This window comes from Actinacidiphila yanglinensis (genome assembly GCF_900107965.1).
Lineage (GTDB): Bacteria > Actinomycetota > Actinomycetes > Streptomycetales > Streptomycetaceae > Actinacidiphila > Actinacidiphila yanglinensis.
In genome coordinates, this window is sequence record NZ_FNVU01000003.1 from 1 (window position 1) to 57671 (window position 57671).

A 57671-nucleotide genomic window follows, 5' to 3' on the forward strand; every position below is an offset into this window, starting at 1 on the left:
GTTGGCTACGTTCGGGAGGGATAACCGCTGAAAGCATCTAAGCGGGAAGCCTGCTTCGAGATGAGGGCTCCCACCCACTTGATGGGGTAAGGCTCCCAGTAGACGACTGGGTTGATAGGCCGGATGTGGAAGCCTCGTGAGGGGTGGAGCTGACCGGTACTAATAGGCCGAGGGCTTGTCCATATTTGTTCGCGTCCACTGTGTAGTTCTGAAGCAACCAGCGTGTTGTTTCGTAGTGTTTCGGTGGTCATAGCGTTAGGGAAACGCCCGGTTACATTCCGAACCCGGAAGCTAAGCCTTTCAGCGCCGATGGTACTGCAGGGGGGACCCTGTGGGAGAGTAGGACACCGCCGAACAATTATTTGATTAAGGCCCCAACCCCCGAGGCTTGTCCCGGGGGTTGGGGCTTTTTTGCTGCTCGTTACCCTCATGTTCACATCGCACCGGGAACCTGGGCACCTCGACAGGCGGAGGTGTGGAGACGTGCAGCAGATGACGACTGCCGGACGGCGGCCCAGGATCGCTTCGGAGATGACGGCGACCGCGGTCCGCGACACCCTGAAATCCCTCGGCATAGGCCGCGGCGACGAGGTCATCGTGCCCTCGTTCGGCCCCGGCGCACCCGCGGACGGCGCGCGACTGGCCGGCGCCACGCCGGTGTTCGCCGACATCGACCCCCGGACGTTCTGTCTGGACCCGGCCGCGGTGGCCGCGTGCGTGACCTCCCGTACCGCCGCCCTGGTGCCGGTGAACGTGTTCGGGCACCCCGCCGCCATGGACCGGCTGGACGAGGTCGCCGTCCGGCACGGGCTGGCGGTCGTGGAAGAGGACCCGAGCAATGAGGACGTGGGCGCCGTGGCCCGCCGCCGGGCGCACGCGCGGTTCCTCGACTCGGCGCTGACCGGCGTCGTGGTGCCGTACACCGAGCCGGGCGCCCACCACCTCTACCACCAGTACAGCGTGCGGGTGCCGGGCAACGGCCGGCCGGACCGGGACGCGTACGTCCTCGCGCTGGCCGCGCGCGGGGTGCGGGCGACCGTGAGCGTGCCGGTGCCCGTGCACCGGATGCCGGCCCACCGGGCGGCGCCCGCGATCGAGCTGCCGCAGACCGAGCTGGTGGTCGCCGACAGCCTGTCGCTGCCGGTCCACTCGGGCCTGACTCAGCGGGAATTGACGCATATCGCCACGGTTTGCAACCGGCTCGGCGGCCTCGTCTGATCGTCGTTTCGCACACCGGCGTCAATGGGCTACGATCTTCCCGTCGACGCGCCCCAATAGCTCAGTCGGTAGAGCGTCTCCATGGTAAGGAGAAGGTCTACGGTTCGATTCCGTATTGGGGCTCAGCGAAAAGAAGGCCCCCGCCTCACCGGCGGGGGCCTTTTGCATGTCCGTGCAAGTCCGCGAACGTCGCGCATGTCCGCGCCGGCGGCTAGGGCTGGAGCAGCTCGGGGACGCGCATTGCCAGGATGGCCATGTCGTCGGAGGGCGCGTCCGCGGCGAAGCGCTCCACCGCGCGCTGGATGCGCGCCGCGACCGCGCCGGCGGTCAGGCCCGTACACGTGGCGAGCACGTCCGCGAGGCCGTCGTCGCCGAGCATGCGGCTGCCCTCGCGGCGCTCGGTGACGCCGTCCGTGACGCACAGCAGGACGTCGCCCGGGTCGAGCACGACGGACTGCTCGTAGAGGTCGAGGTCGTCCATCACGCCGAGCAGCGGCTGCGGTTCGGCGGCGGGTTCGACGCTGCCGTCGGGGCGCAGGCGCAGCGGCAGCGGGTGTCCGGCGCAGACCATGCGGAGTTCGGCGCTGCCGTCCTCCTGCGGCCACAGCTCGCCGTACAGGAGGGTCAGGAAGCGGCTGCGGGCGCCTTCGTCGAGGATGGCGGCGTTGAGGAGTTCGAGGACGGCCGGGCCGCCGAAGCCCTCACGGGCGAGCAGCCGCAGCGCGTGGCGGGCCAGTCCGGTGACCGCGGCGGCCTCGGGGCCGGTTCCGCAGACGTCGCCGATGGCGAAGCCCCAGCAGCCCTCGCGGATCGGGAAGAGGTCGTAGAAGTCGCCGCCGACCTCGTTGCCCTCGCCGGCGGCGCGGTAGACGACCTCGACCTCGACGTTGGGGATGTTGGGCAGCTCGGGTGGCAGGAGGCTGCGCTGGAGGGCCTGGCTGATGGCGGTGCGCTCGCTGTAGAGGCGGGCGTTGTCCAGGGCGAGGGCGGCGCGGCGGGAGAGGTCCTCGGCGAGTTCGAGGATCTCCTGGCGGAAGCGTTCGTCGCTGGGCTTTCCGAGGGTGAGCAGTCCGATGACCCGGTTGCGGGCGACCAGGGGCAGCACGACCGTTTCGCCACCGACGGCCGCGGCGGTGGCCAGGGCGATTCCCGGGGCGCTGGCCGGGCGGGCGCCGGCTGCGGCGCCGACGCCGAGGCTGCGCAGGGACGCGCGCAGGGCGCTGGAGTGGGCGGCGTCGGAGGGTGCGGTCCAGATCCGGGCGCCGGGGGTGGGGTCCGGCTCGGGTGGCCTGACCTGCTGGAGGAGGGCCTTGATGCCGTCGATGCGGTCCTCGTCCTCGTGGAGGACGAAGGCGAGTTCGGGCTCGGACTGCTCGGCGATGGTGTAGACGGCACACCAGCTCGCGAGGGTCGGGACGGTCATCTGGGCCATGAGGGCCAGGGTCTGGTCGCGTTCCAGGGTGCCGGCGAGCAGGTCGGAGGCCTCGACGAGGAAGGAGAGCGAGCCGCGGCGGAGCCGTTCGAGCTCGGTGAGGCGGGCGCTCTCCACGGCGAGGGCGATCCGGTCGGCGGCGAACTGGAGGCGCAGCGCCTCCTGGTTGCTGTAGCGGCCGGGTGCTTCCGCGGCGACGCCGAGGGAGCCGGTGAGGCGGCCTTCGACCTTGAGCGGGACGGTGACGACCGAGCGCATGCCGGTGCCTGACAGCAGGGGCACGGCGCCTGGTACGGCGGTCAGGTCCTCGTGGACGGCGGGCATGCGGGCGCTGCCGTAGCGGCCGGTGCCGGCTTCGACGGGGACGCGGGCGAAGCGCTGTCGGGCGGAGGGCAGGCCGGTGGAGGCGCGTACTTCGAGTTCGGTCTCGTCGTCGGTGGCGAGCAGTAGGTAGGCGGCGTCGCCGTCGAGCATGTCGCGGGCGCGTTCCACGGTGCGCTGCAGGAGCCCGTCGAGGTCGTCGGGGGCGGGGGAGCCGATGAAGACCTCGAAGGCGTCGGTGGCCTTGCCGCGCTGGGAGGCGTGGGCGTCGGTGCCGTTGGAGCCGCGGCTGGGCGACTGGAGGACGGCTCGCTCGTCGGCGCGCACCAGCAGGCACACGGTGGACGGCTCGCCGGCGGAGTCACGGACACGGAGGTGGGAGCCGTAGACGGGCAGGACGCGCCCTCCCCCGTCGCGCAGGCCGTAGGTGCCCTCCCAGCGGGAGAGCTGGAGGGCGTCCACGAGGCCGATGCCGGTACCGGGTGTCTGCGGCCAGGCGGCGAGGTCGGCCAGGGACTTGCCGACTATGTCCGCGGCGGCGTGGCCGAACAGCTCGGCGGCGTCGTCGTTCCACCGCGTGATGGCGCCGAGGCGGTCGACCTGGACGACGGCGACCCGGACCCGCTCGTCGGCGACGGGGAGGTCGGCGGCGGGCAGTACGGGTCCGGCGGAGTGGGTTCCGGCGGGGCGCTCGGGCAGGTCCAGCTGGAACCAGACGTGCTTTCCGGACCCGGAGTACTCGACGCCCCAGCGGCTGGCCAGGGCGGCGCACAGCAGCAGTCCGCGGCCGCCTTCGTTGTCGGTCTCGCGGAACTGCCGGCCGCGGGTCTGCATCGGGACTTCGCGTTCGGGATAGTGGTCGGCGACCTCGACGCGTACCGCGGTGTCGTACCGCAGGCACTGGACGTCGGCCGCGGTGCCCGCGTGGACCACCGCGTTGGTGACCAGCTCGCTGGTGAGGACGACGGCGTCGTCCACGACGTCGGCGAAGCCCCAGCCGTGCAGGGTGTCGCGGACGAAGGCGCGGGCGACCGCGACCGACCGTCCCACCGGTTCGAAGGTGGCCGCTGCACGCGCCGTGATCACCGAACTCCTCATTGCTCGTGTCCTCGCGGACGCGCTGCCCGCGGCTGCCGGCGCGTCGCCGTGCTGCTGGAACGTCACCGACGGCTCCCCTGACGTGTGCGCCTGGCCGGAGGCGGAACCCTCCGGTTATGGCAGCACCGTTCACGTTACCCATCCACAGCGACCGCATGTGCGCCGGTTACCCGTGTTTCCACCCCGATCGTGGCTGCAGTTCCACCGATGCTGCCGAACTGTTATGGGAGGGGTGGGCCGTAGTGAAACACTGGGCATGTTCTGAAGGTTGCAAGCTTGCACATCTGCGGGTCGGTCGACCCTCCGGGAGGAACACGGTGGAGTCTGGCGCATCGGCGCGGGGCACGGTCACGCGTACGAAGAACGGGCGATCCCGTGGCAGTGGGACCGTCGAGGTCGACACGGCCGCGCTCAGCAAGCTGCTCGGGGCGTTGTCCGCGATGCGGGACGGGAACTTCCGCAAGCGGTTGCCGGTGTCCGGGGACGGGCTGCTGGCGGAGATCGCGGTCGTCTTCAACGAGGTCGCGGACCGTAACCAGCACCTCACCGGTGAGCTGGCCCGGGTGCGGCGCGTGGTGGGCCGGGACGGGAAGCTGACCGAGCGGTTGGAGACCGGCCCGTCGGAGGGGTCGTGGGCGGCGGCCATCGAGGCGTCGAACGCGCTGGTGGACGACCTGGTGCGGCCGGTCTCCGAAGTCGGGCGGGTGCTGTCCGCGGTCGCCGAGGGCGATCTCGAGCAGCGGATGGACTTGCGGGCGCAGAACGTGGACGGGTCGGCGCATCCGCTGCGCGGCGAGTTCCTGAAGGTCGGCCGCACCGTGAACGGTCTGGTGGACCAGCTGTCGGCGTTCACCGACGAGGTGACGCGGGTGGCGAGCGAGGTCGGCACCGAGGGCAAGCTCGGCGGCCAGGCGAAGGTGCGGGGCGTCTCCGGGTCCTGGAAGGATCTGACGGATTCGGTCAACACCATGGCGTACCGGCTGACGGCCCAGGTGCGGGACATCGCACTGGTGACGACGGCGGTGGCGAAGGGTGACCTGTCCCGCAAGGTCACGGTGCACGTCGCCGGGGAGATGCTGGAGCTGAAGAACACCGTCAACACGATGGTGGACCAGCTCTCGTCGTTCTCCTCCGAGGTGACGCGGGTGGCCCGGGAGGTCGGTACCGAGGGGGAGCTCGGCGGCCAGGCGCAGGTGCCGGGCGTGGCCGGGGTGTGGAAGGACCTGACGGACTCCGTCAACCTCATGGCGGGGAACCTGACGGCCCAGGTGCGGGACATCGCGCAGGTGACGACGGCGGTCGCGAACGGCGACCTGACGCAGAAGATCACGATCGGGGCGCGGGGCGAGGTCGCGCAGCTCGCCGAGACGATCAACGCGATGACCGAGACGCTGCGTACGTTCGCCGACGAGGTGACGCGGGTCGCCGGGGAGATCGGCGCGGAGGGCCAGCTGGGCGGTCAGGCGCAGGTGCCGGGCGTCGCGGGCACCTGGAAGGACTTGACAGATTCTGTCAACACGGCGTTCCGGAACCTGACGGCCCAGGTGCGGGACATCGCGCAGGTGACGACCGCGGTGGCCGGTGGTGACCTGTCGCAGAAGGTGACCGTGGATGTCTCCGGCGAGATGCTGGAGCTGAAGAACACCGTGAACACCATGGTGGACCAGCTGTCCGCGTTCGGTGACGAGGTGACCCGGGTCGCGCGCGAGGTCGGTGTCGAGGGGCAACTCGGCGGCCAGGCGCAGGTATCGGGTGCGGCGGGCACCTGGAAGGACTTGACAGATTCCGTCAACACCGCCTTCCGGAACCTGACCGCCCAGGTGCGCAACATCGCGCAGGTGACCACGGCGGTCGCCAACGGCGACCTGTCGCAGAAGGTCACGGTGGATGTCTCCGGCGAGATGCTGGAGCTGAAGAACACCGTGAACCGGATGGTCGACCAGCTCAGTTCGTTCTCGCAGCAGGTCACGCGGATGGCCCGGGACGTGGGCACGGAGGGCAGGCTGGGCGGTCAGGCCCGGGTGGACGGGGTGTCGGGCACCTGGAAGGACCTGACGGACTCCGTCAACTTCATGGCCGGCAACCTCACCTCGCAGGTGCGGCAGATCGCGCAGGTGACCACGGCGGTCGCCCGGGGCGACCTGTCGCAGAAGATCGACGTGGACGCCCGGGGCGAGATCCTGGAGCTGAAGAACACCATCAACACGATGGTCGACCAGCTGTCGTCGTTCGCCGAGCAGGTGACCCGGGTCGCGCGCGAGGTGGGTACGGACGGGCGGCTGGGCGGTCAGGCGCAGGTGCCCGGTGTGGCGGGCGTGTGGCGTGACCTGACCGACTCGGTGAACTTCATGGCGGGCAACCTGACGGGCCAGGTCCGCAATATCGCCCAGGTGGCGACGGCGGTGGCGCGCGGTGACCTGTCGCAGAAGATCGACGTGGACGCCAAGGGCGAGATCCTGGAGCTCAAGAGCACGCTGAACACGATGGTCGACCAGCTGTCGTCGTTCGCCGAGCAGGTGACCCGGGTGGCCCGCGAGGTGGGCACGGAGGGCATCCTGGGCGGCCAGGCGGAGGTCAAGGGCGTCAGTGGCACGTGGAAGGACCTGACCCAGTCCGTCAACTTCATGGCGAACAACCTGACGTCCCAGGTGCGCAACATCGCTGACGTGACGTCGGCGGTGGCGGCCGGCGACCTGTCGCGGAAGATCACCGTCGACGCGAAGGGCGAGATCCTCGCGCTGGTGACGACCGTGAACACCATGGTGGACACCCTCTCGGCGTTCGGTGACGAGGTCACGCGTGTGGCGCGCGAGGTGGGCACCGAGGGGCAGTTGGGCGGCCAGGCGCGGGTGCGTGACGCGTCGGGCATCTGGAAGGACCTCACCGATTCGGTGAACGGCATGGCGTCGAACCTGACGTCCCAGGTGCGGTCGATCTCCTCGGTGGCCACCGCCGTCGCCAACGGCGACCTGACCAAGAAGATCGACGTGGACGCCCGGGGCGAGATCCTGGAGCTGAAGAACACCATCAACACGATGGTGGACACCCTCTCGGCGTTCGGCGACGAGGTCACCCGCGTGGCCCGTGAGGTCGGTACGGAGGGCATCCTGGGCGGCCAGGCCCGCGTGCCGGGCGTGGCCGGGACCTGGAAGGACCTGACGGAGTCCGTCAACGGTATGGCGTCCAACCTGACCGGCCAGGTGCGGCAGATCGCGCAGGTGACGACGGCGGTCGCGCGCGGCGACCTGTCCAAGAAGATCGACGTGGACGCGCGTGGCGAGATCCTGGAGCTGAAGACCACGATCAACACCATGGTCGGGCAGCTGTCCGCGTTCGGTGACGAGGTGACCCGCGTCGCGCGCGAGGTGGGCACCGAGGGGCGGCTGGGCGGCCAGGCGCGGGTGCCGGGGGTCTCGGGCATCTGGAAGGACCTCACCGAGTCCGTGAACCTGATGGCCAACAACCTGACCAGCCAGGTGCGCAACATCGCCCAGGTCGCCACCGCGGTGACCCGGGGCGACCTGAACCTGCGGATCGACGTGGACGCGGCCGGGGAGATCCTGGAACTCCAGGACTACATCAACACGATGATCGTGCGGCTGCGCGAGACCACGCTCGCCAACAAGGAGCAGGACTGGCTCAAGGGCAACCTGGCCAGGATCTCCGGTCTGATGCAGGGCCGGCGCGACCTGCGGGACGTGGCCGCGCTGATCATGAGCGAGCTGACCCCGGTGGTGTCCGCGCAGCACGGCGCGTTCTTCCTCGCCGAGGACACCCGGGAGCCCGACGCGGAGTACGAGCTCAAGCTGATCGGCAGCTACGGCTTCTCGCGGCGCACGATGTCCTCGGTGTTCCTGCCGGGCGAGGGCCTGATCGGGCAGTCCGCGGTGGAGAAGCGCTCCATCCTCATCGAGCAGGCGCCGCCCGGGTACCTGAAGATCGTCTCGGGTCTGGGCGAGGCGCCGCCCGCGCACGTGATCGTGCTGCCGGTGCTCTTCGAGGGGCGGGTGCTGGGCGTGATCGAGCTGGCCGCGTTCCAGCCCTTCACACAGATCCAGAAGGACTTCCTCGACCAGATCACCGACATCATCGCGATCAGCGTCAACACCATCTCGGTGAACACCAAGACCGAGGGCCTGCTCAAGCAGTCCCAGGAGCTGACCGAGCAACTCCAGGACCGCTCGGACGAGTTGGAGAGCCGGCAGCGCGCTCTGCAGATGTCCAACGCCGAACTGGAGGACAAGGCCGAGCTGCTGGCCCGGCAGAACCGCGACATCGAGGTGAAGAACACCGAGATCGAGGAGGCCCGGCAGGTGCTGGAGGAGCGCGCCGAGCAGCTCGCGGTCTCCATGCGCTACAAGTCGGAGTTCCTGGCGAACATGTCGCACGAGCTGCGTACGCCGCTGAACTCGTTGCTGATCCTCGCCAAGCTGCTCGCCGACAACGCCGACGCCAACCTGTCGCCCAAGCAGGTCGAGTTCGCCGAGACCATCCACGGCGCAGGCTCCGACCTGCTCCAGCTCATCAACGACATCCTGGACCTGTCGAAGGTCGAGGCCGGCAAGATGGACGTCTCGCCGACCCGTATCGCCCTGGTGCAGCTCGTGGACTACGTGGAGGCGACGTTCCGGCCGCTGACGGCGGAGAAGGGCCTGGACTTCTCGGTGCGGGTCTCCCCGGAGCTGCCGGTGACCCTGCACACCGACGAGCAGCGGCTGCTCCAGGTGCTGCGCAACCTGCTGTCGAACGCGGTGAAGTTCACCGATTCCGGGTCGGTGGAGCTGGTGATCCGCCCGGCCGGTCCTGACGTCCCGCAGTCGATCCGGGAGCAGTTGCTGGAGGCGGGAACGATGCGCGATCCCGACCAGCCGCTGATCGCGTTCTCCGTGACCGACACGGGTATCGGCATCGCGGCCAGCAAGATGCGGGTGATCTTCGAGGCGTTCAAGCAGGCCGACGGCACGACCAGCCGCAAGTACGGCGGTACCGGGCTGGGCCTGTCGATCAGCCGCGAGATCGCCCGGCTGCTCGGCGGCGAGATCCACGCCGACAGCCAGCCCGGCCGCGGGTCCACGTTCACCCTCTACCTGCCGCTCAGCCTCGGTGACACGACGCCCGCGCTGCCCCAGTCGCCTGCCGGGGCCTCGGGCGGCGCGGACACCGACCAGCAGGCGCAGAGCCGTCAGCGAGGCCCGGGCAGCAGCCTGGCCCGGCTGCGCCGGCGTTCCGCCCAGCAGACTCCGGGCCGCACCCAGCAGCCGGGCGCCCGGGCGGCCGGCGCGAGCAACCACACCGCACCGCGGGGCGACAGCTCGGCCAACGGGCATGCCGCGGCGAACGGTCACGCCCCCGCCAACGGACACGTTTCGGCCAACGGCCGCGGCGGCTCGGTGCAAGGTGCCGAGGTCGCCCCCGAGGTGGCGGCGCAGGAGGCGGCGGGCGCGAACGCGTTCCCGGCCTTCACCGGCGGATTCAGCGGCGAGAAGGTGCTCATCGTCGACGACGACATCCGCAATGTCTTCGCCCTCACCAGCGTCCTGGAGCAGTACGGCCTGACGGTGCTCTACGCGGAGAACGGGCGGGAGGGCATCGAGGTCCTGGAGCAGTACGACGACATCGCCGTGGTGCTGATGGACATCATGATGCCGGAGATGGACGGCTACGCGACGACCACGGCGATCCGCAAGATGCCGCAGTTCGCCGGGCTGCCGATCATCGCGCTCACCGCGAAGGCGATGAAGGGCGACCGGGAGAAAGCCATCGACTCCGGGGCGTCGGACTACGTCACCAAGCCGGTGGACACCGACCACCTGCTGACGCTCATGGAGGACTGGATGCACGCCCGATGACGGATCGCCGCATCTTTTGTCGACTTGGGCGTCCTGCCGTGTGTGAGGTTGCCCGAATCTGGGAACCTTAGGGTCTCCGCTTGCGTTTTCGGTACGTGGTGAGTGACGTGGCGGTGACAGGGTGTGGCGGACGGCAGGGTGCGGCTACGATGACCGGCACAAGGACGGGCGGCGGGACAGAGCTGCCCCCGGAGTCAGCGTCCGGCGGTACCGTCGGCACTGCGAGTCGGGGAGGCCCCAAGCCGGGGCGAGGAGGGCGTGGCGTGGTGCAGAAGGCCAAGATCCTCCTGGTCGATGACCGGCCGGAGAATCTGCTGGCGCTGGAGGCGATCCTCTCGGCGCTGGACCAGACCCTGGTGCGGGCATCGTCAGGGGAGGAAGCGCTGAAGGCGCTGCTGACCGACGACTTCGCGGTGATCCTGCTCGATGTCCAGATGCCGGGCATGGACGGGTTCGAGACCGCGGCACACATCAAACGGCGGGAGCGGACCCGGGACATCCCGATCATCTTCCTCACCGCCATCAACCACGGCCCGCACCACACCTTCCGGGGTTACGCGGCGGGCGCGGTCGACTACATCTCCAAGCCGTTCGACCCCTGGGTGCTGCGCGCCAAGGTGTCGGTGTTCGTCGACCTGTACATGAAGAACTGTCAGCTGCGCGAGCAGGCGGCCCTGCTGCGGCTCCAGTTGGAGCAGGGCGCGCCCTCCGGGGTGTCGCCCAACGGCACCGGCGGGGCCGGGGGCACCCACCCCGGAAAGGAGCCGGCCGGCCTGCTCGCCGAACTGTCCGCGCGCCTGGCCGCGGTCGAGGAGCAGGCCGAGGCGCTGACCAAGCAGTTGGACGGCGGCGGTGACGCCGCTGCCGTCGCGACCGCCGCGCACCTGGAGCGCAAACTGACCGGGCTGCGGCGGGCGTTGGACGCGCTGGAGCCCGGAGACTCCGGCGGCGGCCCCGGGTTCGGGAACCAGCAGCGCTCGGACTGAGCGGTCGCGGCGCCGCCGAAGCCCCTGGCGCGCCGCCCGCGGACCGAGCCGCGCGCGCGTCCGCGGACCGAGTCACGTGCCCGTACGCGGGCGCTGCGCCGCGCGTGACGCGGCGTCAACCCGGCGCCAGGCGCCGTCCGACACGAACGGGCGTATCCCCGCGCACGTGTGTCCCCCGATCACAAGGGCGGTAACCTCGTCGCCATGGCCCCCCGTACGTCCGGCACCGCCAAGAAAGCCCCGGCGCGGCCTCCGGCCAAGAAGACCGCGGCGAAGAAGACCGCGGCCAAGAGCGCTGCCGCGAAACCGCCTGCCAAGAAGGCGGCGGCCAAACCCGCGCCCATGGCCGCGCCGTCCCCGACCGGCGGGCTCTACCGGCTGGTGCGCGCGCTGTGGCTCGGTCTTGCGCACAGCGTCGGCGCGATCTTCCGCGGTATAGGGCGTGGAGCGCGCGGTCTGGACCCGGCCCACCGCAAGGACGGCCTCGCGCTGCTGCTGCTCGGGGTGACCCTCGTGGTCGCCGCGGGTACCTGGTCCAACCTGGACGGCCCGGTCGGCGATCTGGTCGCGCTCCTGATCACCGGCTCCTTCGGCCGGCTGGACCTGCTGGTGCCGTTCCTGCTCGGCGCGGTCGCCGTCCGGTTGATGCGCCACCCCGAGCAGCCCGAGGCCAACGGGCGGATCGTGATCGGCCTGTCCGCGCTCGTCCTGGGTGTGCTCGGCCTGATCGACATCGGCTGCGGTGCGCCGACCCGCGCCGACGGGGCGCAGGCGCTGCGCGACGCCGGTGGCCTGATCGGCTGGGCCGCCGCCGAGCCCCTGCACGAGACCGTCGGCTCCGCGCTCGCCGCGGCCCTGCTGCTGCTGATCACCGTCTTCGGGCTGCTCGTCGTCACCGCCACCCCCGTCAACGCCATCCCGCAGCGGCTGCGCGCGGCCGGCGTCCGGGTGGGCCTGTACGCGCCCGAGCCCGACCCCGAGGCCGTGCACCTGGAGGAGTTCTTCGACGAGGAGGACACCGCGGCCGGGTCGCGGTCCGGCGCGCCCGAGGACGAGTCGCCGGTCCGCCGGGTGCCCGAGCGGTTCACCAAGTCCCGCGGCGGCAAGGGCGCGGACGCCGACCCGTACGACTTCGAACGGGATGGCGAGCGCGCGGACGGGCTCGGCGCGGAGGCCGAACCCAAGCCGCGCCGCAAGTCCCGCCGCCGGGCCGAGCCGGTTCCCGGTTCCGCGGCGGCCGAGGACCTCGACCTCGACCCGGTCGACGTGGCGGCCGAGGCGGCGGCCGCCCTCGACGGCGCGGTGCTGCACGGAGTGCAGCCTTCCCCGCTGGTCGCCGACCTCACCAGCCGGCTGAGGAAGCCGGTGCCCGCGGCGCGCGCCGACGACACCGGCACCGGGAACGGCACCGGCTCCGTACCCGACCTGACCAAGTCCACCTCCACCGAGACCGGGCCGCCGCTGCCGCCGCGGGCCGAGCAGCTCCAGCTCTCCGGTGACATCACCTACGCCCTGCCGCCGCTCGACCTGCTGGAGCGCGGCGGCCCGGGCCGGACCCGGAGCGCCGCCAACGACGTGGTCGTGGCGTCCTTGAGCCAGGTGTTCAAGGAGTTCAAGGTGGACGCCGTCGTCACCGGCTTCACCCGCGGTCCGACGGTCACCCGCTACGAGGTGGAGCTGGGCGCCGCGGTGAAGGTCGAGCGGATCACCGCGCTCGCCAAGAACATCGCGTACTCCGTGGCCAGCCCCGACGTGCGGATCATCAGCCCGATCCCCGGCAAGTCCGCGGTCGGCATCGAGATCCCCAACAGCGACCGCGAGATGGTCAACGTGGGGGACCTGCTGCGCTCGGCCGACGCCGCGGGCGAGGACCACCCGATGACCGTCGCGCTCGGCAAGGACGTCGAGGGCGGCTACGTGGTGGCCAACCTGACCAAGATGCCGCACGTCCTGGTCGCCGGTGCCACCGGTTCCGGCAAGTCCTCCTGCATCAACTGCCTGATCACCTCGGTGATGTGCCGCGCCACCCCGGACGAGGTCCGGATGGTGCTGGTCGACCCCAAGCGCGTCGAGCTGACCGCCTACGAGGGCATCCCGCACCTGATCACGCCGATCATCACCAACCCCAAGCGGGCCGCCGAGGCCCTGCAGTGGGTCGTGCGCGAGATGGACCTGCGCTACGACGACCTCGCCGCGTACGGCTTCCGGCACATCGACGACTTCAACGCGGCGGTGCGCTCGGGCAAGGCCAAGACCCCCGAGGGCAGCGAGCGCGAGCTGACGCCGTATCCGTACCTGCTGGTCATCGTGGACGAGCTGGCCGACCTGATGATGGTCGCGCCGCGCGACGTGGAGGACTCCATCGTCCGCATCACGCAGCTGGCCCGCGCCGCCGGCATCCACCTGGTGCTGGCCACCCAGCGTCCGAGCGTCGACGTCGTCACCGGCCTGATCAAGGCCAACGTGCCGTCCCGGCTCGCCTTCGCGACCTCGTCCCTCGCCGACAGCCGCGTCATCCTCGACCAGGCCGGCGCGGAGAAACTGATCGGAAAGGGTGACGGGCTGTTCCTGCCGATGGGCGCGAACAAGCCGATCCGGATGCAGGGCGCCTTCGTCACCGAGGACGAGATCGCCAAGATCGTCGAGCACTGCAAGGCCCAGCTCACGCCGAGCTACCGGGCCGACGTCACCGTCGGCAGCGGCCCGAAGAAGGAGATCGACGAGGAGATCGGCGACGACCTGGACCTGCTGTGCCAGGCGGCCGAACTGGTGGTCTCCACCCAGTTCGGGTCCACCTCGATGCTCCAGCGCAAACTGCGGGTCGGCTTCGCGAAGGCCGGGCGGCTGATGGACCTGATGGAGTCGCGCGGGATCGTCGGCCCGAGCGAGGGCTCCAAGGCGCGCGACGTGCTGGTCAAGGGGGACGAGCTGGACGATGTGCTTGCCGTGATCCGCGGCGGGGACCTGCCTGGGTGACGCCGCAGGCGGGTGCCCGGGCGGCGCGAGGGGGTATGCCCCGACGATGCGACGGCTAACCGTCGGATACACCCGGACGTGCGTACCATTCGTCACACAAGTGGAGTCGCGCCACGTGTGATCCGGGGCAAGTCGGGGCACGTTCAAGGGCAACCGATTCCCCGGTCCATGCGTCAAGTAGTTACAAGCAGGACGACCGTCACCCCGCTGTCGCCCCCGAGCGCCGGCGGGGCCGACCGAAAGCCGCAGTCCGCTTGCCCCCGTGTTTTCCCCCGCACCTAGACTGAACTTCCAGCAGGTGGCTGCACGCTCGAAAGGCGCCCTCGTGTCCATCGGCAACTCGCCCTCCGCCGACCGTCCTTCGGTCGGCCGCGCCCTTGCTCAGGCCCGCACCGAGGCGGGGCTGACCGTCGACGAGGTCAGCGCCACCACCCGGGTGCGGGTCCCGATCCTCCGCGCGATCGAGCAGGACGACTTCTCGCGCTGCGGTGGCGACGTCTACGCCCGCGGCCACATCCGCTCCATCGCCCGCGCCCTCGGCATCGACCCCGAGCCGCTGATCGCGCAGTACGCCGCCGAGCACGACACCGGCTCCGCGGTCGTGCAGGTCGCCCCGGTCTACGAGGCCGAGCGGATCAAGTCGGAGCCGCGCAGGCCGAACTGGACCGCCGCCATGATCGCCGCGATCGTCGCCGTCATCGGCTTCGTCGGGTACACCGCGTTCAGCGGTGGCGGCGGGGACAAGCCGAGCGCCCAGGCCAGCACGAGCACGTCGGCCTCGGCCACCTCGCCCGCGACCCCGACGTCCCCGCAGGGCAACGGCGCGCCCACCCCTCCGCAGCCGACCGACACCGACAGCGCCATCGCCGCGGCTCCGCCCGGGAAGGTCACGGTCAAGGTCAGCGCCGAGGGCGGCGCGAGCTGGATCCAGGCCACCGACGGCAACGGCAAGCAGCTCTTCCAGGCATCCCTCAAGGAGGGCGAGTCCAAGACCTGGACCGACGACAAGAAGATCAAGCTGGTCGTCGGCAACGCGGGCGCGGTGCAGCTCTTCGTCAACGGCAAGGACCTCGGACCGGCGGGCGACAAGGGCCAGGTCGTCCGGCTGACATACACCCCGGGCGACCCGACGCAGGGCTAGCCGCGAGCATCCTCGGAAGCCTGGCGGGGGCAGCCCGGCGGGGGCCGCGCCGGGGCTGCCGTGGCCTCCCGGTGGGACGCGGGGGTGCGACGGGGCGGACGGGCGTTCGGCGCACCTCACAGGGAAGTCGCCGACAGGTCACCGGGTAGGCTGGTGCCTATGCCCGAACCCCGTACCGTCGCCCTTGTCACGCTCGGATGCGCCCGCAATGAGGTGGACTCGGAGGAACTCGCCGGTCGGCTGGCGGCGGACGGGTGGCGGCTCGTCGACGACGCCTCCGACGCCGACGTGGCGGTCGTGAACACGTGCGGGTTCGTGGACGCCGCGAAGAAGGACTCCGTTGACGCCCTGCTCGAGGCGAACGACCTGAAGGCGCAGGGCCGCACCCAGGCCGTCGTCGCGGTGGGCTGCATGGCCGAGCGGTACGGCAAGGACCTGGCCGAGGCGCTTCCGGAGGCCGACGGGGTGCTGGGCTTCGACGACTACGCCGACATCTCCGACCGGTTGCGGACCATCCTGTCGGGCGGCGTCCACGCCTCCCACACCCCGCGCGACCGGCGCAAGCTGCTGCCGATCAGCCCCGCGCAGCGGCAGGGCGCCGCATCCGGCACGGCGGGCACCGGCACCGGCTCCGGCGCGAAGCCGGTGGTCCTGCCCGGACACGGACAGGGCATCGCGGTCGGACGCCAAAGAAACGGCGACGGCGTGGGGGACGGCTCCGCCGCCCTTGCGGACGTACCCCGGCAGGCGGCCGACCTCGCGGATCTTCCCGACGGCCTGGCGCCCGCCTCCGGGCCGCGCCCCCCGCTGCGCAGGCGGCTCGACTCCGGCCCGGTGGCCTCGGTGAAGCTCGCCTCCGGCTGCGACCGCCGCTGCACCTTCTGCGCGATCCCCTCCTTCCGCGGCTCCTTCATCTCCCGGCGCCCGTCCGACGTCCTGGGCGAGACCCGGTGGCTGGCCGAGCAGGGCGTCAAGGAGGTCATGCTGGTCAGCGAGAACAACACCTCCTACGGCAAGGACCTCGGCGACATCCGCCTGCTGGAGACCCTGCTGCCGGAACTGGCCGTGGTCGACGGCATCGAGCGGATCCGGATCAGCTACCTGCAGCCCGCGGAGATGCGGCCCGGGCTCATCGACGTCATGACCGCCACCCCGGGCGTCGTCCCTTACTTCGACCTGTCCTTCCAGCACTCCGCGCCGGGCGTGCTGCGCGCCATGCGCCGCTTCGGCGACACCGAACGCTTCCTCGAACTGCTGCACACGATCCGGTCGAAGGCACCCGAGGCCGGCGTCCGCTCCAACTTCATCGTCGGCTTCCCCGGCGAGAGCGAGGACGACCTCGCCGAGCTGGAGCGCTTCCTCGGCCAGGCACGGCTCGACGCCATCGGCGTGTTCGGTTACTCCGACGAGGAGGGCACCGAGGCGGCGTCCTTCGAGAACAAGCTCGACGACGACGTGGTCGCCGCCCGGCTCGCCCGCGTCTCCCGGCTGGCAGAGGAACTCACCGCGCAGCGCGCCCAGGAGCGGCTCGGCGCCACCGTGCGGGTGCTGGTCGAGGAGGTCGACGAGGAGACCGGGGAGATCACCGGCCGCGCCGACCACCAGGCGCCGGAGACCGACGGCCAGGTCGTCCTGCTGCCGCCCGGCGGGAACGCCGCGGGCGCCGCAGCCGTTGGGGCCGATGGGGCATCCGGCGAAGCGTGGCGGCCGGTGCCCGGCGCGTTCGTGACCGCCAAGGTGACGGGCACGGAGGGCGTCGACCTGATCGCCGAGGTGCTGCCCGAACTGGCCGGCATGTCCGGCCCCCAGGGCGCGAAGTGTTCCGAAGGGGCGGGCAGATGACCGGAGGCGCCGAGTCCACGCCACCGCCCCTCCGGGGGGCCACCGCGGCACGTCCGGCGGCGGCCGGTGACCAGGGGAGCGGGCGGGGCGGGGTCTCGGCGGGCTCACGGGCCGAAGGCGGCCGGGACGGTGCGGCGCGGGGCGTCCGCGCCACCGGCCAGGCAGGGCTGTGGAACGTCGCGAACCTGCTGACGATGACCCGGCTCGTGCTGGTCCCCGGGTTCGTGCTGCTGCTCGTGCACGGCGACGGGCACGACCCGGTCTGGCGCTCCTTCGCCTGGGCGGCCTTCGCGATCGCGATGATCACCGACCTCTTCGACGGTGAGCTGGCCAGGCGCTACGGCCTGGTGACGGACTTCGGCAAGATCGCCGACCCGATCGCGGACAAGGCGATCATGGGCGCGGCGCTGGTCGGGCTGTCCGCGTTGGGCGACCTGCCGTGGTGGGTCACCGGGGTCATCCTCTTCCGTGAACTGGGCATCACCCTGATGCGCTTCTGGGTGATCCGGCACGGCGTCATCCCGGCCAGCCGCGGCGGGAAGCTGAAGACGCTCACCCAGGGCGTCGCGGTGGGCATGTACATCCTCGTGCTGACCGGCCCGCTGGCCAGCATCCGCGCCTGGATCATGGTGGTGGCGGTCGTGCTCACCGTGGCCACCGGCGTGGACTACGTACGGCAAGCGGTCGTCCTGCGCAGGGCGGGCCTTGCAGCGGAGGCCGCGGACCGCGCGGAGCCGGCCGCTGTGGCGGAGAGTGCTGTTCCGGGGGCCGCTGCTTCCGTGCCGGCGGCCGCGGATGCGCCGGCGGACGCCGCCGCCCAGGCGGCCACGCCCCCTTCCGCGACCGTGCCGTCTTCGGCCCCTTCGCCTCTTTCCGCGACCTCGACCTCGCCCGCGGCCGGCTCCCGTACCGGGACCGGGAGTGGCGGGGCGCACCGGATGGACGGTCCGACCGCCGAGGGCCCCGCGGCCGCGCCGGACGCCGGAAGCGCGCAGGTCACGACGTCCGCGCCGGGTTCTGCGCCCCCCTCCGCGCCGTTGTCCGCCCCGGCGCCCGCCGCCGAGCGTGAGCGGCAACAGGGCGTATGACCCCCGGCTCCTCGGCGCCGCCCGACCCCGCAGAACCGGCTCAGGCCGCGCGTGAGGCGCTGCGGCTGCTGATCGGGCGCGCTGAGACGCTCGCGGTCGCGGAGTCCCTCACAGGCGGCCTGGTGGCCGCGGAGCTGGTTGCCGTGCCGGGCGCCTCGGTGGCCTTCCGCGGTTCGGTCACGGCGTACGCGACCGAACTCAAGCACGAGATCCTCGGCGTCGACTCCGCGCTGCTCGCCGAGCGGGGCGCGGTGGACGCGGAGGTGGCGCGCGCGATGGCCGAGGGTGTCCGCGACCGGCTCGGCGCGGACTGGGGCGTCTCGACCACGGGCGTCGCCGGTCCTGACCCGCAGGACGGGCAGCCGGCCGGAACGGTCTTCGTGGCCGTCGCCGGCCCCCGGGACACCACGGTCAGCCCGCTGCGGCTGCCCGGCGACCGCGGCGCCGTCCGGCGGGCGTCGGTCGCGGCTGTCCTGGAACTGCTCACCTCCGAACTCCGGAGGAGTACGGTTGCGGGTCCGGAGTCCGCCGCGGCCCCGGTCGCAGGACGGCAGAAAGACAAGGGCCCAACGGCCGCACATAACGGTCCCGGTACGAGTGCCGGCGGCCAAGGATAGGGAAGAAGCCGGGGGGAAGGGATGTTTGCAGCCCTGAGTGAACACGTCTTCGCTCCCCGCACGGGCAGTGCCCGAGGCGGTACGGTGGGGCGAGAAGGATGCGGATTCGCGGTCCGAGGAGGGAGCCACCGATGATCCTGCTCCGTCGCCTGCTTGGTGACGTGCTGCGTCGGCAGCGCCAGCGCCAGGGCCGCACTCTGCGTGAGGTCTCCTCGTCGGCCCGGGTCTCTCTCGGCTACCTCTCGGAGGTCGAGCGCGGGCAGAAGGAGGCGTCCTCCGAGCTGCTCTCGGCGATCTGCGACGCCCTGGACGTCCCGATGTCCGAGGTGATGCGCGAGGTCAGCGACGACCTGTCGCTCGCGGAGCTGGCGCAGTCCTCGGCCGCCGAGACCACCGCCGCGCCCATGCGGCCGCTGCTCGGCTCGGTCACGTCCGTCACCTCTGTCACCGCCGTACCGTCCGCTCCGGACGACCGGATCACCATCAAGGCGCCCAAGAAGTCCGCGGAGGCCGTGGACGTCGTCGCCGCCTGAACCTCCTGAACCGTACGACTGAACCGTACGACGCTGCGCCGCTGACCGTCCGTGTCAGCGGCGCACGCACGCCACAGGCCCCGCCCGGGACGATCCGTCCCTGGCGGGGCGCTTGCGTTCGCTGTCTTTTGCCATGTGTAGGGGGGCAAGGCAGGGTAGGCGCAGAAGGTCAGTGCGGGATGAATCGGACCCGATCGCGTCGATCCGCGAGGAGACAAGCGCATGACTGTGGTGAAGAGCCCCCTGGCCGAACCGGCCCGTAAGACCGTCGGTGAGGCCCTCCAAGGTGCCCTGGTGGACCTGATCGACCTCTCGCTGCTGGCGAAGCAGGTGCACTGGAACGTCATCGGCCCGCGGTTCCGCTCCGTCCACCTGCAACTCGACGAGGTCGTGGACAGCGCCCGCCTCGCCTCCGACACCGTCGCCGAGCGGGCCTCCGCGATCAGCGTCACCCCCGACGGCCGAGCCGGCACCGTGGCCAAGACCAGCGGCATCGACACCGTCACCGACGGCTGGGTCAAGGACGCCGAGGTCGTCGAGATCATGGTCGCCGCCCTCGACGCCTGCATCACCCGAATGCGGGAACGCATCCAGACCACCGCCGATCCGGACCCCGTGACGCAGGACATCCTCATCGGGATCACCGCCGACCTGGAGAAGTTCCACTGGATGTTCCAGGCGGAGAACGTCTGAGGCGCCGTGCGCGCCCACCGGATGAGACGGACGATACGGACCCGTGCGATACGCGGCCGCGCACGACTTCGGGCCGCGGTCAGGGTTCGCGTGGTGCTGGCCCTGGTCGGCGGCGCGCTGTGGTGGCTGGCCGTGCTGCGACTCGGACTGCCGCCGGGTGCCTCGGGCAGCCCCGTGGACGGTCTGCACGCGGTGTTCGTCGCGGGCGGCTGGAGCCTTGGCCTGATCCCCATACACGCGGTACCCGTACGCAGGCGGGAGGCAACTCGCCGCCGCGTCGGGACGGCGGCCCCCGTGGCGGCCACCCCGGGTATCGGCGGTGATCAGCCGGCGGCCGGGGAGGACGGCGGACCGGGCATCGGTCCCCGCTGGCACCGCGGGCACCAGTAGGCCACCCGATCCTGCTGCAGGTCCTCGTCGCCGTGCCGGGCGGACCGGACGGCGGTGCCGCAGCGCAGGCACGGCTGGTGCTCCCGGCCGTACACCCAGTGGGTGCGGCCGCGCCGGGTGTCCCCGGTCGTCACATGGCCAGGCCGTGCCTTGTTGGCCACCAGCAGGCGGCTGGCCAGCGCCACCAGACGCTCCGGGGCCGGCACGGCCCCGAACGGTGTCCAGGGCGTCACCCCCCGCAGGAAGCACAGCTCGGCGACGTAGACATTGCCGACCCCGGCGAGATTCCGCTGGTCCAGCAGTGCCTCACCGACCGGGCGATCCGGCCGCGCGGCCAACCGGGCCAGGGCCTCCGCCGCGTCCCAGTCGGGCCCGAGCAGGTCGGGTCCGAGGTGGCCGACCACCTCGCCCTCCTCCTCGGTGGGCAGCAACTGGAGCACCGGCAACCGGTACCCGACCGCGACCCGCTCGTCCGTCCCCAGCACGGCCCGCACCTGGTGGGACGGCCCGCCCCGCCAACGCTCCCCGGTCCCGTACAGGTGCCAGGACCCGTCCATCCGCAGATGGCTGTGGAGCGTCATGTCCCCGTCCAGCCGCGCCATCAGGTGCTTGCCGCGCGGCACCACCTCCAGCAGTCGCCGCCCGACCAGATCCACGGTCGCCAGCTTCGGCACGCGCAGGTCCGCCCGCACGAGCGGCCTACCGGCCAGCGCCGCGTGCAGTCGGTGGGCGGTCAACCAGACCGTGTCTCCTTCGGGCACCCGTCCATGATGACCCGAACGCCGCTGGAAGCGGAGCCGGCCTGCCCTGCCGCACCGAGGGCTCGCCCGCCCTCACGGCCGGCCCTAACGGTCCTCCCGCAGGCGCAGGCCGCGTGGTGTGGCGTGGAAGCCCGCCGCCTCCAGTGCACGGCCCAGCGGTGAGGTCAGCGCCGACTCGCCATTGGCCCGCTCCACCGTGAGACGGCCCAGCGCGCCCTCCCGGACCGCGAGCGCGAGCGCGTCCGCCGCGGCCCCGACCCGTATCTCGTCCAGCGGCCAGGCCAGCAGGGTCTTGCCGCCGCGCTCCACGTACAGGGCGAGCTCGCCGTCGGTCAGCACCACCAGGGCGCCGGCCTTCCGCCCGGGTTTGTGGGACACGCCCGCGGGCTGCTCCGGCCACGGCAGCGCCGCGCCGTACGGATTGGCCGGGTCGGCGGCCGCCAGCACCACTGTGCGGGATCTGCCGGGACGGTCCTCCTCCTCGCGCTCCCGAGCGGTGTTCAACGCCCGCAGCCGGTCCACCGCGCCGTCCATCGCGAACTGCGCCGCGCCCAGCCCCTCCACGACGTATCCCCGCCTGGCCTGCCCGGTCTCCTCGAACGCCGCCAGTACCCGGTACGCCGCGGAGAACCCGCCCGTCACTCCCTCCGCGGCCACCGCGCCCCGGGTGATCACACCGTGCCGGTCCAGCAGGGTGTGGGTCAGCGCGTGCGCGCGCAGGGTCGGATCGGGCTCTGCCGCCGGCACGAGGGACCAGCGGCCGGCGGTGGTGGGCGGCCCGGAACGGGAGGCGGTGGTCCGCGGCGAACGCGCCGAGGCGAGCGAGCTGTAGCGTCCGCGCGGCACGGACCGCGGCGCCCGGTGCGCGGTCGCCCCCGCGGTACGGCCCGAACCGAGCAGCGCCCGCAGCGGAGCGAGGGTGTCGTTGGTCAGCCGCCCCGACCACGCCAGATCCCAGACCACGTCGGCGAGTTCCGGATCGGTCGCCGTCAACCCGGCCGCCCGCACCTGCTCCCCGATCTGCCGGAAGAACAGGCCGTACCCACCGGAAAGGGCCGCGAGCACCGCCGTGTGCAACTCCGTCAGCTCCAACGGCTGCGGTGCCGGCAGGAGCAGGGGTGCACTTTCGGACAAATACAGCGACACCCAACCGTCCTTCCCGGGCAGCGCCCCCGCCCCGGCCCACAGCATCTCGCCGGACGACGTCAACTCGTCCAGCATCGCCGGGGTGTAGCCGGCCACCCGGGACGGCAGCACCAGCTTCTCCAGCGCAGACGCGGGTACCGACGCGCCCTGCAACTGCTCCACCGCCCGGGCGAGTCCGTCCATGCCGCGCAGGCCGTGCGTGCCCACGTGTTGCCACTGCGGCAGGAAAACCCCGAGCGTCGCGGGCGGCACCGGCTCCAACTCCTGCCGCAGCGCGGCCAGCGAACGGCGCCGCAACCGCCGCAGCACCGAGGCGTCGCACCACTCCTGACCGGCCCCGCCAGGACGGAACTCACCCTGCGCCAGACGACCTGCCGCCGCCAGCCTGTGCAGCGTGCCGTCCGCCACGGCCGCCCCCAGTCCGAACCGCGCCGCGGCCTCGCCCGTGGTGAACGGGCCGTGCGTCCGCGCGTACCGGGCCAGCAGGTCGCCCAGCGGATCCTTGACGGGCTCCGTGAAAGCCACCGGTACGCCCACCGGCAGCGCCGTGCCCAGAGCGTCCCGCAGCCGCCCGGCGTCCTCCACCGCCGCCCAGTACTCCTCCCCGGCGATCCGCACCCTGATCGCGCGCCTGGCCGCCTCCAACTCCTCGGCCCACCCCGCCTCCGCACCCCGAACGGCCAACTCGGTGCCGGTCAACGGGCCCAGCACCCGCAACAGGTCGGCGACCCCCTCCGCGTCCTTGACCCGGCGGTCCTCGGTCAGCCACTGCAACTCGCTGTCCAGATCGGCCAGTACGTCGGGGTCGAGCAGCTCCCGCAGCTCCGCCTGCCCGAGCAGCTCTGCCAGCAGCCGGGAGTCCAGCGAGAGCGCCGCCGCCCTGCGCTCGGCCAGCGGCGAGTCGCCCTCGTAGAGGAACTGCGCCACATACCCGAACAGCAGCGACCGGGCAAAGGGCGACGGTTCCTGCGTGGTCACCTCCACCAGGCGGACCCGGCGCGCCTCGATGTCGCCCATCAGCTCCACCAGGCCCGGCACGTCGAACACATCCTGGAGGCACTCCCGCACCGCTTCCAGCACGATCGGGAACGACCCGAACTCCGAGGCCACCTGGAGCAGTTGGGAAGCCCGCTGTCGCTGCTGCCACAGCGGGGTGCGTCGGCCGGGGCTGCGGCGCGGCAGCAGCAGGGCGCGTGCCGCGCACTCCCGGAACCGCGAGGCGAACAGCGCGGACCCTCCCACCTGGTCCGTCACCAACTGCTCGACCTCGCCCTTGTCGAAGGCCACGTCGCCGGCCCCCACCGGGGACTGCTCCGGATCGAGCTCCGCACCGCGCGCCACCGGATCGGCGTCCAGCAGGCCGAGGCCCATCAGGTCGGCGTCCGGAAGGCGCAGCACGATCCCGTCGTCGGCGTGCATCGCCTGCGCGTCCAGCCCGTAGCGCTCCTGGAGGCGGGCGCCGAGCGCGAGCGCCCACGGGGCGTGCACCTGCGCTCCGAAGGGGGAGTGGATGATCACCCGCCAGTCGCCCAACTCGTCCCTGAAGCGCTCCACGACGATGGTGCGGTCGTCCGGGACGTGCCCGCACGCCTGTCGCTGCTCCGCGAGGTACGACAGCACGTTGTCCGCCGCCCAGGTGTCCAGGCCTGCCGCGGTCATCCGTTGCCGGGCCTCCTCCGGGGACAGCGCGCCCACCTCCCGGAGCCATCCGCCCAGCGCCCGGCCCAGCTCGAGCGGCCGCCCGAGCTGGTCGCCCTTCCAGAACGGCAGCCGGCCGGGCACCCCCGGCGCGGGGGAGACCAGCACCCGGTCGCGGGTGATGTCCTCGATCCGCCACGAGGTGGTGCCCAGCGTGAAGACGTCGCCCACCCTGGACTCGTACACCATCTCCTCGTCCAGCTCCCCGACCCGGCCGCCGCCCTTCTTCGGGTCCGCGCCGGCCAGGAAGACCCCGAACAGCCCGCGGTCGGGGATGGTGCCGCCGGAGGTCACCGCCAGCCGCTGCGCCCCCGGGCGGCCGGTGACCGTGTTCGCCACCCGGTCCCACACCAGGCGCGGGCGCAGCTCGGCGAAGGCGTCCGACGGGTAGCGGCCGGCCAGCATGTCCAGCACTGCGGTGTACGCGGAGTGCGGCAGCGACGCGAAGGGCGCGGCCTGCCGGACCAGGGCCAGCAACTCGTCCACGTCCCAGCTGTCCATGGCGGTCATCGCCACGATCTGCTGGGCCAGCACGTCCAGCGGGTTGGAGGGCACCCGCAGCGACTCGATCGCGCCCTCCCGCATCCGCTCGGTGACCACCGCCGACTGCACGAGGTCGCCGCGGTACTTCGGGAAGACCACGCCGGTGGACACCGCGCCCACCTGATGGCCTGCCCGGCCCACCCGCTGCAGCCCCGATGCGACCGACGGCGGCGACTCCACCTGGACCACCAGGTCGACCGCGCCCATGTCGATGCCCAGCTCCAGGCTCGACGTCGCGACCACCGCGGGCAGCCGGCCCGCCTTGAGGTCCTCCTCCACCTGTGCCCTCTGCTCCTTGGACACCGATCCGTGGTGGGCGCGGGCCAGTACCGGGGGCGCTCCCTTGGCCGCGCCGGACTGCGCCATGACCTGCGCGGGGGAGTGGGCCTCGGGGAGGGGCTCACCTTCGGCGCGCTCCTGACCGATCTCGTTCAGCCGGTTGCACAGGCGCTCGGCGAGGCGGCGGGAGTTGGCGAAGACGATCGTGGAGCGGTGGGCCTGCACCAGGTCCGCGATCCGCTCCTCGACATGCGGCCAGATCGACGGCCGCTGCGCCGGGCCGGCGGCGGGCCCGGTGTGCTCGGCCGCGTCCATCACCGGCGAGCCGCCCAGCTCGCCCAGATCCTCCACCGGCACGACGACCGACAGCTCGAACCGCTTCTGGGACGGCGGCTGCACGATCGCCACCCGGCGCTGCGGCGATAGGAAGCGGGCGATCTCGTCGACCGGCCGGACCGTCGCCGACAGCCCGATGCGGCGGGCGGGCCGGTCGAGCAGCCGGTCCAGCCGCTCCAGGGACAGCGCCAGGTGGGCGCCGCGCTTGGTGCCCGCCACGGCGTGCACCTCGTCCACGATCACCGTCTCCACCCCGCTCAGGGCCTCCCGCGTGGCGGAGGTGAGCATGAGGAAGAGGGACTCGGGTGTGGTGATGAGGATGTCCGGCGGGCGGGTGGCGAGCGCGCGCCGCTCCGCCGCGGGCGTGTCCCCGGACCGGATCCCGACCCGGACCTCCGGCTCCGGCAGGCCCAGTCGCACCGACTCCTGGCGCAGCCCCGCCAGCGGACTGCGCAGATTGCGCTCGACATCCACCGCGAGAGCCTTCATCGGCGACACGTAGAGCACCCGGCAGCGACGGCGGGCCTCTGCTGGCGGCGGGGTGGCGGCCAACCGGTCCAGCGCGGCCAGGAACGCGGCCAGCGTCTTGCCCGAGCCGGTGGGCGCCACGACCAGCACGTCGGATTCCTCCGCGATCGCGGACCACGCACCGGCCTGGGCGGCGGTGGGCTCGCGGAAGGCTCCCGTGAACCATGCGCGGGTCGCGGGCGAGAAGAAGTCGAGGCTGCTGTGCGGACCGGGCCGAGGGCCGGACGGAGCGGACGGATTGGACATGCCCCCATCCTGCCTCGCGACACCGACACCGCGCTGCGGACCACTCTTCCGGCTGTGGACAACCTCTGGCGCGCTCACGTCACAATGGCTCCATGACCGCGCGTGAGCAGGCACGATTCTGGGAACATCCGGGCCTCCCCGGGGTGGATCTGCTGCGTGCGCGCTACGTCCGGCACGCTTTCTCCCGACATGTCCACGACGGCTATGTGATCTGCGCGGTCACCGGCGGGGTGGAGGCCGTCGGCCTGGCCGGCGGCGCCGAGCTCGCGGGTGAGGGCGGCATCGTCCTGCTCAACCCCGAGGTCCCGCACACGGCCTACGCGGGCGCCGCAGGCGGCTGGAGCTACCGGGTGCTGTACCCCTCGACGGATGTCGTGTCGGCGGTCGCGGCGGAGATCCGCGGCCCGCGCGGTACCCCCTCCTTCAACGGCCCGGTCGTCTCCGACCCCGCCGCCGCCCGCATGATCGCCGCCGTTCACGACGCTGCCGAGCAGGACAACGCGCTGGCCGCCGAGACGTTCCTGCGGCTCGCCGTCGGTCGACTGCTGGCCCACCACGGCGCGGACGGCGCCCGCGGCGGCGGCCCGCCCGGCGCGGCTCCCGCCGCCGCCCGCGCCCGCGACCTGATGGCGGCCCGCCTGACCGACCCGCCCAGCCTCGACGAGCTCGCCGCCGAGACGGCCACCAGCCCCTTCGGGCTGCTGCGCGCCTTCAAGGCCGCCTATGGCCTGCCCCCGCATGCCTGGCTGACCGGCGAACGCGTCCGCGCCGCCCGCCGCCTCCTCGACACCGGCGTCGCCCCCGCCGACGCCGCGATCAGCGTCGGCTTCACCGACCAGCCCCACCTCAACCGGCATTTCAGCCGGATCGTCGGCGTCCCGCCCGGTGCCTACCAGCGCGAGCGGAGGATCGCCCGGGGCCGTTGAGCCCACGATCGCAAGGCGCACCGGACGAGAGCCGACGACGTACGAGCGGGCCGGTCAGCGCATGGGCCCTCCAGGCGGCCCGCTGCAGGAACGTGGGCGCGCCGCAAGAACGTACAAGACCCGTGGCGGGCCGCCTTCGTAGCTTGATCGGGTGAAAACAGCGCAGATACCGGGGCCCGATACCGTGCGGCAGCCGGCACGGCCTCGAACAGCAGTGGTCCGCGATGCCTTGGGCGTGGGGGTCGCCGTCGGACTGTCCGGATTCGCCTTCGGCGTGACCTCGGCGGGTGCGGGGCTCTCCGTCCTCCAAAGCTGCACCCTGTCGCTGCTCGTCTTCACCGGCGCCTCGCAGTTCGCCCTGGTGAGTGCGCTCGGCGCAGGTGGCAGCCCGTTCGCGGCGGCGGCCGGGGCGTTCTTCCTGGGCACCCGCAACGCCTTCTACGGCCTGCGGCTCTCTCAGCTCCTGGAACTGCCGGCGGCGGTACGGCCTCTCGCCGCCCAGTGGGTCATCGACGAGACCTCCGCGGTCGCCCTCACGCAGCGCGAACGCGCCACCGCCCGGCTCGGGTTCACCGTCACCGGCGCCAGCCTCTACGTGCTGTGGAACCTCACCACCCTGCTGGGGGCCCTGGGCGCGTCGGCGCTCGGCGACCCGAACGCCTGGGGGCTGGACGCGGCCGGGCCGGCCGTCTTCCTGGCCCTGCTGGCACCGATGGTGAAGGGCAGCACCGAGCGGACGGTGGCCGGGCTCGCCGTCGTGCTCGCGCTGGTCTGCCTGCCCCTTCTGCCGGCCGGGGTGCCGGTCCTGATCGCGGCTCTGGCCGCGCCTCTGGTGCTGGCCGGGCGAAAGCTGGTCGTACGGTGACCGGGCAGACGGGCGTCTGGATCGCCATCGGCGCCACCGCTCTGGGCTGCTACGGCGTGAAGCTGCTGGGCCTGTCCGTCCCGGCGGGCCTGCTGGAGCGGCCGCTGGTCAAGCGGTTGGCATCCCTGGTGCCGATCGCTCTGCTCGCAGCCCTCACCGCCCTGCAGACCTTCGGCACGGACACCTTGCGGGCGGTGGTCGACGCGCGCTCCGCGGGCCTCGCGGCGGCGGCCGTCGCTCTGTTCCTCCGTGCGCCCTTCCTGGTGGTCGTCGCCGCCGCGGTGCTGGTGACGGCGGCCGTACGGGCGATGTAGGCCGTACGGAGGCGGGTGGCGGCCGAGGGATACTGGCACCCATGCGGTTGACGATTTTCTGGGAGCGGATGCGCGCGCAGTTCGGCGAGACCTACGCCGACTCCTTCGCGCGCGACCACGTGATGTCCGAACTGGGCGGCCGTACGGTCGTCCAGGCGCTGGAGGACGGCTGGGAGGCGAAGGACGTCTGGCGGGCGGTCTGCGTGGCCATGGACGTGCCCGCCGCGCGGCGCTGACCAGCCGCCAGAAGCTGCGCGAATGCCCTGATATCAGGACTTGGCCGGAGGCAAGGCCCAGACTTGCCCTGTGGCAGCACGTGACGAGTCTCCCGACCCGGCGCCGGACGGGCCCGGCGGCGAGTCGCGCCCGTCGCATACGCGCATGCCGCGCTGGCTGCCGCGCGCCCTCGTCCTCGCGCTCGCCCTCCTGGCCTGCTACCAGTTCGCGCACTGGGTGTTCGACCGGCTGGTGGGCCTGCTCGTCAACGTCCTGATCTCGTTCTTCTGCGCCCTGGCCATCGAACCCGCGGTGGACTGGATGGCCAGGCGCGGCGTTCGCCGGGGCCTGGCCACCGGCATCGTGATCCTCGTGCTGCTGCTCGCGGCCGCAGGCTTCCTGCTGGCGGTCGGCTCCCTGCTGGTCGACCAGATCAGCACCATCGTGCGCAGCCTGCCGCGGTACGTCGACGACGTGGTGAAGTGGATCAACAAGACCTTCGACACGCACATCGACACCGGCAACAAGCTGCACGACAAGGTCCTGCACTCCAACTGGGTGCGCACCTACCTCACCAACGGCGCCGCCAGCGTGTGGGGCATCTCGGCCACGGTCCTCGGCACCGTCTTCCAGATCTTCACGGTGCTGCTCTTCACCTACTACCTGGCCGCCGACGGACCCCGGCTGCGCCGGACCCTGTGCTCGATGCTGCCGCCCGCCCGCCAGGCGGAGGTCCTGCGCGCCTGGGACATCGCGGTCGCCAAGACCGGCGGCTACCTCTACTCCCGCGCGCTGATGGCCGTGATCTCCGGCCTGGCCCACTACATCCTGCTCCAGGTGCTCGGCGTCCCCTACGCGCCCGCGCTCGGTGTCTGGGTGGGGCTGGTCTCGCAGTTCATCCCCACCGTCGGCACCTACCTGGCCGGCGCCCTGCCGATCCTCATCGCGTTCACCGAGGACCCCTGGGACGCGTTGTGGGTGCTGTGCTTCGTCGTGGTCTACCAGCAGTTCGAGAACTACCTGCTCCAACCGAGGATCACCGCGCGTACCGTGGACATCCACCCGGCGGTCGCCTTCGGCTCGGTGATCGCTGGTACGGCACTGCTCGGCGCGGTCGGCGCGCTCATCGCGATCCCGGCGACCGCGACCCTCCAGGGATTCTTCACCGCCTACGTGCGCCGCTACGAAGTCACCGACCCTCGGACGTGAGCCCGCCGGCCGGGTTCCGCGGGGTTCGGCTCCGCCCGGCGGGTCGCTTGACACGGAAATCGAACATCCATTCATATGGAAGGCGTCCGGCGGGGTTCCCGCCGCGGCGGCGCGAACTGCGGCCTGCCGGCCGGAGTTATCCACAGGTCCGGGGCGACGTGCGGGCGCGTTGTCAGTGCCAGGCGCTAGCGTCATGGACGTGAAGCGATCGAACCAGACATCCCGGGTGGAGCCCATGGCAGGAAACGACCGCGAGAAGGCCCTCGACGCCGCGCTCGCGCAGATTGAACGGCAGTTCGGCAAGGGTGCCGTCATGCGGCTCGGCGACCGGCCGAACGATCCCATCGAGGTCATCCCCACCGGGTCGACGGCTCTGGACGTGGCGCTCGGCGTCGGCGGCCTCCCCCGCGGCCGCGTCGTGGAGGTGTACGGCCCGGAGTCCTCCGGCAAGACCACCCTGACCCTGCACGCGGTGGCCAACGCCCAGCGGGCCGGCGGCACGGTGGCCTTCGTGGACGCCGAGCACGCGCTGGACCCCGAGTACGCCAAGGCGCTGGGCGTCGACACCGACAACCTGCTGCTGTCCCAGCCGGACACCGGCGAGCAGGCGCTGGAGATCGTGGACATGCTGGTCCGCTCCGGCGCGATCGACCTCATCGTGATCGACTCCGTGGCAGCCCTCGTGCCGCGGGCCGAGATCGAGGGTGAGATGGGCGACTCCCACGTGGGTCTCCAGGCCCGCCTGATGAGCCAGGCGCTCCGGAAGATCACCAGCGCGCTCAACCAGTCGAAGACCACCGCGATCTTCATCAACCAGCTCCGCGAGAAGATCGGTGTGATGTTCGGCTCGCCGGAGACCACCACCGGCGGCCGCGCCCTGAAGTTCTACGCCTCCGTCCGGCTCGACATCCGCCGGATCGAGACGCTCAAGGACGGCACCGACGCGGTCGGCAACCGCACCCGCGTCAAGGTCGTCAAGAACAAGGTGGCGCCGCCCTTCAAGCAGGCCGAGTTCGACATCCTCTACGGCCAGGGCATCAGCCGTGAGGGCGGCCTGATCGACATGGGCGTGGAGCACGGCTTCGTCCGCAAGTCGGGTGCCTGGTACACCTACGAGGGCGACCAACTCGGCCAGGGCAAGGAGAACGTCCGGAACTTCCTGCGGGACAACCCGGACCTCGCCGACGAGATCGAGAGGCGGATCAAGGAGAAGCTCGGCGTCGGCGTGCCGAAGACCGAAGCCGCAGGCACCCCGGGTGCGGACGCGGCCGCGCCGGCCGAACCCGGCAAGGCCGAGCCGGCCAAGGCCGAGGTTCCCGCGCCCAAGAAGGCGACCAAGGCCACCGCCGCCAAGGTCTGACGCCATGGAGCGCAAGCCCCAGAAGCGCGGCGGTTCTTCCGAGTCGAGGGCCTCGCACGAGCCGCCGCTCGATCCTGGTGAGCGGGCACGGGCGCTGTGCCTGCGCCTGCTCACCGGGACCCCTCGCACCCGCCGTCAGCTCGCCGACGCCCTGCGGAAGCACGAGATCCCCGACGACGTCGCCGAGCACGTACTGGAGCGTTTCGAGGACGTGGGCCTCATCGACGACCAGGCGTTCGCCAACGCCTGGGTGGAGTCACGACACCGCGGTCGCGGTCTGGCCCGTCGGGCCCTCGCCCGCGAACTGCGCCACCGCGGTGTCGAGGCGGACCTCGTGACCGAGGCCGTCGGCCTGCTCGACCCCGAGCAGGAGGAGGAGACCGCCCGCGAGCTGGTCCAGCGTCGCCTGCCGGGTACCCGTGGCCTGGAGCGGGACCGGCGGATCAGGCGTCTTGCGGGCATGCTCGCCCGCAAGGGGTACCCGGAGGGCATGTCCCTGCGGGTGGTGCGTGACGCGCTCGCGGCCGAGGGCGCCATCGACGACGCCGAGGACGCGGAAGGCGAGCGCTGGTCGTGGCAGAGCGAATAGCCCGCACGGCTCGCCGTCGCCCGACCATCAGCAGGTGCGCCCGCTGACCTGATGGCCGGCCGTACCGCCCCCCGTATCTCCGTCCGGGCGGTCGGACTCGCCCCCGGCCCGGGAGGCGTCGGCCGCCGTATCTCCCCGTCCGCCGGCCGGAGCCGGCGCCCCGCCCCGCGCCAGGTCGGCGTAGGAGTACAGCTCGGCGGGTCGGCAGCCCACCATGGCGGCCACCAGATGCCCGTCCGGCCGGATCAGCAGCACGGTGTGCGCGGTGGCCCCCGGATAGGTCTCGGCGACCAGGAGTTCCGCGGCCGTGGGAAGCGCGGCCACCGCGGACGCGAGCCGTGGCATCAGACCGGCCGTCAGCCAGTGCCGTGACTCCCACACACCCGTCCCGGGCGCGACCAGCACCACCACGAGCCCGCGCCCGAGCCGGTCGCGCAGCCTCCCCACCGTGCCGTCCAGCGCGGTGACGGGCACATCGGCGATCGCCTCGCCAGGACGCGTGTCGCACTCCGCCACCAGGGACGAGGCGCCTCCCGCCCTGCCACCGCCTCTCGGCGCCGGAAGGGCCAGCGGGGAGCGGCCGTAGACGCCAGCCGCGGCCGTTGCCCCGCGCCCGAGGTGGCTGTCGGTCAGCAACTCGACCTGGCCGCGGGCCGAGCCGGACAGCAGGGTGTGGCGGACCGTCTGCAGGGCGCCGTTCGACCGCAGCAGCGGAAGCGCCTGATCGGTGGCGCGCAGGCGGGTGCCGACCGCGCCGCGCCGCTCCGCCTCGTAACTGTCGAGCAGGAGATCGGAGGCGCCGTGGTGGAAGGCGAGCGACAACTTCCAGGCGAGGTTCTCCGCGTCGCGCATCCCTTCCTCGACGCTCTGCGCCCCCAGCGCCCCCATCAGATGCGCCGCGTCCCCGGCGAGGAAGATCCGCCCGACCCGCCAGGCGCGGGCCAGCCGCTGGTGCACGGGGTAGTCGGCCGAGCCGACCAGTTGGTAGGGCACCACCTTGCCGCACCACGCGGTCAGGGCGGCCCTGAGGCGCTCCACCAGGGCGTCGGAGGTGACCTGACGGCCCTGCACCGGAAGCAGCCAGTCCATCCGCCACAGCCCGTCAGGAAGCGGGCGGGCGGTGATCTCCTGGCCGACCGGAGCCCCCGGCGGGTCGCGGTGCAGCAGTGCCACGCCCGGCTCGGGCAACTCCGTGCGGACCGCCACCACGGCGTGCCGGTCCACCGCCGTCCGGCCGGGGAAGCGCACGCCGAGCAGCTTGCGGACCGTCGAGCGCGGGCCGTCGCACCCCACCAGGTAACTGCCGCGCCACCAGGTCTCCTCGGCGCCCCTGGTGTGCACGGTGACGCCGCGCGCATCCTGCTCGACCTCGTCCACCCGGCAGCCGGACACGATCCGCACCGCACCGCGGGCCGACAGCGCCGCCCGCAGCCCCTGTTCCAGCAGGTGCTGGGCCACATGGACCGGAGCGCCCGCGGGATCGGCCCCGAAGTCCAGCCGCAGCGCCTCCGTTCGGCGGCGCAGGGTGCGCCACCCCGTCCAGGTGGCGCCGTCGTCGCGCAATCCGCCGTACCCGAGGCGCTCCACGAGCGCCGCGGTGGCCGGACCGAGCACGGACGTCCGCGCCTGCCGCAGCCCTTCCGCCCCGCCGAGCACCTCCGCCTCGTCCAGCAGGATCACAGGGACATCGCTGCCGGCCAGCGCGAGGGCGAGGGTCAGGCCCACGGGGCCGGCCCCCGCGACGATCACCGGGTCCACGCAGCGGCCCCCGGAAGAGTTGCGGTCACAAAGCGTATGCAACTCACTGCGCCTTCCCACGTCAAGCGACGGTCGCACGTCGGCGCGGTGCGGAGCAGGCGTTCCGACGCACGCCGGACGCGCACACGGCATACTCGGGGCGCACACGGTGGCATCGGTGCACCCCTGCTCGCCGCCTTCCCGCCGCTCCCGTGCCCGGCGCGTACCGGGTGGGTAACGGTCCGGTGCGTGAGCCGGTACCCCCTTGACGCGCCGGGTCCCGATCGGCGTGGATTCGATCCACAGGTCCATGACCCACCTCGCGGGCGGGGCGGCCGAGCGCCGTCCCGCAGCCGGTGGCCGAGCGGATGAGGAGGCGGTGACACGTGCGACTGCTGCTCGTGGAGGACGACGACCGGGTCGCTGCCGCCCTCTCCGCGGTGCTCGGCAAGCACGGATTCGACGTGCGCCACGCCCGCAGTGGTGAGGAGGCGATCCAGGCGCTGCTGCCCGACGGCGGCCCGGGGTTCGACTGCGTGCTGCTCGACCTGGGTCTGCCGGACCAGGACGGCTTCGAGGTGTGCAGCCGCATCCGGCGCCGTACCGCCACTCCGGTGATCATGGTCACAGCCCGCTCCGACGTCAGGTCCCGCATCCACGGCCTGAACCTGGGCGCGGACGACTATGTCGTGAAGCCGTACGACACCGGCGAGTTGCTGGCCCGCATCCACGCGGTGGGCCGTCGCCCACCGCTGCGGCCCGGTCCCGCGCCGAACGCCGGGCCGGCCACTCCGCCGAGCGGCAGTCCGGTGGTGAGCGTGCCGGCCCCGGCCGCCGAGGACGGGCCGATCACGCTCGGCCGGGTGGCGATCGAGCCGTCCACCCGCCAGGTCACCGTGGGCGGCGATCCGGTGGCGCTGACCCGCAAGGAGTTCGACCTGCTCGCGCTGCTCGCCCAGCGCCCCGGCGTGGTCTTCCGCCGGGAGCAGATCATCAGCGAGGTGTGGCGGACCGCGTGGGAGGGCACGGGCCGCACCCTGGAGGTGCATGTGGCCTCGCTCCGTTCGAAGTTGCGCACTCCGGCCATGATCGAGACGGTGCGCGGGGTCGGCTACCGGCTCGTCGTACCGGCCGGCTGACGGCCGGGCCCGAGGACCGCCGTGCGCTCACGACTGCTCCCGCTGCTCATCGTGCTGATGGCCGGCGTCCTGCTCGCGCTCGGGTTCCCGCTGGCGGCCAGCCAGGCGGCCGCCCAGCAGCAGCGCGTGGTGGTGGACCGGATCGACGACACCACCCGGTTCGCGGCGCTGGCACAGTTCGTGACCGCCCGCGACGAGGACTCCCTGGTCGACCCGGACGACGACGAGCGCCTGCACACCCTGGTGACCGAACTCGACCGCTACGAGCAGCTCTACGGCATCAGGGCCGGGGTCTTCTACCGGGACCGCACATCGATGGCCGCGGCGCCGCGCAACTGGCGCGTCCCGTCCAGCGGGGAGCTGTACGACTCGTACGACGCGGCGCTCCTGGGCCGGCGTGCCCACGATCCGGAGCAGGTGTGGCCGTGGCAGCACCGCATGCTCGCCATCGCCTCACCGATCGTGCGGGACGGCGACGTGGTCGCGGTGGTCGTCACCGACTCCCCGACCGGGGCGCTGCGTTCGCGCATCCTGCACGGCTGGCTGCTGCTGGCGGCCGGTGAACTCGCCGCGATGGCCATCGCGGTGCTGCTCGCGGTGCGGCTGACCGCGTGGGTGCTGCTGCCGGTCGCGACCCTGGACCGGGTCACCCACGACATCGCGACCGGCAGGATGAAGTCCCGCGTGGGGGCTTCCGGCGGCCCACCGGAACTTCTGCGCCTGGTCCGGTCGTTCAACGAGATGGCGGACAACGTCGAAGCAGTGCTGGACCAGCAGCGGGCCTTCGTCGCCGACGCCTCCCACCAGTTGCGCAATCCGCTGTCCGCGCTGCTGCTGCGGATCGAGTTGCTCGGACTCGAGCTGCCCGACGGCCATACCGAGGCCGAATCCGTGAAGGAGGAGGGCCACCGGCTCGCCCAGGTGCTCGACGACCTCCTCGGCCTCGCGGTTGCCGAGAGCTCCGGCAGTCAGCTGGCCGCCGTCGACATCGCGGAGCTGACGCGGATCCGCGTCGAGGCGTGGCGACCCGTCGCGGACCGGCAGGGCGTCGCCGTGCGCTTCAGCGCGCCCGGATACGCCGAGGTGACGGGCTGGGCGGACAGGGTCGCCCTGTCCAGCGCCCTGGACGCGGTGATCGACAACGCGATCAAGTTCACGCCCGAGGACAGCGCGGTCTCGATCCGGGTCACGTCCGAGGACGAGCAGGCGGCGATCGTGGTGGCCGACCGGGGCCCCGGTCTGAGCGACGACGAACTCGCCCGGGTCGGCGACCGCTTCTGGCGCAGCGCCCGCCACCAGAACGTCCGGGGTTCGGGGCTGGGCCTGTCCATCGCCCGCGCCCTGCTCAGCCAGGGCGGCGGCGGCATCCGCTTCGGCCGCCGCGAGCCGCACGGCCTCGAAGTGCGGCTCACGGTGCCGAGTACGGAGCAGGTGCTCTCGCAGCGGCGTGCCGACTGAGCAGGCGGCGCGGGCGGGCCGCATTCCGGCCGCGAGTTACGGCTTCACCGACCGGTAGTAGCGCTCCGCGCCGACGTGCAAGGGCAGCGGATCGGTGAACACGGCGGTGCGCAGGTCGACGAGTTGGGCCGCGTGCACCACGTTGCCGATCGAGTCGCGGCTGTCGATCACTGCCTTGGTCAGCCGCTGCACCAGGCCGGCGTTGGCGTGATCGGTCGTGACCAGCAGGTTCGCCACGGCGATCGTCGCGATGGACTGGTTGCCCTGTACGTTCGGGTAGGCGTCGGGGGGCATCATCGCCTGCCGGTAGTACTGCATCTGCGGCCCCATGGCGTGCAGCTTGGCCACCAGGTCGCCGAGTTGGACCAGCCGGATGCGGTCGGTCGGGGACGCCATGGCGCTCACCGCCGCGGTCGGCAGCCCACCGGACCAGAAGAACGCGTCGAGCTTCCCGCTGAGCAGCATCGACGGGGCCTGGTCGATGCCGACCGGCACCGCCGTGATGTCCTTGTCGATGTCGAGGCCCGCCGCCGTCAGCAGCCTGCGGGTGATCAGGTTGACGCCCGATCCGGCCTGGCCGACCCCCACCCGGAGGCCGCGCAGGTCCCGGGCCGACTGCACCTTGGAGTCGTGCGGCACCACCAGCTGCATGTAGTCGTCGTAGAGCCGCGCACAGGCCCGCAGGTGGTCCTTCCCGGGGCCGTTGTAGGTCGCGACCGCGTCGGCCGCCGCGATCGTGAAGTCGGCCTGCCCGTTCACGACCTCCTCGATGTTCTCGACGGAGCCCTCGGTGCGCTCCAGGTTGACCTTCACGCCCGGAAGCGCCGTGCGCAGGTCCTTCTTGAGCAGCACGCCGTACTTCTCGTAGACCCCGCTCTGCACCCCCGTGGCCAGCGATATCGGCCCCTTCGGGTACGACGGGCCGCTCGACGGCAGCAGCCACCACAGCAGCAGCGCCAGCGCGGACGCGGCGGCCAGGACCACCTGGAACGCACGCCGGGTGCCGAGCCGGCTGCCGAGGTGACTGAGGTCCATGCCCCGCGATCCTGCCAGCCCCGTCGCCGGGAAGGAAGGCGCGGCCGGGACCCGCCGGCCCGCCGGGCCCCACCCGTCTCCGCGGCGGACCGGCCGCCGGGACGGAACCGGCGGGAAACCGGATTCGGGTATGCCGCAGGCACCGCCTACTCTGGGTGCATGACCGCGCAGGACACCGCTCTCCAGCGAAGCTACGAGATCCGCACCCATGGGTGCCAGATGAACGTTCACGACTCCGAGCGCCTGGCCGGCCTCCTGGAGGACGCGGGGTACGTCCGGGCGCCCGAGGGCTCCGACGGCGCGGACGTCGTGGTCTTCAACACCTGCGCGGTGCGCGAGAACGCCGACAACCGTCTGTACGGCAACCTCGGCCAGCTCGTGCCGAAGAAGGCCGCCCGCCCGGGGATGCAGATCGCGGTCGGCGGCTGCCTGGCGCAGAAGGACCGCGACACCATCGTCAAGCGCGCGCCGTGGGTGGACGTCGTCTTCGGCACCCACAACATCGGTCAGCTGCCGGTGCTGCTGGAGCGGGCCAGGATCGCCGACGAGGCGCAGGTCGAGATCGTCGAGTCGCTGGAGACCTTCCCCTCGACGCTGCCTTCGCGCCGGGAGTCGGCGTACGCGGCCTGGGTCGCGATCTCCGTGGGCTGCAACAACACCTGCACGTTCTGCATCGTGCCGGCGCTGCGCGGCAAGGAGAAGGACCGGCGGCCGGGCGACGTACTCGCCGAGGTCGAAGCGCTGGTCGCCGAGGGCGTCGTCGAGGTGACCCTGCTCGGGCAGAACGTCAACGCGTACGGCTCCGACATCGGCGACCGTGAGGCGTTCGGCAAGCTGCTGCGCGCCACCGGAGGGGTCGACGGGCTGGAGCGCGTGCGCTTCACCTCCCCGCACCCGCGCGACTTCACCGACGACGTGATCGCGGCCATGGCCGAGACGCCGAACGTCATGCACCAGCTCCACATGCCGCTCCAGTCGGGCTCCGACCGGGTGCTGAAGGAGATGCGCCGTTCGTACCGCCAGGACCGCTACCTCGGCATCATCGAGAAGGTGCGCGCCGCGATGCCGGACGCCGCCATCACCACCGACATCATCGTGGGCTTCCCCGGCGAGACCGACGAGGACTTCGAGCAGACCCTGCACGTGGTGCGCGAGGCGCGCTTCGCCCAGGCGTTCACCTTCCAGTACAGCAAGCGGCCCGGCACCCCGGCGGCCGAGATGGACGGACAGATCCCCAAGGAGGTCGTGCAGCAGCGCTACGAGCGGCTGGTCGCGCTCCAGGAGGAGATCTCCTGGGAGGAGAACAAGAAGCAGGTCGGCCGCACCCTGGAAGTCCTGGTGGCGGAAGGCGAGGGCCGCAAGGACGACGCCACGCGGCGGCTGTCGGGCCGCGCCCCGGACAACCGGCTCGTGCACTTCGCCCGGCCGGACCAGGAGATCAGGCCCGGCGACATGGCGACGGTCGAGATCACCTACGGCGCCCCGCACCACCTGCTCGCCGAGCGGCCTCCGCTGGCTGTGCGCCGCACCCGCGCGGGCGACGCCTGGGAACGGCGGCAGGGCGCTGCCGCTGCCAAGCCGGTCGGTGTGATGCTCGGTCTGCCGACGATCGGCGCTCCGGCGTCGGAGCCGGTGCCGACGGGCGGTTGCGCGCTCGGCTGATGCGCGAGCGCGCGGGTGCGCACGGCCACGGCCGGTCACCTTCGTCGCCCGATGCGACCGGGTCCGACCGGCCGGCTCAGCCGTTCGTGGCCCGCCGCCGGTGCCCGCGTCGTCCGCGTCCCGCCCGGTAGGGTTCCGATCATGCTGGTCGCCGCTGCCGTCTGTCCCTGCCCTCCGCTGCTCGTACCCGCGGTCGCGGCTGGTGCCGCATCCGAGTTGGACACGCTGCGCGCGGCCTGCGCCGACGCGGTGGGGGTGCTGGCCGCGGCCCGGCCCGAACGGCTCGTGGCGGTCGGGCCGGCGCCTCAACAAGGGCTCGGAGCCTTCCCCCAGGGTGCCGCCGGCTCGTTCCGCTCCTACGGCGTCGCCCTCGACGTCACCCTGGGCGCGCCGCCGGAGAGCGGTGCGCCGGCTCCGACCACTGCCGTTGCCCTGCCGTCCTCGCTGGCTGTCGCCGGCTGGCTGCTGAGGGGGTGGCGGGACGCACCCGTCGAAGGGCTCGGCGTGGCCGCGCAGTTGGAACAGGAGCGGTGCGCGGCGGCCGGCCGCGCCCTCGCCGACTCCGCGTCGAGGGTGGCGCTGCTGGTCATGGGTGACGGCAGCACCTGTCGCACGGTCAAGGCGCCCGGCTATCTGGACGAGCGGGCGGAGCCCTTCGACGCGTTGGTCGCCGCCGCCCTCGGTGCGGCCGATACCGCGGCGCTTGCTGCTCTCGACCAGGATCTCGCCCAAGCGCTCCAAGCGGCCGGCCGCGCACCGTGGCAGGTGCTGGCGGGGGCGGCGCACGGGGGAGGACTGGCGGGGGAGTTGCTGTACGACGCCGCGCCGTACGGCGTCGGGTACTTCGTCGCGACCTGGACGTAGCGGACAGCCGGCGCCCGTGGCGTGGTGCGCGGGCTGGATGTGGACTGACCGCGGATGGTGGAGGTCCGCGGCCGTCCGGCATGAGGGCGCGCGCGTGGTGCTCGCACGCGCCGGTCCTGACCACGGGTGGTGCCCGAGGTCAGGACTCGCATGTGTGGGTGCTCAGTTGGCGTCGCGGCCCTTGTCGCCGTAGTCCTGCACGGCGTCCTTGGCCTTGTCCACGCCGGAGTCGATCTGGCCGCTGTACTTGCCGCCGGTCTTCGAGTCCGCGGCGTGGCCCGCCTTGTCGAGGCCCTGGTCGATCTTGTCGCCATGCTGACCGGCGAGTTGTCCCGCCTTGCTCTTCGACATGCCGAGCTTGTCCTTGAGCGTGTCCATGAAGCTCATCTGGCACCTTCCCTGGGGTTCCCCCTCGATGTGACGGCCAGGGGATGACCGGGGCGCACCCACACCCGCCGTGAGCAGGTGAAAAAGCACACCAAAGGGCACATATCGCCCTTCACTCCTCGACCATACTCGCGCCCCGGACATTTCGCGTCGCCAGCCGGCGCGGCCTGTGGACAGCCGGCGCGGGGGGCCCTGGGCCTGCGATCATCACTCGATCGGTAGGGAACGGCGGAGTTTGGGAGACTTGCAGGGTGAACAAGCGCGTGATCGCCGTCGTCGGGCCCACCGCGGCCGGGAAGTCCGACCTGGGCGTCGCCCTGGCGCAGGAGCTGGGCGGTGAGGTGATCAACGCCGACTCGATGCAGCTCTACCGCGGCATGGACATCGGCACCGCCAAACTCACCGACGAGGAGCGGCGCGGTGTCCCGCATCATCTGCTCGACATCTGGGACGTGACCGAGGCCGCCAACGTCGCCGCCTATCAGAGCCTTGCCCGCGCGGAGATCGACCGGCTGCACGCGGCGGGCCGGGTGCCGATCCTGGTCGGCGGTTCCGGGCTGTACGTCCGCGCGGCCATCGACGACCTCCGGTTCCCTGGTACCGACGCCGCCGTGCGCGCCCGCCTCGAGGCCGAACTCGACATGCGTGGCCCGGGCGCCCTTCACGCCCGCCTGGCCGCCGTGGACGCCGAGGCGGCCCGCGCGATCCTGCCGAGCAACGGCCGCCGGATCGTACGCGCCCTGGAGGTGGTGGAGATCACCGGCCAGCCCTTCACGGCGAACCTGCCCGGTCACGAATCCGTCTACGACACCGTGCAGATCGGCGTCACCGTCCCCCGGCCGGAGCTCGACGAGCGCATCGCCGCGCGCGTCGAACGGATGTGGGAGGCCGGACTGGTCGGGGAGGTCCGCGCCCTGGAGGCGCAGGGCCTGCGCGAGGGGCGTACGGCCTCACGCGCCCTGGGCTACCAGCAGGTCCTCGCGTGGTTCGCCGGCGACTGCACCGAGGACCAGGCGCGCGCGGAGACCGTACGCGCCACGAAACGCTTCGCCCGGCGCCAGGAATCGTGGTTCCGGCGCGACCCGCGAGTGAACTGGCTCACCGCCCGCGGAACGGAACTCGCCCAGCAGGCGCTGGCGTTGGCGAAGGAAGCTCCAAGAAGCGGTCACAGCCTGATCACGTGATGGCATCGGGACGCCTCGGTGTCCCGGAGCGGCCACGCGACCGTGTCATCATCGTGCTTCGAGCTACTGTGTCGACATACTGGAGGGCGCGTGGCGATGGCAGCCGGCCCGCGCGACACCCCACACGGACGCGACACATCGACGGACTCCAACCACTTCGCGGGTGACCCGAAGCGGAATCACCACCGAGGTCAGGTGCCGGAGTCCCGTCCGCCGCTGGAGTCCCTGGACGCGCCGAACTCCCCGAGCCCTTCCCACGATCCGGTGGACCCGCTCGATCCTCTGGGAACGCTCGAACCGCTCGACGGGCTGGAGAGCCTGGACCAACTGGATCGGCTGGAACCGCTCGGTGTCCTGGACGACCTCGACCCCCTCGAGTCCGCCGCGCTCCTCCCCGCCATCGAGGACGGCGAGTCGTTCGGAGAGCTGCGGCCCCAGCGACGGCTCCGGATCTGGCAGATCGCACCGATCATCGCGCTGGCGGTCGGCGGCTCGCTGATGTTCGCCTTCCCGCTCGCCTTCGAGTCCGGTGACACCGGGCCGGTCGTCGCGATGCTCGGCCTGCTGCTGTGCTGCTGCGCGGCCGGCTGGGGGCTGGCCGCTGCCCGGCGGATCGGCCAGACCTGGCCCGGACTGCCCGCGCGGGGCTCCGGCGGCCGCGCCGACTGGCGTTACGTCGCCGGCTACACCGCGCTGACCGTGGTGCTCGCCCTGCTCGCCGTCTGGCGCGTGGCCCGGCTGCGCTGAGCACTCCCTGCCCAGGTCAGCGCCCTGCTGGCGCCGGCCGGTGCACTGGCGGCCGACCGCGTACGATCAAACCTGTGACTGCTGCGCGCTCCGCCGACGCCCCCTTCGCCTTCCTCAAGGGACACGGCACCGAGAACGACTTCGTGATCGTCCCCGACCCGGACGGTGTGCTCGACGTGTCCGCGGCCGATGTGGCGCGCTTGTGCGACCGGCGGGCGGGGATCGGCGCCGACGGCCTGCTCCGGGTCGTGCGCTCCGCCGCCCACCCGGAGGCTGCCGCGCTCGCCTCCGAGGCCGAGTGGTTCATGGACTACCGCAACAGTGACGGCAGCATCGCCGAGATGTGCGGCAACGGCGTGCGTGTCTTCGCCCGGTACCTGCAGCGGGCCGGTCTCGTCGGTGCCGGGGACCTCGACATCGCCACCCGCGCGGGGGTACGGCACGCGCACATCGGCAAGGACGGTGTGGACGGCACGGAAGGCGAGATCACCGTCACGATGGGACCCGCCGAACTGCCCGGTGGTGAGGTCAGTGTCGGAGTCGACGGCCAGACCTGGCCCGCGGTGCACGTCAGCATGGGCAACCCGCACGCCGTCGCCTTCGTCGACGACCTGGACGACGCGGGGGAGCTGCTGCGCGCCCCCGCCGTCAGCCCGGCCGGGGCCTACCCGAACGGCACCAACGTCGAGTTCGTGGTGGACCGCGGTCCGGCCCACGTGGCCATGCGCGTGCACGAACGAGGCTCGGGCGAGACCCGCTCCTGCGGCACCGGAGCCTGCGCGGTGATGGTCGCCGCCGCGCGAAGGGACGGTCTGAACCCCGCGCGCACCGGGCAGCCGGTCACCTACACCGTCGACGTGCCCGGCGGCCGACTGGTCGTCACGGAGCGTGCCGACGGTGAGATCGAGATGACCGGCCCGGCCGTCATCCTCGCCGAAGGCACCATCGACCCCAGCTGGCTCGCAGCCCCCTCGCACTGACCCGGGCCCGACCCGCGATCCCCACGTGCCACGGCCACCGCGCCCGTCGCACCGCCAGAACCGGACGTATCAGGTCACCGCACCCGTACGCCTTCCCTCGAACGGGTGATGGGGATCACTCTCGGCGAGAGCGCCGCAGCCGCACGTGGTGGGCTCGGTAGCATCAATCACCGGCGCGGCCCCACGGGGGCGTGGTGAACCACCGCAGCCGGTCCACGCTGCCGGGAGGCCCCGATGAGCGCAGACAACGCGGTGAACGCGGAGAATGCCGCCGACATCTTCCGGCGCGGGCTGCGCCGGATCGATCTGCGCCGGATCGACCTTCGACGGCTGAGCCGGGTGGCGCTCCTGGGGAGCAACGGCCACAGCAGGGGCCGCCTGCCCGGCGCGATCGAGCATCTGATCAAGGTCCACCGCACCCGCCACCCCGAGGCCGGGCGCGATGAGGTGGAGACGCTGCGCCGCGCCTATGTCCTCGCCGAGTCCTCGCACCGCGGCCAGACCCGCAAGAGCGGCGAGCCCTACATCACCCACCCTCTCGCGGTCACCCTGATCCTCGCCGAACTCGGCGCGGAGACCACCACTTTGACCGCCTCGCTGCTCCACGACACCGTCGAGGACACCGAGGTGACGCTCGACCAGGTCCGGCTCGGCTTCGGCGAGGAGGTCTCCTATCTCGTCGACGGGGTCACCAAGTTGGAGAAGGTCGACTACGGCGCCGCCGCCGAGCCCGAGACCTTCCGCAAGATGCTCGTCGCGACCGGCGACGACGTCCGTGTGATGTCGATCAAGCTGGCCGACCGGCTGCACAACATGCGCACCCTGGGGGTGATGCGGCCCGAGAAGCAGGCCAGGATCGCCAAGGTCACGCGTGACGTGCTCATCCCGCTCGCCGAACGCCTCGGCGTGCAGGCGCTCAAGAGCGAACTGGAGGACCTGGTCTTCGCCATCCTCCATCCCGAGGAGCACGCGGGCACCCGCGTCATGATCGAGATCGCCGCGGCCCGGCCCGATCCGCTCGCCGCCGTCGCCGAGGACCTGCGGGACGTGCTGCGCGAGGCGGGCATCACCGCCGAGGTCGGTATCCGCCCCCGCCACACCGTGTCCGTGCACCGCCTCATGCTCAAACGCGGCGTGACCGAACTGGGTGGCTGCGACTTCGGCCGCCTTCTCGTGCTCGTCGACGAGGACGCCGACTGCTACGCCGTACTCGGAGAACTCCACACCTGTTTCACCCCTGTCATCGCCGAGTTCAAGGACTTCATCGCCGCTCCCAAGTTCAACCTCTACCAATCCCTCCATACGGCCGTTGCCGACCGGCACGGCCGGGTTGCCGAAGTGCTGGTGCGCACCCGGCGGATGCACCGGGTCGCCGAGGCCGGTGTGATCGCCCTGGGCAACCCCCACGCGTCCGAGGCGCCACAAGGTGCCGAGACAGCCGTTGCCGATGGTGAAGGCGGGGACGGCTGGGCCGACCCCGACCCCACCCAGCCGGGCTGGCTCGCGCGGCTGCTGGAGTGGCAGCGCTCCGCACCCGATCCCGACACCTTCTGGACGGCGCTGCGCGACGACCTCGCCCAGGACCGCGAGATCACCGTCTTCACCCGCCAGGACGGCGACGCCTCCGGCACGCTCCGGCTGCCCGCGGGCGCCAGCTGCGTGGACGCCGCCTATGCGGTGCACGGCGAGGCCGGCCATGCCTGCCTCGGCGCACGGGTCAACGGCAGGCTGGCCCCGCTGAGCACCCGGCTGCGCGACGGCGACGCCCTCCAGCTCCTGATGGACGATGCCGCCGGCACGACGCCGGATCCCGAAGGCCCGGACCCGGAGTGGCTGGAGCATGCCACCACCCCGGCCGCCCGGATCGCCATCACCGGCTGGCTGGCCCTGCATCCCGGGGGGGCCGGCGAGGATCGGCCGGCCGCGGCGCCCGCCGCCCGCCCCGCGCCGGCAACCGGCAGCGCGCCCGACGCCGAACCGGTCGCGGTGACCGACCTGCCCGACGCGACGGTGCGGTTGGCGCGCTGCTGCACCCCGGTGCCGCCCGACCGCGTGACGGGCTTCGTGATCCGCGGCGGCACCGTCGCCGTACACCGGGAGGGCTGTCCGGCCGGCTCGCGCATGGCCGCCTCCGGGCGGGCGGCCGTGCCCGTCCGATGGCGCGACGGCACCCCCTCGGGGAACTTCCGCGCCACCGTCCTCGCCGAGGCGCTCGGCCGCCCGAGGCTGCTGGCCGACCTCACCGAGGTCATCGCCGGCCAGGGGATCGGCATCGTCGCCGCTGCCGTGGAGCCGCCGCAGGAGCACCGCGTCCGGCACACCTACACCGTGGAGCTGCCCGCGCCCCAGGCCCTTGCGGACCTGATGCGGGCGATGAGATCGGTGCCGGGCGTGTACGACGTGTACCGCGCTCAGCCTGCTGTCGTTGCTTCTCGTCCTTGATCACACTGAGTAAACGGACGGTCGCTCCACGGCGTTCCGGATTCCCGTCACTCGTGAGGGTGATCCCGTACGGATGCGTTCGGAACGCGGGATGCGGGCCCGGGACGCCCGTCGGGCCGAAAGTCACGTGACCGTTCCGCCCGGGCGTGCGACCATCGACTGTAACGGCGCCGCTACGGTCGCCGGCCACTGAACATACGACCGAAGGACCCGATGACCTCTCAAGCTCACTCCTCTTCTTCGAACAACCGCCAGCGCCTCCCGGAGAGCCTTCGGGCCGATGCCCTGATGGAAGAGGACACGGCCTGGAGTCACGACATCGACGGCGATCGGGACGGCGACCAGTTCGACCGCTCCGACCGCGCGTCCCTGCGCCGGGTCGTCGGACTCTCCACCGAGCTGGAGGACGTCACCGAGGTCGAGTACCGGCAGCTCCGCCTGGAGCGCGTGGTGCTCGTCGGGGTGTGGACCTCCGGCACCGTCGACGACGCGGAGAACTCGCTCGCCGAACTCGCCGCCCTCGCCGAGACGGCCGGCGCCGCCGTGCTCGACGGTGTGATCCAGCGCCGCGACAAGCCCGACCCGGCCACCTACATCGGCTCCGGCAAGGCGCAGGAGCTGCGGGACATCGTCGTCGAGACCGGCGCCGACACCGTGGTCTGCGACGGTGAGCTGAGCCCCGGCCAGCTGATCCACCTCGAGGACGTCGTCAAGGTCAAAGTGGTCGACCGCACCGCGCTGATCCTGGACATCTTCGCCCAGCACGCCAAGTCCCGAGAGGGCAAGGCACAGGTCTCGCTCGCACAGATGCAGTACATGCTGCCGAGGCTGCGCGGCTGGGGCCAGTCGCTGTCCCGGCAGATGGGTGGCGGTGGCTCGGGTTCCTCGGGCGGTGGCATGGCAACCCGTGGACCCGGTGAGACCAAGATCGAGACCGACCGGCGCCGTATCCGCGAGAAGATGGCCAAGATGCGCCGGGAGATCGCGGAGATGAAGACCAGCCGCGACCTCAAGCGCCAGGAGCGGCGCCGCCACAAGGTGCCGTCCGTGGCGATCGCCGGCTACACCAACGCGGGCAAGTCCTCGCTGCTCAACCGCCTCACCGGCGCCGGAGTCCTGGTGGAGAACGCCCTGTTCGCCACCCTGGACCCGACGGTCCGGCGCGCCGAGACCCCCAGCGGGCGGCTCTACACACTCACCGACACCGTGGGCTTCGTCCGGCACCTGCCCCACCACTTGGTGGAGGCGTTCCGCTCCACGATGGAGGAAGTCGCCGACGCCGACCTGATCCTTCACGTGGTGGACGGCTCGCATCCGGTGCCGGAGGAGCAACTCGCGGCGGTCCGTGAGGTGTTCCGCGATGTCGGCGCGCTCAAGGTGCCGGAGATCGTGATCGTGAACAAGGCGGACGCGGCCGACCCGCTCGTCCTGCAGCGGCTGCTGCGCGCCGAGAAGAACGCCATCGCGGTGTCCGCGCGCAGCGGGCAGGGCATCGACGTCCTGCTCGGCATGATCGACGACGAACTGCCCCGCCCTGACGTGGATGTCGAGGCACTGGTGCCCTACACACACGGCGGGCTGGTGTCGAAGGTGCATGGCAGCGGTGAAGTGCTGTCCGAGGAGCACACCGGCGACGGCACCCTGCTGCGGGTGCGCGTGCACGAGGATCTCGCCGCCGAACTGGCGCCGTTCACCCTCGCCGCCCGGCGCTGACCGGGCGGCGAGCCGGCCGGCCCGCGGTGCGGCGCAGGAACCCCGCAGCAAAGGTCACGCACCAAAGGTAAGGACCCGCCTCCTGGAGGCGGGTCCTTACCTTTTCGTCAGGGGCTCCGCAGCGCTCAGCTGAACTTCTTGCTCACCGCGTCGTACAGCGTCTTTGCGTCCTCGCCCAGCCGGGGTCCCGCCAGCCATGTCGCCGTCACCGGGCCGATGGAGGTGTTGCTGACCAGCCCCGTCTTCCCGTCCGGCATCTTGGCGAACCACCCGCCGCCGGACGCGCCCCCGGTCATGGTGCAGCCGAGCCGGTACTCCGTGGGCGCCGAGGCGAGCAGCGACAGCCGTCCCGGCTTGCCCTGGCACGCGTACATCCGCTGCCCGTCGTAGGGCTCCTCGGCCGGGTAGCCCCACGCGCCGATCGTCTGGATCTGCGTGGTCGAGGGAGCGTCGAACCAGACCGGCATCGCCGCGCCGACCGTCTCCTGGAGCGACTTGCCGCCCGAGCCCTTCGCGGGCGTCACGTGCAGCACCGCGAAGTCGTAGGGCGAGCCGCCGCCGCCCTCCTCGGAACCGGTCTGCATCCACTGGTCCGACGTGCTGGCCCAGTCCGCCCACCACACGCCGTACGGCGCCAGCTTGTCCAGGCTCGCGTTCGCCAGCGCCGCCGCGCTCTGGCCGCCGTCGTTGTAATCCGGCACGAAGGCGATGTTGCGATACCAGCCGCCGTCCTTGCCGGCGTGCACGCAGTGCCCGGCCGTCCACACCAGGTTCGACTTGCCCGGGTGCGCCGGGTCGTCCACCACGGTGGCGGAGCAGACCATCGGCCCCTTCGGGCTGTCGAAGAAGAGCTTGCCGACCGCCGGGGCACTGTCGTGGTAAGGCGTGCTGACCTTCTCGGCCGCCTCGGGCGCCGGCACCGGGTCGGTCTTGCCCATGTCGGCGGGGACGTCAGCGGGCACCTGCTTGTCGTCCTGGTCGGCGCCCTTCATCCGGTCGTCGCTCCACAGACCGTCGATCACCGGGTTGACGAAGTCCTGCGCCTTGCGCAGCCACGTCGACTTGTCCCAGTTCTTCCAACCGCCGTCCTTGTACGCCTGCTCCCACTTCTTCAGGTCGCCGAGACCCGTGGGCAGCGACGTCGGCAGTCCGGGCAGCGTGCTCCCGCCGGTCTTGACGCTGCTCGGCGTCGTCGTCGCTCTGCTGTCCGCGCTGTTCCCGGACGCCCCGCACGCGGTGGCCGCGCCCGCGAGAAGTGCGGCGGCCGCCACGGCGATCAGCGGCCTGCGTATCGATGGCATGGACGTATGTCCCCCTGTGTGGTGCGTTCCTGGCTCGTGTGGTGCCTGATTCATTGACGGCGCCGGGAGAGCGGACGGTTCCAGCGGAAAGTGCGAGCACGGCCCGTGATCGGTCAGTGACCGCGTCGTTAGTACGGATGGGGGACAGACGGACGGAACGCCGAGCAGGAGGAGAGCACACGTGGCGGCCACTTCGAGCGTGCCGGGACAACTCACGGCACCCGCCGAAGACTTCGGTTCGGGGGAGGCGATCCTGTACAGGCAGGCGCAGCGCGAGTCCGCGGCGCGCACCTATGCGAGGTCGCTGCCCGTGGTGCCGGTCCGGGCCCGCGGGATGACCGTGGAGGGTGCCGACGGCCGCCGGTACCTGGACTGCCTGTCGGGCGCCGGCACCCTGGCGCTCGGCCACAACCACCCCGCCGTCCTGGAGGCGATCCGGCGGGTACTGGACTCCGGAGCGCCGCTGCACGTGCTGGACCTCGCCACGCCGGTGAAGGACGAGTTCACCACCGCCCTCTTCGAGACACTGCCTCCCGCCCTCGCCGACCACGGACGGATCCAGTTCTGCGGGCCGGCCGGCACCGACGCGGTCGAGGCCGCCATCAAACTCGCCCGAATCGCCACCGGCCGCGCGGGGCTGCTCGCCTTCTCCGGCGCCTACCACGGCATGACGGCCGCGGCCCTCGCCGCCACCGGTGACACCGAGGCGCGCGCCGTCGTGGAGTCGGACAGCCGCGTCACCCGCCTGCCGTACCCCTACGACTACCGCTGCCCGTTCGGAACCGGCGGTGAGCGAGGCGCCGAGCTGTCCGCCCGCCTGACCGCCAGCCTGCTCGACGACCCCAAGGGCGGGGTGCAGCACCCCGCCGCCATGCTGGTGGAGCCGGTGCAGGGCGAGGGCGGTGTCATCCCGGCGCCGAACGACTGGCTGCGCCGCATGCGCGAGATCACCGCGGCGCGCGGCATCCCCCTGATCGCCGACGAGGTGCAGACCGGGGTCGGGCGCACCGGCACCTTCTGGGCTGTGGAGCGCAGCGGCATCGTGCCGGACGTCATGGTGCTGTCCAAGGCCATCGGCGGCAGCCTGCCGCTCGCGGTGATTGTCTACCGCGAGGAACTGGACGCCTGGCACCCAGGCGCCCACGCCGGCACGTTCCGCGGCAACCAGCTCGCCATGGCAGCGGGCACCGCCACGCTCCGCTTCGTCGCGCGGCACGCCCTGCACGAGCGCGCCGAGGCGGTCGGTTCCCGCATGCTGTGCCGGCTGCGCGGCCTGGCCGCCCACCACAGCTGCATCGGCGACGTCCGCGGCCACGGACTGATGATCGGCGTCGAACTCGTCGACGCCGACGCCGCACCCGACGACTACGGCGCGCTGCCCGCCGCGCCCCGCCTCGCCGCGCGCGTCCAGCAGGAGGCGCTGCGGCGCGGCCTGATCATCGAGCTGGGCGGTCGCCATGCCAGCGTCGTACGGCTGCTGCCCCCGTTGACCATCACCGACGAGCAGGCCGAAGCCGTGCTGGACCGGCTCGCCGACGCCATCGAGGCCGCCGGCAGGCCCGAGTCCGGGAGCCGCAGTGACTCAAGGGGTGCAACGGCCACGGGGGTCGATCCGGTGCGCAGCGGAGGCGTCCGGACGGCAGGCGCCCCGTGAGGCCTGACCCGCGACGCGAGCAGCCCCGCCGCGCGATGCCGCATCCCCCTGCCGACCGCTTCAGCACCGTGTCGCGGACCGACCACCGTGTCGCCCCGCACCACCGGTGCGCCGCTTCCCATCCCCCCGCAGCACACCATCGCACCACCGCAGCGCAGCTCTGCCGTACCGACAAGTGAGGCCCCAGGCATGACCGCACCCGTGGACCCCGCCGGCCCCGACAGCCATGGCACCGCCACCTCCGTGCCACCTCAACGGACACGCTCCGTCCGCGTCGTCAACAGTCCCGACCCCTTGGCGCGCGACGAGCCGTACGCCGTGGCCGACGCGGCCGGCACCGAGGCGCTCCTGCGCTGCTGGACCCGTGAGAAGGGGTTGCCGAAGCCGGTCGACGGGCTGCTGAGGGTGCCGCTGCCGGCCGCGGGCACCGAGGCCGGCGCGGTCGTCCACCACTGGTCGGCCACCGGCCACCACCGCTTCGGCCCCGCTCGTCTGACCGCCGCCGACCAGCGCCCGCTGACGGCGGTCGAGCTGGCCGCCCTGCTGGCCCGGGAGAGCGGTGCCGAGCCCGCCGAGGGGGCCGAACTGGTCGCCAGGGTGGCCGACTCGGTGCGCCGCACCGCCGTCTTCGTCACCGACCGGCGCGAACGCCCCGGCGGCACCGACCCCGAGCTTCCGTTCCTCGACTCCGAGCAGGCGCTCATCCTCGGCCATCCGCTGCACCCGACGCCCAAGAGCCGCGATGGCCTGGGCGACGCCGAGGCGGCGGCCTTCTCCCCCGAGTTGCGCGGCGCCTTCCCGCTGCACTGGCTCGCGGTGGACCACTCCGTGCTCGCCACCGACTCGGCCTGGACCGACCGTGGCCGCACCGTCCCGGCACCCGACCTGCTCGCCGCCCTTGCCGGCCCCTCCCTGGCCCTGCCCGCTGGCACCGCGCCCCTGCCGCTGCACCCGTGGCAGGCCCGCGAGATCCGCCATCGGCCCGCCGTGCAGGCACTGTTCGACGCGGGGCTGCTGCACGACCTCGGGCCCTGCGGGGACGACTGGCACCCCACCTCCTCGGTCCGCACGGTCTACCGGCCGGGCGCCCCGGCCATGTTGAAGCTCTCGCTGGCCCTACGCATCACCAACTCCCGCCGGGAGAACCTCCGCAAGGAACTGCTGCGGGGCACCGAGGTGCACCGGCTGCTGCGCAGCGGGCTGGCGGCCCGCTGGCACCAGGCCCACCCGCGGTTCGACATCGTCCGCGACCCCGCCTGGCTGGGCGTCGACGACCGGGACGGGCGCCCGGTCATCGGCCTGGACGCCGCCCTGCGGCACAGCCCCTTCGGCCCCGGTACGCAGGCGCACTGCGTGGCCGGACTGACCTCCCCGCGGCCCTGGCCGGGGGTGGCCGCGCCGGCGCTGGTGTCCCTGCTGGCGGCGCTGGTCGGCCGCCTCTCCGAGCGCACCGGGCGGCCGGGGACGGCGGTCGCCACCGAGTGGTTCCTGCGCTACCTGGACGCGGTGGTCCGACCGGTCCTGTGGCTCGACGGCGAGGCGGGCATCGCCCTGGAGGCGCACCAGCAGAACACCCTGGTGCTGCTCGACGCCGAGGGCTGGCCCTGCGGCGGCCACTACCGCGACAACCAGGGGTACTACTTCCGCGAGTCGCACCGCGACGCGCTGGAGGGGCAACTGCCCGGCATCGGGGCGCACAGCGACACCTTCGTGTCCGACGAGGTGGCGGACGAGCGCTTCGCGTACTACCTCGGCATCAACAACGTGCTCGGCCTGATCGGCGCCTTCGGGGCGCAGCGGCTCGCTGACGAGGAAGTGCTGCTCGCCGCCTTCCGCCGCTTCCTCGGCGCCGCGGCGCACGGTCCGAGCAGCCTGCCCGACCGCCTGCTGCACAGCCCGCACCTGCGCTGCAAGGCGAACCTGCTGACGCGGTTGCACGGAATGGACGAGCTCGTCGGGCCGGTCGACACCCAGTCCGTGTACGTCACCCTGCCCAATCCGCTGGCCCGCTGAGCGGCTCACCGCAGCCGCCCGGCCACTACGCCCCTCGCCCGCGCGCCCTTCCGCGCCCGCCCGGGACAGGAAGGAGTTCCGTTGCCATCCGCCGACTCCAGCACCGAGGACACCCTCGACCTGAAAATGCCACCGGAGGTCCTCGCGCTGTTCGCGGAGGGTGCGACGGAGGAACCGACGCGCGAGGCGGCGCGGTACCGAGGGGAGGACCGCGCGACGAGCGGACTGCTCGACCGCGTCGCGTCCTGGCCGTCCGCCGACACTCCCGGCGGGCAATTCCGGCTGGTCCCGGTCGACCTCGGCCGGGACCTGGAGACGATCACCCGGTGGATGAACGATCCGGCGGTAGCCGAGTTCTGGGAGCTGGCGGGCGAGCAGGGCGTCACGGAAGCGCATCTGCGGGCCCAACTCGACGGGGACGGCCGCAGCGCGCCCTGTCTCGGTGTGCTCGACGGGGCCGCGATGAGCTACTGGGAGATCTACCGCGCCGATCTTGACCCGGTCGCCCGCTACTACCCGGCCCGGCCGCACGACACCGGGCTCCACCTGCTCATCGGCGGTGTGGGCGACCGCGCCCGCGGCCTGGGCGGCATGCTGCTGCGGGCGGTCTCCGACCTGGTGCTCGACCACCGGCCCGCCTGCGCACGGGTGATCGCGGAACCCGACCTGCGCAACACCCCCTCCGTGGCCGCCTTCCTCGCGGCCGGCTTCCGGCTGTCCGCGGAGGTCGAACTGCCGGGGAAGCGTGCGGCCCTGATGATCCGCGACCGCGCCCTGCGCGACCGGATGTGACGTCGCCGGCGTCGCGCGCGCCGTACGGCCCGGCCGGCCGCGTCCGACCGAGGTCGCCCATGCCCCAGTACGTCCAGCCGCATCCCGGTTGTCCCCGACCGGCATCGGCCCTCTCGCACGCAGCCCTTCCGTCCCGTCCGCAGGAGCCCATCGTGACGATCTCATCCCCGACCGAGTCCGGCGCCGCCTGGGAGCGCGCGTCCCGGCGCCTGCTCGCCAAGATGCTCGCCGAGTTCGCCTACGAGGACGTGATCGCGCCGCAGCCCGATCCCGCCGCCGGCAGCGACGCGTACCGGATCGACCTCGGGCCCGACGTCACCTACCGGTTCCGCGCACGCAGGGGCTCCTACGGGAGCTGGTACGTGGACGCCGACAGCATCACTCCGACCGGTGACCCGCTGGACTTCCTCGCGCACGGGCACCACAGCGTGCTCGGCCTCAGCGGGGACACCACCGGGCATCTGATCAGGGAACTGCTCGCCACGCTGCGTGCCGACGTACGCCTCGACTCCACCGCGCTGACGGCCGCCGAACTCGCCGACCTCGGCTACGCGGAACTCGAAGGGCACCAGACCGGCCACCCCTGGCTGGTAGCCAACAAGGGGCGTATCGGATTCTCGGACGCCGACGCCGCCCACTGGGCCCCCGAGGCCCGCAGACAGCACCGGCTGCCGTGGATCGCCGTGCACCGCGACCTCGCCGCATACCGGGGCACCGGCACCCTGACCACCTCCGACCCGCTCTACGCGGAGGAACTTGCCCCCGCCGACCTCGACACCTTCCACCGCACCATCGCCGACCACGGCCGCGACCCCGCCGACTACCTGCTGCTGCCCGTCCACCCCTGGCAGTGGGAGCAGATCGTCGCCCCGCTCTTCGCACCCGCCGTCGCCGACGGTTCCCTCATCCGACTCACCACCGACAGCGACCTCCGGCTGCCGCAGCAGTCGATCCGCACCTTCCTCAACATCACCCGCCCGCAGCGCCGAACGGTCAAGCTCCCGCTGTCGGTGCTCAACACCCTCGTATGGCGCGGCCTGCCCACCGAACGCACCCTGGCGGCTCCCGCGGTCACCGCCTGGGTGCACAGGGTGCGCGACCACGACCGCTTCCTGCGCGACGAGGCCAGGGTGATCCTGCTCGGCGAGGTGGCGTCCGTCACCGTGGCCCATCCGCAGTACGACAAGATGCCCGCGGTGCCGTACCAGTACCGCGAACTGCTCGGCTGCATCTGGCGGGAGCCGCTGACCCCCTATCTCGCCCCCGGCGAACGGGCCCGCACCCTCGCCGCTCTGCTGCACACCGACCCCGCCGGTCGCGCCTTCACCGCCGAACTCGTCGCACGCTCCGCACTTTCCCCGCAGGTGTGGCTGAGACACCTCTTCGCCGCGCTTCTCCCTCCTTTGCTGCACTTCCTCTACCGCTACGGCACGGTCTTCTCCCCACACGGCGAGAACGCGATCATCGTCTACGACGAGCACGATGTCCCGGTCCGGCTGGCGGTCAAGGATTTCGTCGACGACGTGAACATCTCGGCGCAGCCGCTGCCGGAACACGACACCATGCCTGCGGATGTCCGCGCCGTGCTGCTCACCGAGCCGCCGGAATTCCTCACCCAGTTCATCCACTCGGGCCTGTTCGTCGGGGTGTTCCGCTATCTGGCACCGCTGTGCGAACGGCAACTCGGCGTTCCCGAAACCGAGTTCTGGACCCTGGTGCGGGGGGAGATCATTCGCCACCAGGAGCGCTTCCCCGAACTCAAAGATCGTTTCGCGCTCTTCGACCTGTTCACCCCGCGCATTGCCCGGCTCTGCCTGAACCGCAACCGGCTCCACCTCGACGGGTACCGTGACCGCGCCGACCGCCCGCACGCGGCGGTGCACGGGACCGTGCCCAATCCGCTCTGCGGGCCCTGAACGAGCCGCCCGGCGCCGATACGATTCGCCTGGCGGCCGTCGACGAACGGCCCGACGGCGGGAGTGGGATGGGCGGGGAGTCCGGCGGCGGGAGATGCCCGGAGTGCGGCACGACCGGCGCGCACCCCGGGCAACTGGTCTGCCAGGGGTGCTATCTGCCCTTCGCGTTGATGGCAGCCACCCTCGGCAGTGACGCGGGCACGGCGGACACGGACACCACGGACATGGGTCCCGCGAACCCAGGGAGCAAGGTTTCCCCGTCCGATCCGACGCGCGAGCACACCCGCGTCCTCGGCCGCCTGACGAGTTCCGCGTCCGGCAGCGCGAAGACCCGAAGGGACACCCCGCCGCGCGCGGTGCGACTGCGCTTCCCGGGTGACCAGGTCGTCGCGGTCGAGCCCGGCCGGCACATCCGACTGGGCCGCGAGCCGCGGCTGTGCCCGGCCGTCGCCTTCCTCGCCGCCCACGACAACCTGTCGCGCCTGCACGCCACCGTCACGGTCGAGGCCGACGGTTCCGCGTCGATCACCGACGAAGGCTCCATGAACGGCACGTTCCTGCACGGCTACCGGCTTCCGCCCCATGAGCCCGCGACGCTGCACCCGGGCGACGCCATCCGGCTCGCCGCGAACGTCACCGTTCGGGTGCTGCCCTGACCGCCGCGTAGGAGGCGACGCACCGGGCGACGGGGTGCTCGGCGCCCAAGGACACCGACGCTTCACGCGCCAACTCCGCGAGGCGCCTGGCCACCGAGGGCACGCCGTTCAGACCCTCCAGCGCACGGGCCCGGCCGAAGAGCGCCGCGAAGGACGCCGGGGCCGTCTCGGCGCCTTGCCGGGCGAGTTGCTGGAGCGCCTGCCAGTACCGCCGGTCCGCGTCGGCGAAGCGGCCGGCCGCCAGGAGCCCCTCACCCTCCTCCAGCAGCGCCCACACCACCTGCCGCGTCCCGGAGTCCAGGGCGGTGGGCGTACGGGGGGCGGGGGACGGGTGCTGCAGAGCCCGCAGCCGCCCCTCCACCTCGCGCGCGGTCGCGGGCCGGTCCGCAGGGTCCTTGGCGAGCAGACCGTGCACCAGGTGGGCGAGGTCGGCCGTCACCTCGGTGCGGCGCCGCTCGATCCGCTCGGGCGCCTCGTGCACGTGCGCGTACGCGTAACCGATGACGTTGCCTGCCGAGAAGGGCGGGCCCTCGGCGAGGAGCGCGTACAGCACGCAACCCAGCGAGTACAGGTCGGACTGGGCCGTGACCTCCCGGCCCTGCGCCTGCTCGGGCGACAGGTAGGGAGGTGAACCCATCACAGCGTGCGGATCGGTGAACCGGGCCGGTTCCGGGTCGCGCTGCGCCACCAGCCCGAAGTCGCAGATCTTGACCACGCCGCCGGGCAGCAGCATCAGGTTCTCCGGCTTGACGTCGCGGTGCACGAGGCCGTGCTCGTGGGCATGCTGCAGGCCGGCGGCGATCTGGGCGCCGTACGCCAGGACGTCGGCCACCGGAAGGCCGCCCCGCTCCAGCAGTACCTGGCCGAAGTCCCGGCCTGCCAGCAACTCCATCACCAGGAAGGGGCGGCCGTCGTGCTCGCCCGCGTCATGGACGGTCGCCACGTTCGGGTGGCCGAGCGCGGCTGCGGCGAGCGCCTCGCGGCGGAAGCGGCCCTGGCGCTCCATGCGTTCGTGTTCGGCCCACTCGGCGCGCAGGGTCAGTACCTTTACCGCCACCCGGCGTCCCAAACCCTCGTCGAGGGCGGCGTACACCTGCCCGAAGCCGCCGCCGCCCAGCTGCTCCTCCAGCCGGTAGCGGCCACTGAGGAGCATCCCGGGCCCGATCTCGTCCGGCGCCCCGCCCGTACCGCCCACCCCTCCCACTGCGCCTCCGGTCACTCGTGGCAGTCGCGTGCCGGTGGCTCCGGCGCCGGGGACCCCTGCTGTACCGGCGACTCCGCCTGCACCGGTGACGCCTCCTGCGGCCACCACAGGGAGGACGGCAGACCGACCATCGTGGGTTCCGCGGCCGCGGCGGCCTGCTGCGGTCCGACCGTACCGTCCGTCGCGTCGTCCTCGAAGACGAACTGGCGGCCGCTGGGCAGCAGTTCCAGGCGGTCGTGCAGCACGATCGCGTCCCCGCGCCGCAACTGCCACTGGGTGCCGCGGTACAGGGGCAGCAACTCGTCCCCGGTCGGCCGGCGGCGTCGGATCCGCGTGCCGTTGGCGCTGCGCTCGTCGACGACGGTCAGCCCCGCGCCGTCGTAGCCGAGCACCACATGGGTGCGGCTGACCGACTCGACCGCCGTGTCGTCGATCCAGGCGCCCAGGGCCACCCCTCCGCCGGCCGGGGCCCGGCCCACCGCCACCGGCTCGCCGGCCGTCACCATGAAGCGGCCGCGGACGGTGCCGTCCATGACCACCTTCATCTGCGCGCGGCGCGGCCGCGGCCCGGCGTCCGTCAGTGGCAGGCCGTGCGTGGGGCACAGCACCCGCTTGCCCCGGCGGCGCGGGAGCGCGGAGCCCGGGTGGTCGCCCGTGCCGAACAGCGGGCAGTCCGCCTGCGGGCAGCGCCAGTCCCGGCTGAGCACGTCCCGGTGCGCCGACGGGGCCCAGCGCCTGAGCACCCCTGCCTCCAGGAGCAGGCCCTCCTCCTCCTTGCGCGAGACCTGCCACTCCGGTGGCACCGGCATGACCCGCGGGCGTACCACCAGGGCCCCGTCCGGTCCGAGCAGCGGCCTGAGGAAGTGGTCGCGGTCGCCCGGGATCCACGGGTAGGCGCGGTGGAAGTCGAGGAAGTTGTCCGCGCTCACCACCTGCAATTCGAGCGTGTCGGCGAGCTCCAGGATGCGGTCGTCGGCCCTGGGCAGCACCTCGAGGAGCCGGTCGCGGTACCAGCGGTCCAGACGCTCGCGCTCCTGCGGCTCCAGGCGGCCGTCGGTCAGCAGCGAGCGGTCCGTGATCGGGTAGACCTGCACCGCGGGGTCGTGTGCGAACTGAGCCAGGGCGTCGAGCAGTGCCTCGAAGCGGCTCAGGTCCGCCGCTCTGTCCCCGCCGAGCGCCGGCTCGCGTACGACGTTCGCCACGTCGATCACGTACTCCGCTGCCGAGGCATCGAGGGTCAAGCGGCTCTCGCACTGCATATGACCAGAAAATAGCAGGGAGCGATCGCGGTGGTCCCGGGAACCTCCGCGCGGGCCACCCCCACCGGTGGCTCCGTCCGGATCGGGACCGCGGTGTCGGTGGGGCGCCGTAGGCTGGCCTGCCTATGACTGCCACCACCCCACCCGCCCTCACCGACCTGCTGCACGCCGCCGTCACCGCCGTCGGCGGCGTGGAGCGGGAAGGCCAGGTCACCATGGCGCAATCCGTACAGGCCGCCGTGGAAGACCAGTCGCATCTGCTCGTCCAGGCCGGCACCGGCACCGGCAAGTCGCTCGGCTACCTGGTGCCCGCCCTGGCACACGGCGA

40 protein-coding genes, 1 tRNA gene, 2 rRNA genes and 1 pseudogene (1 of these 44 running past the window's edge) are annotated in these 57671 nt (G+C 72.3%); 35 read left to right on the forward strand and 9 right to left on the reverse strand.

The genetic code is table 11. The features are described from left to right. The 4 genes from C4U44_RS07090 to C4U44_RS07105 all read left to right on the forward strand — a co-directional run. Window positions 1-183: ribosomal RNA gene (locus C4U44_RS07090) — 23S ribosomal RNA — on the forward strand; the annotation flags it as partial. Window positions 184-239: 56 nt separating this feature from the next. Then, window positions 240-356 (forward strand): 5S ribosomal RNA (gene rrf, locus C4U44_RS07095). 175 nt (window positions 357-531) lie between these two features. Next, window positions 532-1218 (forward strand): DegT/DnrJ/EryC1/StrS family aminotransferase, encoded by a 687-nt coding sequence (locus C4U44_RS07100; RefSeq protein WP_103884801.1) that lies wholly within the window; start codon window positions 532-534, stop codon window positions 1216-1218. A gap of 50 nt (window positions 1219-1268) precedes the next feature. Continuing rightward, a tRNA-Thr gene (locus C4U44_RS07105) sits at window positions 1269-1341 on the forward strand. 88 nt (window positions 1342-1429) lie between these two features. Here C4U44_RS07105 and C4U44_RS07110 read toward each other — a convergent pair. Beyond that, window positions 1430-4057 carry a SpoIIE family protein phosphatase gene (locus tag C4U44_RS07110; RefSeq protein WP_103884802.1) on the reverse strand — a complete coding sequence of 876 codons (2628 nt, stop codon included), beginning with the start codon at window positions 4055-4057 and terminating at the stop codon, window positions 1430-1432. A 329-nt stretch (window positions 4058-4386) separates the two neighbouring features. Between C4U44_RS07110 and C4U44_RS07115 the strand changes: the two genes are divergently transcribed. The 9 genes from C4U44_RS07115 to C4U44_RS07155 all read left to right on the forward strand — a co-directional run bounded on the left by C4U44_RS07115 (window position 4387) and on the right by C4U44_RS07155 (window position 19794). After that, window positions 4387-9918 (forward strand): HAMP domain-containing protein, encoded by a 5532-nt coding sequence (locus C4U44_RS07115; RefSeq protein WP_200823166.1) that lies wholly within the window; start codon window positions 4387-4389, stop codon window positions 9916-9918. A 263-nt stretch (window positions 9919-10181) separates the two neighbouring features. Further along, window positions 10182-10904, forward strand: coding sequence for a response regulator (locus C4U44_RS07120; RefSeq protein ID WP_103884803.1), 723 nt, complete (start codon window positions 10182-10184; stop codon window positions 10902-10904). Window positions 10905-11108: 204 nt separating this feature from the next. Beyond that, entirely contained in the window at window positions 11109-13880 is a 2772-nt protein-coding gene (locus tag C4U44_RS07125; RefSeq protein ID WP_103885264.1) for a DNA translocase FtsK, read from the forward strand. A gap of 325 nt (window positions 13881-14205) precedes the next feature. Beyond that, entirely contained in the window at window positions 14206-15021 is an 816-nt protein-coding gene (locus C4U44_RS07130) for a helix-turn-helix domain-containing protein (protein ID WP_103884804.1), read from the forward strand. Window positions 15022-15180: 159 nt separating this feature from the next. Continuing rightward, the gene (gene rimO, locus C4U44_RS07135) at window positions 15181-16863 is read left to right on the forward strand and encodes a 30S ribosomal protein S12 methylthiotransferase RimO (protein ID WP_103884805.1); all 1683 of its coding nucleotides are present in this window, start codon (window positions 15181-15183) and stop codon (window positions 16861-16863) included. Beyond that, on the forward strand, window positions 16860-17951 hold the full coding sequence (pgsA, locus tag C4U44_RS07140) for a CDP-diacylglycerol--glycerol-3-phosphate 3-phosphatidyltransferase (protein ID WP_235031893.1): 1092 nt from the start codon (window positions 16860-16862) through the stop codon (window positions 17949-17951). Before rimO ends, pgsA begins: the two co-directional genes overlap by 4 nt. Continuing rightward, a complete protein-coding gene (locus tag C4U44_RS07145; RefSeq protein ID WP_103884806.1) occupies window positions 17948-18568 on the forward strand; it encodes a CinA family protein in 621 nt (206 codons plus the stop codon). Before pgsA ends, C4U44_RS07145 begins: the two co-directional genes overlap by 4 nt. A 131-nt stretch (window positions 18569-18699) precedes the next feature. Next, window positions 18700-19101: a helix-turn-helix domain-containing protein gene (locus C4U44_RS07150; protein WP_103884807.1), complete on the forward strand. Its 402-nt coding sequence runs from the start codon at window positions 18700-18702 to the stop codon at window positions 19099-19101. A gap of 222 nt (window positions 19102-19323) precedes the next feature. After that, on the forward strand, window positions 19324-19794 hold the full coding sequence (locus C4U44_RS07155; protein WP_103884808.1) for a Dps family protein: 471 nt from the start codon (window positions 19324-19326) through the stop codon (window positions 19792-19794). Window positions 19795-20117: 323 nt separating this feature from the next. Here C4U44_RS07155 and C4U44_RS07165 read toward each other — a convergent pair whose 3' ends face one another. Together C4U44_RS07165 and C4U44_RS07170 are read right to left on the reverse strand one after the other, a co-directional pair. After that, window positions 20118-20945 (reverse strand): DNA-formamidopyrimidine glycosylase family protein, encoded by an 828-nt coding sequence (locus tag C4U44_RS07165; RefSeq protein ID WP_103884809.1) that lies wholly within the window; start codon window positions 20943-20945, stop codon window positions 20118-20120. Between the two features lie 84 nt (window positions 20946-21029). Next, window positions 21030-25721: an ATP-dependent helicase gene (locus tag C4U44_RS07170; protein ID WP_103884810.1), complete on the reverse strand. Its 4692-nt coding sequence runs from the start codon at window positions 25719-25721 to the stop codon at window positions 21030-21032. A 92-nt stretch (window positions 25722-25813) separates the two neighbouring features. On the opposite strand from C4U44_RS07170, the gene C4U44_RS07175 reads away from it, so the two are divergent. The 7 genes and pseudogenes from C4U44_RS07175 to recX all read left to right on the forward strand — a co-directional run bounded on the left by C4U44_RS07175 (window position 25814) and on the right by recX (window position 31200). Continuing rightward, the gene (locus C4U44_RS07175) at window positions 25814-26647 is read left to right on the forward strand and encodes an AraC family transcriptional regulator (RefSeq protein ID WP_103884811.1); all 834 of its coding nucleotides are present in this window, start codon (window positions 25814-25816) and stop codon (window positions 26645-26647) included. A 151-nt stretch (window positions 26648-26798) separates the two neighbouring features. Next, a complete protein-coding gene (locus tag C4U44_RS07180; protein ID WP_103884812.1) occupies window positions 26799-27512 on the forward strand; it encodes an AzlC family ABC transporter permease in 714 nt (237 codons plus the stop codon). Next, window positions 27509-27826, forward strand: coding sequence for an AzlD domain-containing protein (locus C4U44_RS07185; protein WP_103884813.1), 318 nt, complete (start codon window positions 27509-27511; stop codon window positions 27824-27826). Before C4U44_RS07180 ends, C4U44_RS07185 begins: the two co-directional genes overlap by 4 nt. 41 nt (window positions 27827-27867) lie before the next feature. Next, entirely contained in the window at window positions 27868-28062 is a 195-nt protein-coding gene (locus C4U44_RS07190; RefSeq protein WP_103884814.1) for a DUF3046 domain-containing protein, read from the forward strand. Window positions 28063-28207: 145 nt separating this feature from the next. After that, the gene (locus C4U44_RS07195; protein ID WP_103884815.1) at window positions 28208-29251 is read left to right on the forward strand and encodes an AI-2E family transporter; all 1044 of its coding nucleotides are present in this window, start codon (window positions 28208-28210) and stop codon (window positions 29249-29251) included. Window positions 29252-29486: 235 nt separating this feature from the next. Further along, a pseudogene (recA, locus tag C4U44_RS07200) lies at window positions 29487-30410 on the forward strand (recombinase RecA); the annotation flags it as partial. Then, a complete protein-coding gene (recX, locus tag C4U44_RS07205; protein ID WP_322973569.1) occupies window positions 30349-31200 on the forward strand; it encodes a recombination regulator RecX in 852 nt (283 codons plus the stop codon). The pseudogene recA and the gene recX, both read left to right, overlap by 62 nt. 27 nt (window positions 31201-31227) lie before the next feature. Here recX and C4U44_RS07210 read toward each other — a convergent pair whose 3' ends face one another. Beyond that, entirely contained in the window at window positions 31228-32958 is a 1731-nt protein-coding gene (locus tag C4U44_RS07210; RefSeq protein ID WP_103884818.1) for an FAD-dependent monooxygenase, read from the reverse strand. Between the two features lie 365 nt (window positions 32959-33323). Between C4U44_RS07210 and C4U44_RS07215 the strand changes: the two genes are divergently transcribed. Together C4U44_RS07215 and C4U44_RS07220 are read left to right on the forward strand one after the other, a co-directional pair. Next, complete coding sequence (locus C4U44_RS07215; protein WP_103884819.1) at window positions 33324-34076, forward strand: response regulator transcription factor; 753 nt, start codon at window positions 33324-33326, stop codon at window positions 34074-34076. A gap of 21 nt (window positions 34077-34097) precedes the next feature. Beyond that, window positions 34098-35534, forward strand: coding sequence for a sensor histidine kinase (locus tag C4U44_RS07220; RefSeq protein WP_103884820.1), 1437 nt, complete (start codon window positions 34098-34100; stop codon window positions 35532-35534). A 36-nt stretch (window positions 35535-35570) separates the two neighbouring features. Here the strand turns inward: C4U44_RS07220 and C4U44_RS07225 are convergent, their stop codons facing one another. After that, window positions 35571-36569: a TAXI family TRAP transporter solute-binding subunit gene (locus C4U44_RS07225; RefSeq protein WP_103884821.1), complete on the reverse strand. Its 999-nt coding sequence runs from the start codon at window positions 36567-36569 to the stop codon at window positions 35571-35573. Window positions 36570-36728: 159 nt separating this feature from the next. On the opposite strand from C4U44_RS07225, the gene miaB reads away from it, so the two are divergent. Both miaB and C4U44_RS07235 read left to right on the forward strand, forming a co-directional pair. Beyond that, window positions 36729-38231, forward strand: coding sequence for a tRNA (N6-isopentenyl adenosine(37)-C2)-methylthiotransferase MiaB (gene miaB / locus C4U44_RS07230; RefSeq protein WP_103884822.1), 1503 nt, complete (start codon window positions 36729-36731; stop codon window positions 38229-38231). Between the two features lie 141 nt (window positions 38232-38372). Further along, on the forward strand, window positions 38373-39095 hold the full coding sequence (locus tag C4U44_RS07235) for a class III extradiol dioxygenase subunit B-like domain-containing protein (protein WP_103884823.1): 723 nt from the start codon (window positions 38373-38375) through the stop codon (window positions 39093-39095). A gap of 162 nt (window positions 39096-39257) precedes the next feature. On the opposite strand, the gene C4U44_RS07240 is transcribed toward C4U44_RS07235, so the two are convergent. Further along, the gene (locus tag C4U44_RS07240) at window positions 39258-39482 is read right to left on the reverse strand and encodes an antitoxin (RefSeq protein WP_103884824.1); all 225 of its coding nucleotides are present in this window, start codon (window positions 39480-39482) and stop codon (window positions 39258-39260) included. 251 nt (window positions 39483-39733) lie between these two features. Between C4U44_RS07240 and miaA the strand changes: the two genes are divergently transcribed. The 5 genes from miaA (at window position 39734) to hflX (ending at window position 46548) form a co-directional block, all read left to right on the forward strand. After that, a complete protein-coding gene (gene miaA, locus C4U44_RS07245) occupies window positions 39734-40666 on the forward strand; it encodes a tRNA (adenosine(37)-N6)-dimethylallyltransferase MiaA (protein WP_103884825.1) in 933 nt (310 codons plus the stop codon). Between the two features lie 195 nt (window positions 40667-40861). Continuing rightward, entirely contained in the window at window positions 40862-41413 is a 552-nt protein-coding gene (locus C4U44_RS42345; RefSeq protein WP_235031895.1) for a hypothetical protein, read from the forward strand. A 74-nt stretch (window positions 41414-41487) separates the two neighbouring features. Then, complete coding sequence (gene dapF / locus C4U44_RS07255; RefSeq protein WP_103884826.1) at window positions 41488-42393, forward strand: diaminopimelate epimerase; 906 nt, start codon at window positions 41488-41490, stop codon at window positions 42391-42393. A 234-nt stretch (window positions 42394-42627) separates the two neighbouring features. Next, a complete protein-coding gene (locus C4U44_RS07260; protein WP_103884827.1) occupies window positions 42628-44835 on the forward strand; it encodes a RelA/SpoT family protein in 2208 nt (735 codons plus the stop codon). Between the two features lie 213 nt (window positions 44836-45048). Next, window positions 45049-46548, forward strand: coding sequence for a GTPase HflX (hflX, locus tag C4U44_RS07265; RefSeq protein ID WP_103884828.1), 1500 nt, complete (start codon window positions 45049-45051; stop codon window positions 46546-46548). A gap of 125 nt (window positions 46549-46673) precedes the next feature. Here hflX and C4U44_RS07270 read toward each other — a convergent pair whose 3' ends face one another. Further along, window positions 46674-47849 (reverse strand): trypsin-like serine peptidase, encoded by a 1176-nt coding sequence (locus C4U44_RS07270; protein ID WP_103884829.1) that lies wholly within the window; start codon window positions 47847-47849, stop codon window positions 46674-46676. 199 nt (window positions 47850-48048) lie between these two features. Between C4U44_RS07270 and C4U44_RS07275 the strand changes: the two genes are divergently transcribed. From C4U44_RS07275 to C4U44_RS07295, 5 genes are all read left to right on the forward strand, one after another. Then, window positions 48049-49503, forward strand: coding sequence for a diaminobutyrate--2-oxoglutarate transaminase family protein (locus C4U44_RS07275; RefSeq protein ID WP_103885266.1), 1455 nt, complete (start codon window positions 48049-48051; stop codon window positions 49501-49503). A 189-nt stretch (window positions 49504-49692) separates the two neighbouring features. After that, the gene (locus C4U44_RS07280) at window positions 49693-51516 is read left to right on the forward strand and encodes an IucA/IucC family protein (protein ID WP_103884830.1); all 1824 of its coding nucleotides are present in this window, start codon (window positions 49693-49695) and stop codon (window positions 51514-51516) included. Between the two features lie 126 nt (window positions 51517-51642). Then, window positions 51643-52308 carry a GNAT family N-acetyltransferase gene (locus C4U44_RS07285; RefSeq protein ID WP_103885267.1) on the forward strand — a complete coding sequence of 222 codons (666 nt, stop codon included), beginning with the start codon at window positions 51643-51645 and terminating at the stop codon, window positions 52306-52308. A 59-nt stretch (window positions 52309-52367) separates the two neighbouring features. After that, entirely contained in the window at window positions 52368-54224 is a 1857-nt protein-coding gene (locus C4U44_RS07290) for an IucA/IucC family protein (RefSeq protein ID WP_103884831.1), read from the forward strand. A 170-nt stretch (window positions 54225-54394) separates the two neighbouring features. Further along, the gene (locus C4U44_RS07295; RefSeq protein ID WP_160144994.1) at window positions 54395-54880 is read left to right on the forward strand and encodes an FHA domain-containing protein; all 486 of its coding nucleotides are present in this window, start codon (window positions 54395-54397) and stop codon (window positions 54878-54880) included. Here the strand turns inward: C4U44_RS07295 and C4U44_RS41470 are convergent. After that, window positions 54858-56084 carry a serine/threonine-protein kinase gene (locus tag C4U44_RS41470; protein ID WP_160144995.1) on the reverse strand — a complete coding sequence of 409 codons (1227 nt, stop codon included), beginning with the start codon at window positions 56082-56084 and terminating at the stop codon, window positions 54858-54860. The genes C4U44_RS07295 and C4U44_RS41470 overlap by 23 nt on opposite strands. 11 nt (window positions 56085-56095) lie before the next feature. After that, the gene (locus C4U44_RS41475) at window positions 56096-57343 is read right to left on the reverse strand and encodes an FHA domain-containing protein (protein WP_160144996.1); all 1248 of its coding nucleotides are present in this window, start codon (window positions 57341-57343) and stop codon (window positions 56096-56098) included. Between the two features lie 125 nt (window positions 57344-57468). On the opposite strand from C4U44_RS41475, the gene C4U44_RS07305 reads away from it, so the two are divergent. Continuing rightward, window positions 57469-57671, forward strand: partial view of an ATP-dependent DNA helicase gene (locus C4U44_RS07305; protein WP_103884833.1) — the 5' end (the start) only. The gene runs 1816 nt beyond the window's last position; only the first 203 of its 2019 coding nucleotides appear in the window; its start codon is at window positions 57469-57471; its stop codon lies off the right edge, out of view.

What these genes read in the sequence shown, in the direction of transcription:
- C4U44_RS07100 (WP_103884801.1), top strand. Translation starts at nt 532, where the DNA reads ATGACGGCGACCGCGGTCCGCGACACCCTGAAATCCCTCGGCATAGGC.
- C4U44_RS07125 (WP_103885264.1), top strand. Translation starts at nt 11,109, where the DNA reads ATGGCCCCCCGTACGTCCGGCACCGCCAAGAAAGCCCCGGCGCGGCCT.
- rimO (WP_103884805.1), top strand. Translation starts at nt 15,181, where the DNA reads ATGCCCGAACCCCGTACCGTCGCCCTTGTCACGCTCGGATGCGCCCGC.
- pgsA (WP_235031893.1), top strand. Translation starts at nt 16,860, where the DNA reads ATGACCGGAGGCGCCGAGTCCACGCCACCGCCCCTCCGGGGGGCCACC.
- C4U44_RS07145 (WP_103884806.1), top strand. Translation starts at nt 17,948, where the DNA reads ATGACCCCCGGCTCCTCGGCGCCGCCCGACCCCGCAGAACCGGCTCAG.
- C4U44_RS07150 (WP_103884807.1), top strand. Translation starts at nt 18,700, where the DNA reads ATGATCCTGCTCCGTCGCCTGCTTGGTGACGTGCTGCGTCGGCAGCGC.
- C4U44_RS07155 (WP_103884808.1), top strand. Translation starts at nt 19,324, where the DNA reads ATGACTGTGGTGAAGAGCCCCCTGGCCGAACCGGCCCGTAAGACCGTC.
- C4U44_RS07170 (WP_103884810.1), bottom strand. Translation starts at nt 25,721, where the DNA reads ATGTCCAATCCGTCCGCTCCGTCCGGCCCTCGGCCCGGTCCGCACAGC.
- C4U44_RS07175 (WP_103884811.1), top strand. Translation starts at nt 25,814, where the DNA reads ATGACCGCGCGTGAGCAGGCACGATTCTGGGAACATCCGGGCCTCCCC.
- C4U44_RS07190 (WP_103884814.1), top strand. Translation starts at nt 27,868, where the DNA reads ATGCGGTTGACGATTTTCTGGGAGCGGATGCGCGCGCAGTTCGGCGAG.
- C4U44_RS07195 (WP_103884815.1), top strand. Translation starts at nt 28,208, where the DNA reads ATGCCGCGCTGGCTGCCGCGCGCCCTCGTCCTCGCGCTCGCCCTCCTG.
- C4U44_RS07225 (WP_103884821.1), bottom strand. Translation starts at nt 36,569, where the DNA reads ATGGACCTCAGTCACCTCGGCAGCCGGCTCGGCACCCGGCGTGCGTTC.
- miaB (WP_103884822.1), top strand. Translation starts at nt 36,729, where the DNA reads ATGACCGCGCAGGACACCGCTCTCCAGCGAAGCTACGAGATCCGCACC.
- C4U44_RS07235 (WP_103884823.1), top strand. Translation starts at nt 38,373, where the DNA reads ATGCTGGTCGCCGCTGCCGTCTGTCCCTGCCCTCCGCTGCTCGTACCC.
- C4U44_RS07240 (WP_103884824.1), bottom strand. Translation starts at nt 39,482, where the DNA reads ATGAGCTTCATGGACACGCTCAAGGACAAGCTCGGCATGTCGAAGAGC.
- C4U44_RS07260 (WP_103884827.1), top strand. Translation starts at nt 42,628, where the DNA reads ATGAGCGCAGACAACGCGGTGAACGCGGAGAATGCCGCCGACATCTTC.
- hflX (WP_103884828.1), top strand. Translation starts at nt 45,049, where the DNA reads ATGACCTCTCAAGCTCACTCCTCTTCTTCGAACAACCGCCAGCGCCTC.
- C4U44_RS07270 (WP_103884829.1), bottom strand. Translation starts at nt 47,849, where the DNA reads ATGCCATCGATACGCAGGCCGCTGATCGCCGTGGCGGCCGCCGCACTT.
- C4U44_RS07280 (WP_103884830.1), top strand. Translation starts at nt 49,693, where the DNA reads ATGACCGCACCCGTGGACCCCGCCGGCCCCGACAGCCATGGCACCGCC.
- C4U44_RS07285 (WP_103885267.1), top strand. Translation starts at nt 51,643, where the DNA reads ATGCCACCGGAGGTCCTCGCGCTGTTCGCGGAGGGTGCGACGGAGGAA.
- C4U44_RS07290 (WP_103884831.1), top strand. Translation starts at nt 52,368, where the DNA reads ATGCCCCAGTACGTCCAGCCGCATCCCGGTTGTCCCCGACCGGCATCG.
- C4U44_RS07295 (WP_160144994.1), top strand. Translation starts at nt 54,395, where the DNA reads ATGGCAGCCACCCTCGGCAGTGACGCGGGCACGGCGGACACGGACACC.
- C4U44_RS41475 (WP_160144996.1), bottom strand. Translation starts at nt 57,343, where the DNA reads ATGCAGTGCGAGAGCCGCTTGACCCTCGATGCCTCGGCAGCGGAGTAC.